Below are 57671 nucleotides of genomic sequence, written 5' to 3'. Positions count from 1 at the left end.
TATATCAATGGCAACTTCTTCTCCTGAGTATTTGACTGCATTATCCACCAGGTTATTGATAACGTTGTACAGGTGCAGTTTATCGGCTATTACCACCTCTGTTCCCGCTTCATTGTTGTAGCGGAAGGTGATGTTTTTTTCACCGGCCAGGGTGTACCTGCCAACGATCTCTTCAATGATGGCATTGATGTTGACGGGTTCCGGTTTGAGCTCAAAGTCCCGGCGCTCATACTGCGCCATGTTGAGTATTTTATTGACCATATCGGCCAGCCTTTGTAGTTCAACGCGGGAGATGCGGAGGTATTTTTTTGTTCTCTCCGGGCTTTGCAAGGCATCAAATCCTTCCATGGCCTCTACCGCCGCCGCTACGGTAGCAATGGGTGTTTTTAATTCGTGGGAGATATTGCTGATGAAATCGTTTTTAATGGCCGACAGTTTTTTCTCCCGCCTTACGATGCGCAGAAGGTAGAATAGGGTAAATGCAACGATGCACAGCAATACGCCAGAGGCTATTACCATGCCTGTCATTTTATTGAACAGGTAACTCACCGGCTTATGAAACATAGCCCGAACGTAACTTTTCTCTTTTTCTGTGGAGTAGGTGGGAAATGATTTCGTAATGACAGGATAAAGGTTTTGCAGGCTATCGGGAAACCGGCTCCTGTTTAAGGTGCTATCATCAGTACGCAGATAGAATAAGAAGGGTTCCTGTATGCCTCTTTCTGACAGTAGTTGTTTATAAATAGGGCGAAGCCGCAAGGTATCAAAAGCATAATCGTTCACGTATTGGGTGATGTGCCGGCCCAGGCTCTGTGTGCGAAAGAAAACAATGTTCTTTTCCAGGTCTTCACGCCGGTACATGGCGGCAAAGTGACGCGCCACCTGGTCTCTTACTGTATCCGCCGGGGATAGAATAGGCTTATTGATGTGGATAGTGGAGAAGCTATACTTGTCTGACGTATCTTTTTTACTGGCTATATAGTAGATGTGGGCGTTAGACCGATCGCTCCATTTACTGGTAATACTTGTTTGCGTGGTATCTTTTACAATTTTATAGATGAGGTTTTCTATTGTATCACAACGCACTTTGTGTTCCGTTTTGATGGCATCCTCAAAAGCAAGGTTGACCTCTTTATCAAAACGTTCTTTATTGACCTGGTAGTAGTTCACGATCCATCGTGACTGTAATAGCATAACCCCGCATACAGCAACGACACAAATGATGACCAGGAGGCGGGTGTTTTTGTTCATACAGGATCAAATGTAAGCAGCTGTGGTGAACCTTCCCTTTTCCATTAACATAAATTAACAAAGGCTAACAGAACGCCTAACCTGATTACCGGCGGAGGTTTGGCAGTTTTGCTTTAAAAATAATCTATGCGTATCCCATTATTCGTTTTATTAGTGGTGTTTTGCGGCCTTGCCCAGGCCCAGCCTGTATTGAAAGCAGGCGATCTGTTTCCCGATGTGATCATCCGCCCTATTATTAACGCGCCGGTTAAATCGCTGGCTGTTCATGCGCCGAATAAGAAGTTCCTGATCCTGAATTTCTGGAGTACTGCCTGCGGTTCCTGTTATCCTGAAATGGACAGCCTGGCGAAGCTGCAGGTAAAGAACGGCCGTCATGTGCAGGTGATCGCTATTGCCGACGATCCTGTGAGCAGGCTTCAAAAGTACCTGACACGCAAGCCTTCTATCCTGTGGCTGGCTTCGGACACCAGCTTCAACCTGTACCGCCAGTTTGCTTTCGTTTATTTAGGCCAATCGGCTATCCTTGATCAGCAACACCGTATTGTAGCGCTGGTGCGCACGGACTCGATTAACCAGTCACTGATTGATCGATTAGTCCGCAACGAAAAGATACGTTCTTCTGCAGAGACCGGCAACGGGCGGGGGTTTGAAGCCGAGACTTTTACTGTCGACAGTACGATCGGTTTCCAGGTTACCTGGAGTGGTTACCGGACGGGATTAAACGGTATGACAAAGTTGTATTGGCAAGGCCCTTTTAAAGGCCGCCGGCGCAGTTATGTGAATCTGTGCCTGTCTGATATTTACCGGGAAACTTATGATGTATCGGAGCACCAGATAGTTTATGAAGTACCTAAGAAGAGTATTTGCGAATGGGAAAACAAAAGCACCCGTTACTGCTTTGATCTGATCGTAAAGCCGGAACAGAAGGATAGCCTGTTTGTTATTATGAAACAATTACTGCACCAGTTGTTTCCCATAAAAGCAAGATTGGAAAAAAGGGAAATGCCGGTATATGTGTTGCACAAGCTGCCTGCAACAAAAAACTGGCAGGAATCGGTTGCCACCGAAAGTACTTATGGTTTCAGCGGTCGAGGATTTACGGGCAAAGGCGTTATCCTAAAACCATTTGTGGATTATGTAGGTAATGTGCTGGAGTTGCCGCTGGTGGATGAAACCGGACTGACGGGCAAGTATGATATTGTTACAGAAAATGCTATACCTTCCAAAGAAGATGTGCTGGCCTCAATACAAAAGATCGGACTGGTGGTGGAGAAGGGTACGCGGGTGATAGATGTATTGATTATTTATAAGTAAGAATAGCCGGGAAGGCGGTAAGACAGTAAGGGTTCCGGTGGTCCGGAACCCTTACTGATATTTATGTTGTACGTGTATTTACGCTACTTCTTTACGATCTCCACCCTTCTGTTCTTTGCTTTGTTTTCTTCGGTATCGTTGGGAGCTATAGGGGCCAGTGAGGCTACGCCCTGGGGAGTTACCTGGGCTTTGCTGACACCATATTTTGTGGTGAGCTCTGTGGCCACCGCCGTAGCCCTGTCTTTTGACAAGGTGCTGTTGCGGGTAAAGTCGCCGGTATTATCGGTATGCCCTACTATAAATACATTGGTGGCAGGATTGGCTTTCAGGAAGCCGGCTATGGCAGTGAGCGTTGGCGCTGACTCGGGTTTTACTACCGCTTTATCTACATCAAAGAAGATGCCGTAGAAAGCTACTTTGCCTTCCTGGTCCAGGCCGGATTTGATCTGCCCGGCATTGAGCACGATATACTGGCTCATGGGCGCTTCCTTTATACTGGATATAGTGTAATTACCAATACCATCGCAATAGATCTTTACCCAGTAGGTGTTTCCTCCCTGTTTTATTTTGAAGAATTCTTTGTCCTGGTAGAATTTATCTTCAAAAATCAACTCCCCACCTTTTTGTGCAACGGCATTCTTAAAGTTGCGCAGGATAAGCAGGTTAGAAGGTTGGTTTTTCGCGTCACCCTTGAATTCGAACCTGCATACTTCCAATTCTCCTTCTTTTATTGCTTCTGAATATCCCGCAGTCTCTTTTTTATCGGGTACCAATATTTTGAGTTGGTCAAATTCGTTTTTAACCAATGAGTATTTGTCCACCGCATAATTGGGCATCATGCTGAATAAGGAATGGCCATCCGGGTTATTGGCACTTTGGGCTACAAGAGCGGTTACAAAGAGTAAGGACAGGAAGGTTACGCTGATGTTCTTTTTCATAGCTGCGTGTTGTTTGAGTGTTTGGTATTGACAGGCAAGGTAATATTACCCGGCCAGTAATATTAGTCGGCTAATTGATATAATTGTAACTATTTGGGTGGAATTTTTTTGGGGGATTGTTGGTTTTGGTTTGCTTTTGCGTCGCAGGCAGATTTCTCACCCGCTTTGCCTGCTGAAAAGGCGAGAACGTGTGGCGGGTTCGAAATGACAAAAGAAGAGAAAGATATTACGGCTGCCGAAATGGCACAAAAAAACGGTATATAGTTATATACCGTTTACCACCTGCTACCAAATAACCTTGTACCTACTTCAGTAGGCAGGCAGCTACGTTATGCCGGTTGGGCCAATGATTTCAGGAAGCTGATACTGGGTGCAAAGAAGTATTCGCCTCCTTTCATGGTTACAAACTGACTGAAAGTGAGGGGAGGGTCCGTTAGTTTATCACTGCCATAATCAAGCGGGAATTGATAGGCATGTGTTGCCGGATGCTGACCAGCCACCTGCCCGATGATGGCATCCACTCCCGGATTGGGACCAGAAGGAAAATCGGGGCTATTGGCCCATTTGCTCTGTATGAATTCAAACTGGTTTTGAATACTCCGCTGGTAGCTCATGAAGAGTAATCCTACTCCTCCTTCGGGGAGTTGCAAATCGCAGGGATGTATGGCCGTATCCACGTTCCGGTGGCCAAAAGGTATTCCGCGCCGTGCCATGATATGGGATTTATGGTCATCGCCGGGACTAACATCCTTGCGGGGATTGGTTTTCCTTGTATGGGCAAAGTACGGACAACGGCCTCCGGACGGATCGTTGTTGTAGTTAAAGTTATTGTAGTTACCGGCCCCTATCATGCCTTCATCGTCGGTAAGCACCACGGGTGAGCCATCCTCAAAGCGTCCCACCAGCCAGGCGCCGGCCAGCTCGCCCATGTCCAATTTTTCCTCTGCTTCTTTAAAGCCTTTTACGTTCTGCTCCAGCTTTCTGAAAACAAAATAGCTGCCATAAGCGTCCGGATCATTGACATAAGGATCTTTGATGAGCACAAGATCTGAATCGGCTGTTGGATCAAAGAAGGCTTTTTCCGGATTGGTATTGTGAAATTTCATCCAGGCGTCTACTTCATCCTTCAGGAAGAGCGGCTGACTGATGCCATCCACATATCCAAAATGTTCAATACCCTCTCCGTCGGCATTCCGGATAACGTTGCCATATTCCACCCCAGTTACTGTACTGAACCCATCTATGGTTTCCAATATATTCCTGGCCCTGGTTGCCATCCGGTTCCTTTCATCATCGGCCAATAGTATCATAGCGTGTATTTCCTGCCGGAAGCATTTTTCCCACTGCTCTACAGCCGGGTCATTGCTTACTGCCAGCCTTTCTTTCATACCTGCTTTAAAAGCAGGGTCGGCAAATTTCGTTTCCACCTCTTTAAAGTCAAGGTATTTGTATCCTGCTGCCGTGAGAAAGAATGCCGTAAAGAGGCCATCTTTTATGTTGTTCCGCTTGTACAGTTCCCTGTCGCGCAATTGTTTTTTTAAGCTGGTAATGTCGCCCGATAAGACTTTTATCCATTCCCGTACTGCTTCTTCACTTCCTTTGTCAAATTGCAGGAATATATGGGTGGTGTGATCCCGGCCATGTCCTTTCAGTATATTTCCCTGCATGTTGGCTAAGAAAGGATCGAATGAGAAATCCATGGGGTCAATGAGTTTCATAACACGTTTTTTTGTTGAGCAGTTAAGGTGGTTGTGCTGCAACAAATATCATGGTGTTATTAAACTCCTTAAAGGGTGTAAGAACCGTTTTGAGGATGGTCTTTTCACCGTATGTGGTGGTGAAAAATACCTATGGGTACAGCAGGTATTTTTTACGCATTTGCTTGTAGCGGCTTAATCCGGGTTCCCAGGATTTGCGGATGGCTTGTTCTGATACGCCTGCAATGATCTGCTTTTTGAGGTTCTCCGTGCCGGCCAGTTTGTCGAAGTTGCCAATTTCCTTGCTTTGTGTCTGATCAAAGAACCTGGCTTTATCGGGATAGGCCTTGTACATTTCTATTAACCATTGGAGGTGGATGCCCTTTTTCCTGCGAAGTATTTCCGTGTCATATTTACGGAGGTCAAGGCCATAGCAATCAGTATCCTGGTGAAGGGGCGCTTCTTTCATTCCCTTGATGCTGACAGGCCTGAAGGTGAAGGTATATTTTCCTTTGAGCAAGGGTGCTCCCAATACGGTGAAAGGTATGTAAGTGCCCCTGCCCTGGCTGATGATGGTACCTTCAAAAAGACAAAGCGTAGGATATAATAAAACAGACTGTGGCGTATTGAGGTTGGGAGACGGACTTATGGGTGATGCATAGGGCGTATCATGTGTATAGTTGGCACATTTTATTATTTTCAGTTTGCACTTCATCTTATTTTGAAGCCATCCTTCTCCATTGAGCATTTGCGCAAATTCGCCAATGGTACAGCCATGTGTGATGGGTATCCTGAATTTACCAATACCTGAGTGCAGGTGATCCTCCAGTATAGGACCATCCACAAGGTAACCATTGGGGTTGGGCCTGTCGAAGATCATGAGTTCCTTGTTGTTCTCTGCACAGGTTTCCATGATATTGGCCAGTGTATTGATGTAGGTATAGAAACGGCAACCCACATCCTGGATGTCATAGATCATGATGTCAATTTCCTGCATGTGCTCTTTGGAAGGCTTCCTGTTTTTTCCATAGAGGGAGATGACCGGAATACCTGTAGCAGAGTCAATGAAGTCACCCACATGCGCCCCATTGCTGGCATTGCCCCGGAAGCCGTGCTCCGGACCGAATATTTTTACGACTTTGACACCCCGTTTAAGCAGGCTGTCTATGCTGGGTTTATTGCCTATGATAGAGGTATTGTTGCCTACAAATCCTACCCGCTTTCCTTTGAGGTAATTAATGTACAGGTTGGTTTGATCGGCACCTGTAATAAGCTTTTTAGCCGGTGGCGCTACCGGTATATCCGTTGTTTTATTGGGGCGGTTGAAGATACCGGTATAACTGCACAGGATAATAGCAGTGGCAATGGTCAGCGCAGCCATGAAAATGTTCTTTGTCATACTTCCAAATTGAGTGATGGGCGTAAAGTAGAAGATAACCCTGAGATTTTAAAATTTTAAACCATGCAGAAAAACGCAGAGTCCCCTTCGGGAGACTCTGCGGGGAAAATAAGACTCTGCGGCGAAAATAAAAACGCTGCAGGGATATTCCTACAGCGTTCTTTATATCAATGTTCAATGCTCAATACTTGGCGGGTTCGCCGGGTTTGGGCAGGGATTTGCGGATAAATTCGCGGATGTGTTCGTTGCTGGAAGCGAGGTCTTCCTTGCGCAGGTACATCATGTGCCCGCTACGGTAGCCTTCCCAACTGAGCCGTTTTTTGAGCTTGCCACCGGGGTCCATCTGCCACATGTCGTATTTGGCATTGAAGTAATCACAGGCGCCATCATAGTAGCCTGATTGTATGAGTACATGCAGGTAAGGATTCTGCGCCATCGCCTGCCGAAGGTTCTCACCGGTTTGATCGCCACTGCGGTCCCAGGGATGTACAGGGCCAAACATGTTGTATCGCAGATCGGTTTTATAATTAAGGTCATTGCGCAGGTACATGTTAATGGGCGGCGTAAAAGAGTGCAGCCAGGAAGTAAGCTCCGCATTGAAGTCAGGCCCATCACCGGCATCCTGCCTGTCAATACCTTTATAGCGGGAATCGAGGCGGCCTACGGTATAGCCTTTATCACGCAAGAGCTCTTTCCAGAAGAAGTTGGTAGGCACATCCATGTTGTGTTGCAGGATGACTTTTTCAGACAGGCCTGAGTAGCGGGCCATTTTAGCCACTACCTCCCTTCTTTTTGCTTCGGGCAGGTAGCCGCCTTTGGTGATGGCGGGGATCAGCTCATTAACCGTGAAGTCCTCTACCTCGGGCAACATGGCCGTGAGGTCTTTTTGTTGCAGATCGGCCGGCAATAGTTTATGGTACCAGGCAGTAGCCGCATAGTAAGGCAGGCGAAGCGCCGCCTCCACAGGACCACTTCTTTCAATACCCAGTTCTGTAGGCGATACGAGTACTACCCCATTGAGGTACATCCACTGCGCATTCTGTAATTCGAGCGCCAATCCCGCCACGCGGGTGGTTCCATAGCTTTCCCCGATAAGGTATTTGGGAGAAGCCCAACGGTTCTGGCGGGTAACAAAGGTACCGATCCATTCTGCGAGGTATTTGATATCGGCCCTTACCCCGAAGAATTTAGTACCAGGTATGTCTTTGTTAACGGGCCTTGAGAAACCGGTATTTACCGGATCTACATATACAATGTCAGCCACATCGAGAATGGAGTAGGGATTTTCCTTGATGCCATAGGGCTGCACCGGGTACCCTTCATCATCAATGTTCAAGAGAGCGGGGCCTGTATAAGCGATGTGCATCCATACGGAAGCAGAGCCGGGGCCGCCATTGAAGGAGATGACAAGGGGACGCGGAGCTTTGTCTTTTATATCGGTCCGTTCATAATAGGTATAGAATACACCGGCAATGGCTTTTCCTTCCTCATCCCATACCGGCAGGGTGCCTGCGATGGCTTTGTAAGGAATACGCTGACCTTTGATGGTGACTTCATGGTTGGTAGTTACCGAGGCATCGGGATCAATAAGCTGTTTGCCCGGTGCAGGCTTTTCTTCTTTTGCCGCCGGCGGCGTGGCAGCCGTTGCCGGAGGTCTTTGCGGACCACCTTGTCTTTGCTGCGCCAGGACACCGGTAACAAGCGTTAACAGGAATAAGGATAAGAGCGATTTTCTCATGATTCTATCTGGTTTAAGGTCATTTAATTTCATATTTAACGGATTCTGTTATTCCCTTCCAGTTATCTGTACGGAAAGGAACAGCCGGGAATCCTTCTTTGTTGTAGAGATTGGCTTCGGGCATATCATCGGCCCAGGCATAACGTACTGCCACCGGCGCAGGCACTTTGTCGCTATAGATGATTAGTTTATCACCGGCTATCTGTGCCTGTGCGAAGTAGAATTTTTGATCGGCGCCGGCTATTTCAAATCCTTTGATGTATCCGTATTTGTCTTTTGCCATGAAGCCGCCGGCATGTGTAAACGAAAGTTCGATCTTATTGCCTGCGGTTTTCATGGACTGGTATACGGGTCCGCTCCACTCTCCTTTTTGCTGGTAAAGATTTCCCAGGGCAATGGATGCCAGCCGCTTGCCCACGTCCTGCTTGTTGCGCGGGTGAATGTCTTTTGACTCTCCGATGTCAATGGTCACCGCCATGCCTGTATTGGGTAATGATAAGGTGGTAGTTTGCGCTTCTCTCAGTTCGGCCCAGGTACTTCCTTTCTGTGTATCACCATTGCCGGCATTGAAGCTGGCGAGCTGCACAAAGTAGAAAGGGAAATCGCCCTGGTTCCAGCGCTTGCGCCAATCGTTGATCATGAGCGGGAAAGCTTTGCGGTATTGGTAAGCACGACCGGCATTGCTTTCTCCCTGGTACCAAATGGCTCCCTGTATAGCATAAGGGATGAGGGGGTTGATCATGCCATTAAAAAGCAAGGTGGGATACTGGTTGGGATTACCGAGGTTGGATATGTGCATCGCTTCCACCCTGTACAACCAATCGCCGGCCAGAGATTGCGGCGTGTTGTCAATGGTAAGCTTCATATTGGCTGCATCGCCATGAATGCCGCCACCGCCCATGCCATCTGTTACCCGGATGGCAATGGTGTTTTTACCGGCTTTGAGTATACCTGCCGGTATGGTATACCGGCGATCCTGGTCCCACTGTGTCATGCTGCCGATCTTAGTGCCGTTTACAAAGGTTTCGTCAACATCATCTATTTTGGCCAGCTCAAGGGTAGCTGCTTTCCCTGCGTCGGCATTGTTAAGGGTAATGGTTTTGCGGAACCATACTACACCATCCAGATCATCCAGTCCCTGCGATTCCCAGGCCCCGGGCAGTTTCATGTGGGCCCAGCCGGCATCATTAAAATCGGCCAACTGCCAGTTACCGTTGGCCGCTGCCGGGTTCAATGGCCCCTGTTGTGCTTCAATTTTCCGGGTCAATTGTTGAGACTTTTGTTTGAGGGCAGCATCGAGGTCGGCAATACCAGTAGTATTGCCAAAAAGCGTTTTGAATTCCTCACTGTTCTGGAATGCTTCTTTACTGGCCCAGGTTTCTACCATGGTACCTCCCCAGGAGGTATTGATGAGGCCAATGGGTATATTAAGCTGCAGATAGAGGTCGCGGGCAAAGAAGTAACCTACGGCTGTGAAATTGGCCACTGTTTGCGGGCTACAGACCTCCCAGGCGCCACCGGTGAGGTCTTTCAGTGGTGCACCGGCCACTGTTTTGGGCACTTTGAAGTGGCGGATGAGGGGAAAGTTGGCATTCTTTATTTCTTCTTCCTTGTTGTTGCTGCCGTCAACAGTCCATTCCATATTGGACTGCCCGGAGCAGATCCATACTTCCCCCACCAGGATGTTGCTGATGGTGAGGGTATTTTTTCCTTTCGCGATCAGTTGAAAGGGGCCGCCGGCCTGTTCAGGGTCCAGGGCGAGTTTCCACTGACCTGTTTTATCGGCCTTGACGGTTTTTACCTGCTTATTGAACTGAATGGTGATTTTTTCATTGGCGGCTGCCCAGCCCCATACCGGTATGGGCTTGTTGCGCTGGAGCACCATGTTGTCGCTGAAGATCTTAGGAAGCGTAATGTTGGCAAAGAGCATATGGGTACCCAGGAGTACGGCAACCAGGAGGACTGTTCTTTTCATATTCAAATTTAGCTGTATGAGGAAAATCGTTTGAGCAGCTAAAATAGGGAAGAATACAGGATTCAGCATCCAGAATTCAGAATTCAGGAGCGTTTGCTTCGATAGTGGCAAGCGTCAGGGGATGAGAAGGTATAGCAGGTTTGCGTATATATTAATTATAAAAATGCGTATTTGACTGCCGGAAATAAGAATGCCGGCCACAAAACAGGTGGTAAGTTCCTGATTTTGTACCGGCATCCAGGTTTTTCACTAATGATCCTGACCCGTTTATTTTGTTACCACGTCAAATTTTCTGAAGATAGATCTTACGCTGCTCTGTATTTCCTTTTGCGTCAGGTTCCGGCTGCTCACTTCATCGGTAGTCCACCCCTGCCAGACGGTGTTGTCTGTTTTAGCATCTACCATTGTTACTGTGAGGGTACCTTCTCTTACCGACACCGTGTTATCATCGTATCCCAAAAAGGTGGAGGGATAGTAGATGGTACCATAGCGGCGCAGGTAAGGATTGTAAAAGATCCTGCTGTACGGACGGGAATAAACCGGATTGGATGATTCGCGGGTGGTCCTTTCCACCAGCACATCATAGCTGATGAGCACATCGGGCCTGTTTTTGTCTTCTTTCCAACCCTGCTTTTCCAGCTCTTTGTTTACAGCCAGTTGCACCTGCCTGTCTACCAGGTCATTCCTGCGGGCTTTGTCTTCCTTTTTGTCGTTCTTCCTGTCGTCTTTCTCATTCCGCTTATCTTCTTTTTTGTCTTTGCTTTCACTGGCTACCCAGGCAAAGGTTTTGTACTGTGTAAAATCGGCTGTTTCATCCCGCTCTATATGAGCAGGGGCTGCACATCCCACTGCCAGGAGTATTGGTAACACCAGGGCCATTGAACTTAGCTTCCACGTATTCATATCACTTGCTTTTATATTGACAAAGTTGTTATCAATATTATTAACGCAATAAGTCTGCCCCGCGTCAATAAAGTTTTGTGAAAGATTGGTTAGAAAAAAGTTAATACATGAACCGGCATTAAAAAGCCCCGGACGAACCGGGGCCGTATAGCACATGAACACTGGCAGCAGTATTTGCCCTGTTGAACTGCACCAGAGCATTTATTCGGCCACCAGGGTTTCCTGTATTTCCCTGAGCTGGCCATTAGCATTGTAGTACTTGTAGTGTAAAGTAAACGTACGGGTAGCGGGATCATAGCTGCAGTCGCCATCATTTTCCAGTGAAGAAAAGCTGGTGCTGGTAGCACTGGGCAATACGGTGACCTGTTTGGTAGTGGGATCTATCTGCAGGTACATCCAGGCAGTCGTCAAATCGCCCACTTCTGTTTCCACAGTCGTCAGGTCTACGGTGGAGAGGTACTTACTGCCTTCAATAGGCGCTTCGGCACTGACCGGCGTTTGATTGGAACCGCCACTGTAGAGAATCCGCAGCCCCGAGGCCCCGTACCATCCTTCATAATCATTTTTCACTTTCAATTCGATGAGCACGTTCTTGTAGATGGAACTGATCTCGCCCTGGCTTACCTGTGCAATGGATAGTCCAATGGCATAGCTGCCGCCTACAATGGCTGAAGGTTTTATCCTGATGCGTACTTTGGTTTTACGGGTGTTCGGCGAGATGACAAGGTCATAAGACATGATCGTAAAAGAACCCGTAGGTGGTGGCTCATAGGCGGTCAGGTTTTCCAGGTTATAGTTGTCTATGACGGTATTGTTTAAAGCGATTTTGATCTGTACGTCACTGTTGAATTCCGAACGGAATATCTGCAGCTCGGTAAGATCTGTTTCTATGAACTGATCGGAATAGTCCAATGCCAGTGAATTGATGTCATTTTTGGCTGCGGTAAACTCTGTGATAATCCGTTTGGTGTTATCCACGAAGTCAATAGCATGCTTTTCCTTGAGGCAGGAGGTGCACAGCAGGAGCAACAAGCTATAGAGGAGTGCCGTATTTTTCATGGTTGTCCGGGTTTGTTGGTTAATAATCATCATTCTGCTGAATGTTCGGATTGACAATGGTTTCATTGAAAGGTATCGGCCATGCCCAGGCACGGCTATCGGGATCCAGTGAACATATCGTACTGGGGGTATCGGTATTGGAAGCACAGCGGTTGATGGGTGTTTTATTCCAGCGCTTAAAGTCGAAGAAACGGTGGCCTTCAAATGCCAGCTCTTTTCTGCGCTCGGTCATGATGGCTGTCAATAAAGCGTTGCCGGTTTCTGCGCCGCCTGTAAAGCCATCAATGCGGTGCTCCCTGAGCTCATTGAGATCGTTCAAAGCCTCTGTCTCTTTATTAAGCCTGAAATTGGCTTCGGCACGTATGAGGTACATTTCTGCTACGCGATAGGCTTTCCAATTTACTACACCATCAGTAGCTGTTCCTTTACCGAGGTGTTTGATAACGACGAGGCGTGGCGTCCTGACAATATCATTGAGCGTACCCACGTTGGCCATGTAAGTACTATAACGTACATCATTTGCCTGATCATATAAGGCGGTAAGCCCCTGTGCAGGCCGGTAGGTGCTGCGGTTACCACGGGCAAAGAATACGTTATCATAAACCACGCCATCCTGCAGGTTTTCAAAGCTAACTGACCATAACACTTCTTCCAGTGATTGATCGTTCCAGATGGAAGGGAAGTCGTCTATACTGCTTAATTCTACCTGATTGATCACCGCCGTAGCAGCATCAGCCGCCGCCTGCCACTGACCTGCATAGAGGTTTACGCGTGCCTGTATGGCTTTTACCACCAGCCAATCTATCCGGGTTTTGTTATCATCGGTATTGATGGGCTTGTCCAGTTCACCGGAAAGGATGGTCGCTGCTTCTGCCAGGTCGGCCAGGATTTTTTCGTAACTCTCTTTCACCGTGCTTCTGCCGGGTTTGGCGGTTACATCAAATTTGGTGACATAAGGGATGCCCCGGTTGGTCGAATTTCCGTCGAGCGATTCCCCAAAGTAGCGCAGGAGGTCAAAATGCACATGCGCCCTGATGGCCAGGGCCTGTCCTTTGATGCGGTTAGCAGCCTTCGGGTCCTGCGAAGCGATGTTGTCAATATCACGTAAGATGATGTTGACGCCTGAAATGATGTTCCAGGCACCGAGCCAGGTAGCCTGCACATCATCTTCAATGGATTCATATCTCCATTCGGCCTGGGTTTGGTAGTTGCCCAATGACTCCTTGGTTTCAATAAGATCATCGCCCATGATGTCCGGCACTACAGAATATGCCCCGGAAGGGCCACTGGACCTGTAATAATCACCCGTTTGAAAGCCATCATACGCACCCGTGAGTACGTTATCGGCTTCTTTGATAGTGGCCAGGGGGCTGCTACCGTCCAGTTGATATTCGGGTTTGATCTCTATTTTTTTGGAACAGGATGCGAGCAGCACGAGGAGGAGGAAGGTTATATTGCTGATAAGTTTCATTGCTGTTTTTTTTACGTGAATCAATTCCTGCTGTTTATTTAAAATCCGAGGTTGATGCCTACTGTTACTGTTTTAAGAGTAGGATACTGGGCACCGGCATTGAGGGTAGTACTACCATTAGAAGGCGGCTCCGGATCATATCCCCGGTATTTGGTGCCGGTATACAGGTTCTGCCCCTGTGCAAATACGCGCAGGCTATTGACCTTCATTTTATCGAGCAATTTCTTAGGCAATGTGTAAGAGAGCTGTACGTTCCTTAGCCGCCAGTAGCTGCCATTCTCCACAAAGTGGGATGTTTTGTCAAGGAAGTAAACGCTGGGGTCGGCACGCGGGATATCAGTAACATCTCCCGGCTGGCGCCATTCGCGCAAGAGATCAGCAGAGAGACTGGAGGCGATATAACCCGGATATTCTACATTGAAGCGGTCATTGTTGTACAGTTCATTACCAAATACAAATACCCAGAATACCTGCAATTCAAGCGCTTTGTACCGGAAGGTGTTGGTGATACCGCCAAAATAAGGCGCATCACTGGTGCCGAGGAAAGCGTTGTCATTGGCAGAAAAGTCGGAGGTTATTTTACCATCTTTGTCATAATACAAAGGATCACCGTTGGCCGGATCAACACCGGCATAGCGAACGAGGTAGAGGGTGTTGATCGGCTTACCTATTTTCAATATGCTGACACCATCTCCCCGCAATACACTGTCTTCTCCATCGGGCCCCAGTTCCAGTATGGTGTTTTTGTTGTAGGTGAAGTTACCGTCAATGGTCCAGCTAAAGTCGCGTGTGTTCACTGGTACGCCACGCAGGTTGATCTCTATGCCCCTATTGCGCAAGCGGCCGGCATTGGAACGTATAGAAGCAAAGCCGGAAGTCATAGATATTGTTTTGTCGTAGAAGAGGTCCCGGGTATTGCTGTTATATAATTCCACCGAACCGCTGATGCGGTTTTTGAGGAGGGCAAATTCAATACCGAGGTTAAGCGTTGCTTTGGTCTCCCATTTCAGATCGGGGTTACCGGGAGAAATCAGTCCCAGTCCGGTATTACCGGCATAGTTGATCTTGCCAAACAGGGCCTTGTGCGCAAAGTCGCCTATTCCATCCTGGTTACCTACGGTGCCATAGCTTACTCTTACTTTCAACAGGTCAACGGTATTTTTTAAGGGTTCAAAGAAGGCTTCATCAGAAAGCATCCAACTGGCGCCCACATTGTAGAAATCGGCCCATTTGTTGTTGGCGCCAAAGCGGGATGAACCGTCGCGCCGGTAACCTGCGTGGAAGAAGTAACGGTTCTTATAGGCATAATCGGCTTCCGCGAAATAGGATACGAGGGTATTGTCGGTACCATTACCTCTTACAATAGGTATAAAACCATTTCCCGCGTCCGGATCGGCTGTGCCGTCGGTAATAGATGCTTCATTGGGAAAAGGAAGGGTGAGTCCATAACCGGTAAAGTTGAACTGGTTGAAATCATTATCCAATATTTCATGGTAGATGGAACCGCTGAAGTCATGATCACCCCAGGTGTTTTTGTAGTTGATGGAGTTGGTGCCTATGTACCGGAAGTTGCGGTTGAACAAGCGGGCAAGGCTTCCCTGCCCCCCCTGCGCCTGTGCGCCGGCATTGGTGCCGGGTGCATTGTAGATTTCCCATTCGTTCTGCGTATAGTCAAAACCCCAGTTGGTGCGCAGTGTGATTCCTTTTACAAAGGTGGGTTTGTATTCAATGAAGGCATTGGCCACGCCTTTCCATTGCGGGAAGCGGCGTTTGTTTTCCAGCAACTCCTGTAAGGGATTGGGCTGACCGGAAGGGGTAGGGTCCTGCAGGTATTTACCATCCTGGTCATACGGTGTAAAGTAAGGCAATGACCAGCGGATACCATTTAAGGGAGATACAACGCTCTGGTTGTTTTCGGCAGTATTGTTAAAGATGGAATAACCGAAGGAAGTGTTGAGGCCAAAGCGCAGGGTATTGGTACCGCTTTCGAGATTAATGCGACCGGTATATCTTTTTAAACCGGTAGCCTTAACAACGCCTGTCTGGTCCATGTAAGACAGGGAAGCATAGAAACGGGTGCGGTCCGTTCCGCCAGATGCACTCAACTGGTGCATTTGGGTGATGCCTGTACGGAAAAACACATCTTCCCAATCGGTATGGATGTTGCGCAGGCTGTCTACATCGGCCTGTGTCCATCCATTGGGATTGTCGTGGTCCATTTCATAGTCCAGCTTTTGATCTGTGTTCATGAGTTTGAGCTTCTGGCGGGGCCAGTAGCTTTGCCCGTATTGTACATCATAGTTAAAACGCACAGGCCCTACGCGTCCCCTGCGGGTAGTAACTACAATGACGCCACCGGCAGCACGTGATCCATAGATGGAAGCGGCGGCGGCATCTTTCAGTACCGTAACGCTTTCAAAGTCACCCTGGTTAAGGGTGGCAAAGTCGGCAGCATTGATCTGAATACCATCTACGATGTATAAGGGGTTTGTAGATCCGCTGATGGAGCCACGGCCACGGATAACCACTTCGGCAGCGGAACCGGGCTGGCCGGTCCCGGTCCTTATGTTTACGCCGGTAGCCTGCCCCTGGAGCAACTGATCGAAAGAAGCGATGGGCTGGGTACGGATCTCATCGATCGCCACAGCGCTGACAGACCCGGCAGAAGATCGTTTAGACCTGGTGCCATAACCTGTTACCACTACTTCTGTGAGGGCTGTCTGGTTACGGGATAACTGAACGGTTATTAACGGTATATCAGTAACCGTTACTTCTTTATCGGCAGAGCCGGCTGAAGAGATGACCAATATATCGCCATTGGCAGCACGAATAGTGAAGTTACCGGAGGCATCTGCCGCTACACCGGTACGTGAACCTTTGATCTTTACGGAAGCAAACGCGATGGGCTCACCGCGTTCATCAACTATCCGTCCATTAACATTTTTGGTTTGTGCAAAAGCATAGAAAGTACATAGCATTGCCAGGAGGGGCAATAGAATTTTCCTCATAAGTAATTGTTTAAGATGGCTAAAAAGTAGATGCTACTCTATTAGTCTATTAATATAGTTACTTATAAGAGGCAGGAAAGTAGTCTTGTGCTGCTACGCTGATCATGATTTTCGACCGTTTGCATAGAGTAATAGCAGTAACTTATCATGACGTGGAACTTGAATCATGATAAGTTACTTATAAATAAACAGACTAACCGAATGTATATAACAGGTACGTACCTATGAACTGCAGGAAACAGCCTATCAATTACGCCCTTAAAGCGGCTACGAGGTAGGTGATCTTTGAATGCAGCTCTACCGGCCTGAATGGTTTGTGAATGAAATCAGTAAATCCTTTTTGCAGCAGGTCTTCCTGCATGTTATCATATACAGCGGCCGTAAACGCTACTACGGGGATGTTGTGATTGAGCTTCCGGATCTCCCGGAGTGCCGTTGCACCATCCATTTCCGGCATTTCAAGGTCAATAAGCAGCAGTTCGAACTCTCCTTTGCGGAATTTTTCTACAGCTTCCCGCCCGTTGATAGCTTCCGTTACCTCAATGCCCCATTTGAGCAGGAACCTTTTGGCAATGGCCAGGTTTACGGGGTTATCTTCTGCAATGAGGACCCTGATGCCCGGCAGTTGCCTGAGCTGCGCTGCATTGTCTTCGTGGATGTAGCGCGGCCTGCTTTCATTGATCTTCAGCTCTACGGTAAAATGGAAAGCGCTGCCCTTGCCTTCTTCACTTTCCAGGAGCAAGTCGCTGTTGAATTTATTGACGATCTTTTTGGTGATGGCCAATCCCAGGCCGGTGCCGCCATATTTGCGGGTGGTATTTACATCGGCCTGTGTAAAGGTCTCAAATATCTCCCGGTGCTTATTACGCGGAATACCAATGCCTGTATCCATGACTATGAACTGGATGGTAGCTTTGGTGCTGGAGGCAAAGAGCTTGCGCACCGCCAGGGTGATCTTACCGCTGTGGGTAAATTTGATGGAATTGGACAAGAGGTTGCTCAATACCTGGTTGAGGCGTGTTTCATCGGTGATGAATTCAGCATCCAGCCTGTCGTCAATATCTGTCTTAAATTCCAGCCCCTTTGCTTTTACCTGTGACGCAAACTGGGTAGACACCTGCTGTATGAATACTTTGATGTTCACCGGCGCTTCGGCCAGCTCCAGTTTACCGGCCTCTATTTTATTATAGTCCAGGATATCGTTGATGAGCATCATCATGTGCTCGGAAGAGAATTTCAATATATCGAGGTGCGCTTTCTGCGATGGCAGGTGTTCTTCCTGCACGAGCAGGTTAGACGCGCCAATGATGCCATTTAAAGGCGTGCGCAGCTCATGGCTCATGTTGGACAGGAACCTTGATTTTGCCTTGGCGGCTACTTCCGCTTTTTCTTTGGCCTTCATGAGCTCAAACTCGGTCATTTTCACATGTGACACATCGAGGATACTGATTTTTGTGTAACGCACATCTTTATAGGAGAAAGGAGCTGCGCTGACATAGCCATGAAAGGTGCGGCCTGTTTTGGTCGCAAAGGCCAGCTCGCCCTGCCAGCTTTGCGTTTCTTCCGATATCGTTTTTTCAATGGATTTGAACTGACGTATATGATCTTCATCAAACCAGTTCTCTATATGAGAGCCTTCTATATCCCGCTTTTCATGCACATCAAATAACTCAAGGGCACGATGGTTACAACTGGCGATGATGCCGGTTTGGCTGAATATGATGAATACGCCATCGAGTGAGGTATTGAAGATAGTATCGCCAAATTTTTTCTCCTGCAGGATGGCCACTTCATTGTCCTTATTTACCCGCAGGATAGAATAGGAAAAGATGATGGTCATACACAGCGAGATAACGAGGTTACTGCTGTACAACCGTATGTACAATGCTTCATTGATAACCTGTACATCGTTGGTATAAGGCGATAGTTTAAGACAGATGAGGGAGGCTATAACGGTAATGGCATATACAATGAACAGCTCCCGGGAGTTTCGCCGGATACTTACCACGAAGGTGAGCACCAGGAAGTAAGGGAAGTAAAAAAGGTATTCTCCGGCTTTCAATCCTTCAATGTAACTGATGACAATGAGGTACAGGTTGAGGTTCACCACCGCTATGATACGGCCCGTTTCCAGTTTGCGGCGCGAGCCAAAGTAAAAAGCCAGCAGAAAGAAGTAGGCCGATGTGATGTTGATTAATGCACTGATGTATAGCTTATGGTAGAAGTAGGAGATAACCGAAAAGAAGTTGACCAGCAATGCCAGGAGGATGAACTGGTTAAAGCCGATGATCTTTTTGCGCTGGTCTTTGGTGATCCCCTCCTGGAGGCCAGAAAACACAATATCCCGGTAAATTGACCACCCCAGATATAATAATTTCTCCTTCATAGAGTTATTGGATTAGGCATTTTGTAGCAAAATGGGCTTGCCAGCCTGTTATGTAACGAAAAAAACGAAAATCTATTTCTTATGAACCAGCCTACCCTATCTAAAAACTTCATTTTCAATGAAAAAATTAACGGCGATTATTTGTTCAGCCTTTACGCCGATGACTATCCTTATATAGAAGAGGTGTTTGCCGTAACGCTACAGCATTTTGACCAGGACTTTGAATTTATCCAGGCCGCCTATGAAGGGGAAAATATTACCGATCTTAAAAAAGGTGTTCATAAAGTGAAGCCGGCTTTTGGCTTCGTAGGCCTTACTGATATTCAGCAAATGTGTGCAGCCTTTGAAGACGCCTGCCAGCAAGCTACGGATGTATCGGCCTTAAAAGCGGGCTATAAAAGCCTGATGGCTTCCCTCGAAGAAGGTAAGCTGATCATCGCATCAGAATACCGTAAGTTGAAAGATTTTAATGCCAATCCGCTATGAATTTAAAATGCGTTATTGTGGAAGATCTGCAGGTAGCTGCTGATTACCTGACCAGATGTTGTGAGAAAAGCGGGCAGGTGGATGTGCAGGCCCATTTCCCCAATGTACAGGATGCCCTAGTATACCTGAACCAGCATTCAGTAGACCTGCTTTTCCTGGATGTGGAGATGCCCGGCGCTACGGGCTTTGACCTGCTGGACCAGCTTGCTTATTTCCCCAAGGTAGTGCTTACCACTTCGAAACCGGAATATGCTTATGATGCTTTTGAATATAATGTAACAGATTTTCTGAAGAAGCCTTTTACTTATCAGCGCTTCCTGGAGTCGTTACAAAAGCTTACTTCTGCTACTACAGAAAATAATATTGCGAGTACAGCCACCGATCATATTTTTATTAAGAGCGATGGCAAACTGGTAAGATTGAATAATGATGATATCCTGTATATTGAAAGTATGGGTGATTATGTAAAGTTTGTGACGGGCGATAAGAAGTATGTTACCCATAACACGATCAAGAACCTGGAAGAGAAGGTGAATAAGCAATGTTTTATTAAGGTGCACCGCTCTTATATTATTAATATCGATAAGATCGATGATATCCGCGAGAATGACCTTTTTATTAAGGGTAATGAGATCCCCATCAGCAAGGCTCACCGGGGCGAGGTAATGAAAAGATTGAATATTATTTAGGAGTTAGCTGTCAGGCTTTAGCTATTAGCTGCTTTTGCTTCGATTTTCCCTTTGCATTGCAGGCAGATTTTCCACGCTATGTAAGTTACTGATGTACAACAACGTATAGCAGAGTTCGAAATAATAACTATGGATGTAGTACTTCCCTCCTGGCTATCAGTTTATTAGGCAATTATACCCAGTTACCACTAGAATTTTATCTATTCGTTTATCGAAGAATTTGGGCCCTTCACCGGCTTTTAGGGTTCAAAAGACTAAAAAACTTCCCCTCCTGCCCCCGATTTTACACCTTTGTATCAGCACTCAGCCATCCCCCTAACCACTACCAAAACGACTTCTGTTTATATAAGATATTAATCGCGACGGTTATCTCTAAACACTCTTAAGTTGAGCAAAAAATGAAGTCCGTACAGTATGAAGACTAATGGGTAAACCGCTCCAGCCTTTACCCATTCACCCACCCTGGATTTCATTTGGAAACAGCCGAACCACCTGGTTCGGTTGCTTCTTTTTATACCCATTCCTATTTACAGGTTCCGCCCCAAAACGACGTTTGGCCACCATTCCCTGAAAAAAATAGGTTAAAGTAAAAAGAATATGCATCTTTGTTTATCAATAAACGCCCCGGAACTGAACCGGGCTCCAAGCCGGCATCACGGCGCCGCACCGATCCAATCATCCCCTGAAAGATTTTTTATTGATAGTAATCTCCTCGAAGGAAAACCTCCGCCAATATTTGTGATAGCCGGACATTTTCCATATCCAAAAACCCTTATCTGATACCAGATCAGTAAAGACGCTTGACGACCCACAGTAAAGTATTTTATTTAAAGCTGCTCCGTGAAGCAGCTTTTTTTATTATCCCAATCCGATCTCATCATGGCGTTCGGGGATCACTACATCCAGGAATCCCTTTCTGATCAATCGTTGTTTGAATTGCTCTTGTACTTCATATTCACCGTGCACCAGGAATAGTTTCTTTACCTGCCGCGGATCCTGGCCTGCCAGGAACTGGCTGAGGTCCTCATAATCACCATGTGCACTCATACTGCGGATAGACCCTACTTCGGCATTCACCTCATGTCGCACCCCAAAGATGCCCACTTCTTTGGCGCCCGACAGCAGGCGTCCGCCCAGCGAATCGGGCTCGCAATAGCCCGTGAGCAGAATGGTATTGTGGCTGTTCTCAATGCTGTTGCTGATATGGTGCTTAACCCTGCCGGCCTCGGCCATACCACTGGCAGAGATGATGACGCAGGGCTCATTACGGTAATTGAGCAGCTTGGACTCATCTACCGTCTTTATGTATTTTAATCCTGTGAAAGCAAACGGGTCGTTGTCTTTTCGCAATACTTCCTGGATATGTTTATTAAAGTATTTAGGGAAGCGTTTGACCAGTTCCGTGGCTTCCACACTGAGGGGACTGTCTACAAAATAATCCAGCGCCGGGAGGCGGCCTTCCAGTTCCAACTGATTGAGAGCATAGAGTAGCTCCTGGGTCCTGCCAACGCTGAAGGCCGGCATGATGAGTTTACCTTTTTTCTGCAGGCATGTTTTTTCAATCCATTGCAATAGCTGATCGGGCGTGGTTAGCTGCACATCATGCAGGCTGTTGCCATAGGTAGATTCGAGCAGGATATAATCAGCTTGCGGGAAGTTGTCGGGCGATTTCAGGATGACATCACGGTAGCGGCCTACATCGCCGCTGAAGGTGATGCGGGTGGTTTTATCATTTTCTTTGATGCGCAGGTGTACGGCAGCGCTGCCAATGATATGTCCTGCATCGGTATACAGCAGTTCCACATTTTCATCAATGGTATACCAGTCGCCATAGTCTACCCCCACGAATTTATCCATAGCAGCCAGTGCATGTTCTTTTTTATACAGCGGCTCTACGTAAGGACGGCCTTCCGCAGCCCTTTTTTTGTTGACATATTTCACTTCATTTTCCTGGATACCGGCAGAGTCTTCGAGTAGGATGGCCGATAGTTCAGTAGTAGCGGGTGTACAATAAATTTTACCGTCGAAACCATCTTTTACCAGCTTGGGAATTAACCCGCTGTGGTCTATATGTGCATGAGACAGTATGAGGCAGGTAACTTCCCTGGGATCAAATCCCCAGGTGCCATTCAAAGCATCGGTTTCCTTACCCATGCCCTGGAACATACCACAATCCAGGAGGTATTTTTTACCATTGGTTAAAGAGATGAGGTGTTTTGAACCGGTAACGGTACGGGCTGCGCCGTGGAAGGCAATTTTCATTGTTTCGGGTTTCGTGTTTAATGTTTCGTGTTCTTCTCTGCGGTTTTACTTCTTTATTGCTTACTCCCTGAATGTACAATGTTTTTTAAATGCGCAATGTTCAATTTGCAATTGATTAACTGCGGGCCCTGAAGGACCAGGTAAACAGAAATTCCGCTACTGATTCGCCCTGTTCATTGACCCCGGAAGCACGGGCTGTAAAAGATTGTGGCAGCCCCATGGTTACCGCTTTTTCAATGGCCTCTCTCAACGCCATTCCATCGGCACAGGTGAATGTAGTGACTCCCGTAGCCTTTTTAACGTATACGGCCTCCATTTTGACAATGAGCATGGATACAGCCGGCGTTCGCTTGTATAGATGCAGCATGGCCAGCGAACCAGTGGAAAGTTCGGCGGCCATGGCCAGACAGGCAAAGTAGGTAGACCGGAACGGGTTTTGTGAAAACCATTTGTACGGTACAGTTACCATACATTGCTGTTCACTCACATCCCATATCCGTACGCCGGAAAAGAAGGCCGCAGGCAGTTTAGTGAACAGGAAGATCCTGCTTTTGACAGGATGCTTCATGAGCTGTATGAATGTTTGTGCGGACATCAAATGGAAAGTTGTGAGGGTGAATAGTGAGCAGGCTTTTTATTTGGTTATTTCTACAATAGTGGCTACCACTTTGTTTTCTTCGCCGCCGGCATTAAAATGCATGGTACCCTTGCTGGTATTATCAAAACGCACGTTCCTGATAAGCCGTCCCGATAAAGCCGTATTCAGCCGTGTCGCATAATCCGATTGCGGGTTACGGCTGATCTGTTCATTGAGGACATACCAGTCCAATGGTTCTTTACTCACCACTACGGCCATTACATCCCGGTTACCGATGCTATCGGGCGTCATGCTCTTGTCCTTCGGGAAAAGCCTGTACCCGGTAATACCACAAAAAGGGGCATATTTTGTTTTCTTCGGATCGTCTTTGCTGGGATAGGGAAACAGGGTATAGCTGGTGCCATCGGTTTCCTTGCCAAATACATAGATGTAGCACTCGGTAGTATTCTTCACTTCTATTTTAAACCGGCTGCCGGGCTGCAGGGGGGAGGTGGTCTCAAAAACATTATTACCGGCAAGGCGCAGGGGTACGTATCCTTTGGGCACCATTTTGCCATTCTCTTCCTGTACAGGCACCAGTCCTATTTCACATTCAAAAGGCTGGTTGGCTGCAGCGCCAGTTTTGGCCATTGGTTCCAGTCCGTAAGCTTCGCGCACATATGTTCTGAAATCACCATAACGCACCCAGGCAAAACCATTGTTGCCCCATTCGGGTCCCCAGCTATTCATGATCAGGAAAGCGCCCCCATACTTACGGTCGTCATAGCCTACCACACACATGGCATGGCCTCCAAAGCCCATTTGCTGCTGATCGCCGGGTTCAGGTTCCCACAGGTCTCTGCCTGCCATGGGCTGCATGAAGCTGGGCCCTACCATCATACCGATGACGACCGGCGCTCCCTGCGAGAGGTTTTCCTTGATGGCACGCGTGTCAATGACATCTGTACGGTCGCCACGGGAAAGGCGGTTAAAGCCATGCATTTTATATTTTCCGGCTTCCTGTTTTAGCTGTTCACTGGGCGGGGTCGTACAATCCTGGTCGGTATAAGGAAATTTATCATATTCGACAGCGCCCTGCTGGGTCATGTATTCCATGGCCCGGATGATGTAAGAGCCCTGGCATCCCTGCAGGCCAATCTGGTTATAGAGGAAAGCAGGACTAAAGCGCAGGTTATTGGCCGGCTCGTTGGTGCGGGCTGACTCAAGAATGGTGCGGGCGCCATAAGCACTACTCCAGGCCACACAGCTACCCTGCTGTCCCTGATTACCTACTGCCGGAGCAAATTTTTGCAGGTTGGCACTTTCCGGCAAAGGATTTTTGGTATCGTCTTCTGCAAGGGGTTCGTAGATACTCGCCTTTTCAAACTGGCGTGGATCCAGTATCCCACCCGTGGCAAGCTGGGCGATCTGCTGGAGGTTACAGCCGCCGCCACGTCCCAACAGGAAATAAGCACCCACGCCAATAACCAGTAAAAGCAGGAGGCCCTTACCACGAAAGAGTCCCAGTAATAAAGGCAAAAGGCCCAGTAATCCGCCACCACCGCCGCCACCGGGAAAATTGGAACGACCACCACCGCCATCGTTGTCATTACCACTATCTTGTTGATCCTGTGGATCATCTACCATACGTATTGGCATAGGGAAAGTTTTGGTTCTATATTTAAAAGTACCAAGAAATCATAAAAGGTACATGAAGAAAATAATAAATAAGTGAGTGCGTAGTGGTGAGTGGGTAGCACTTAGGGTTGATAAAAAAGAGCTACACAAAACGCGCAGCTCTTTTGAAAACCCAGCAGTAAAGATCATTAATTCCGTAATACGCTATGTTAGGATATACGAAGAAATAGACGGGGTGGATTTGAAAAAGGAAAAAGGTTAAGAGGCAACGAGGCAAAAAGGCATCCAGGCAACGAGGAATATGGAGAACAAGTGAGTGGTTTTTACCATGCATACGTGAAAGTCTACAAGCATTGGCGACTATTTTTACCACATCGTGGTATTTTACGCATACCCCAAAGGAGGTAACTTGCCGCTGCATTTGTACCAAATAACCTTAAAAAATGTACCATGGCTCTAAAAAAGAAAACCTCTAAAAAAGCAGTGAAGAAGGGGCCACCTCCTAAAGCTGCTGCACCCAAAAAAGCCCTGAAGGTCTCGCCCAAAGGCCTTAAGCCAGCTCCTATATTAAGAGATAAAGGATCGCATGTATTGTATGTTGATTCCCGTTTTTTCTTTCCCGCCGAAAGCAGCCTGGGCTTTATAGATCACTTCCAGGAAGGCCGCCAGACACTGGTTCCGGGCACTGCCCTGGTAGCAGCACTTCCTTTACCGGTAAATGCTGTTATGAAATCAGTAACGGTATATTATAAGAACACCAGCGCTGAAGATATGCAGTTCTTTATTCTGAAGAAAAGCATTGACCACCATTGCCCCAGTGGTGAAGTGGAAGTAACGATCGACTTCCTGCCACCGGCAACTTTACCGCCCGATGATTTTGTATCCAAGTTCATTGATCACTTTGATGCAGGTGGCCTGATCAAAGATAAGTACCTGTACTTTATTGAAGTTTACGGAACAGGCAAACCGAGTGATAAAGATGTACGCTTACTGAGAGGTATCAGTATTGATTATACGTACATAGGATGAGGTCGAAGTCTGAAAGCTGAAGGATCAGTATATATAGAAAACAGGAACGGGCCTTTACTGTAGTGTAAAGACCCGTTTTTTATTTGAAGGACGAAGATGTTCAATGCCCAATACTCAATGATCAATGTCCAATCCTCAATGACCAATTATAATACCTGGACCTGGTTCCTCAGGAGATCGTTGAATTCATCACGCTTACGGATAAGATGCGCTTTACCATCTATCACCAGCACTTCAGCAGGCTTATAACGGGAGTTGAAGTTGGATGACATTTCAAAACCGTAGGCGCCGGCATTACGGAATACCAGGTAATCACCTTCCCGCACTTCATTGAGCGTGCGGTCCCAGGCGAACGTATCTGTTTCGCAGATGTTACCTACTACGGAGTATTTTTTTGGTGCTCTACCGGGATTGCTGATGTTCTCTATATGATGATACGCATCATAGAACATAGGACGAATGAGGTGATTGAACCCGCTGTCTACACTGACGAAGGTAGCTGCAGAGGTTTGTTTCATTACATTGACCTGGGTAACGAAGTAACCACATTCACTCACCAGGAATTTACCAGGCTCGAACCAAACCTGTAAAGGCCTTCCGCCGGGATTGGGATGACTGGCGAATGCTGCTCCTACTTTTTCCGCCAGCAGGTTGATATCCGTTTCCACATCGCCGTCCTGGTAAGGCACTTTGAAGCCGCCACCAAGGTCAATAAATTCCAGTTCCTTAAACTGCGGCACAATGTCGAACAGCACTTCAATACCTTTTACAAAAACATCTACGTCCTTTATCTCGCTGCCGGTATGAATGTGCAGGTCGCTGATGCGCAGGTTGTGTTTTTTTACGATCGCCAGTATCTGGTCTATCTGATCTACAGGGATACCGAATTTACTTTTATCGTGACCGGTAGATATTTTGAGGTTGCCGCCCGCCATGATATTGGGGCGCAGGCGAAGCCCTACCGGATAGGAGTGGCCGTACTGCTGGCCAAATTTGTCGAGGTTGGAAAGGCTGTCAATGTTGATGATGATGCCGAGCTCTTTCGCCTCCGCAATTTCACTGAAGGCAATGCCATTGGAGGTGTAGAGGATACGCTCCGGCGGGAAGCCGGCATACAGGGCCAGTTTTGCCTCATTGATAGAACTGCAGTCTACATTGGCGCCTAGTGAACATATATATTTAAGGATATTAATATTGGTCAATGCCTTACAGGCATAAAAGAAAACAGTATCACTTTTACGGAAAGCAGTGGTGAGTTTCTGGTATTGCTCCTTTATCTTTTCTGCGTGGTAAACGTAAAGGGGGGTGCCGAATTCGGCTGCCAGTTGGGCCAAATATGCTTTAGTGAGTTGCTGTGACATAGGTTGCGAATATACTGGTAAAAAAAATGTCACAGCCCATGCTGTGACATTTTGTATCTCAAAAAACTATCTCTCAAATAAAGGCGGTATCAGCGTCTGTCTTTTTTACCGTCGTCTTCACCTTCCTCATCATCCTCTCCCTCATTGTCTTCCTCTTCTTCCAGGTCATTCTCTTCTTCCTCATCACCATTTTCGTTTTCTTCTTCCAGGTCTTCGCCTTCCAGCTCTTCGTCGTCATCCTCTCCGTTTTCTTCTTCTTCGCCCTCCTCCTCTTCAGGAGAGTCCGGACCCGGGTCTTCCTCAATTTCTTCTATAACTATGTGTTCTACGATCAGCTCTTCTCCGGCAGTTGTTTCTGTTCCTTCTTCCCCGCTTTCTTCCTCATTTGTTTCCCCGGCGGATACAAAGTCAACAGCTTCACCATTGAGGTGCCCGTGACCAGTTGCGCCTTCTATCAATTCCCCGTTCTCACCCACTACCATCACGATGGCATCATCATCTGTACGGTCGCCCGCTGCCGTATTACCGGCTGCTTCGTGGCTGGCCTGTTCGGCAATGGCATCATTTACATTGGTGGCATTGACCATGGCTTCATCAAATACTTCCTTGAGCTTGGGCAGGTCTTCGGCAGTGTTGATGCCGAAATAATCCATGAAGTTCTTGGAAGTACCGTATACCAGGGGGTGACCGGGCATTTTTTCGTTGCGGCCAGTGATGACGATGAGCTCTTTTTCCAGTAATTTCTGGATGGCATAGTCACTGCTTACGCCGCGGATGGCTTCAATCTCCGCTTTTGTAACGGGTTGCTTGTAGGCTATGATGGAGAGTGCTTCCAGCGCCGCAGTGGATAACCGTTTAAGGAATTTATCACCGTTGAGCTGGGCTACTGTTTTATGGTAATCTCTCTTGGTAAGGAACTGCCAGCCACCGCCGCTTTCCCGTACTTCAAAGGGATAAAATTCTGACTTGTATTTTTCTACAATGCCTTCCAAAGCAGATTCCACCTGATCCAGTACGATCTTATCTTCCATGAAGCCAAAAGCATTGTTGATAAGCTCGGTAAGCTCCAGGGCCGTCAGTGGCTTGTCACTCGCAAAGATGAGGGCTTCAATATGTGGTATAAGATGTCCTATTTCCATACTGGCAGTTTATGATTGCTGGTTTATGGTTGCTGTAATCGGGTAAAACCACTCCAAAGGAATCCTTCGGACAAACTACAAACAATAAACTTGATTAACCCTGCAGGGCAGCAGCACCACTCACGATTTCTGTGAGCTCGGTAGTGATCGCAGCCTGACGGGCACGGTTGTAAGATATCTTGAGGTTCTTTAATAATTCATTGGCATTTTCCGTAGCCTTATCCATGGCGGTCATGCGGGCGCCATGTTCGGAAGCATGTGCATCCAATACCGCCTTGAACAGTTGGGTGTTCAGGATCTTCGGCATCAGTTCTGCAATGAGCTCCTGCTGGGAAGGTTCAAAGATGAAGTCACTCTTTTTAGCGCCTTCCTTTTGCTGTACTTTGGGGATAGGCAGGAAACGCTCCAGGGTAAAGTACTGGGTGGCAGCGTTTTTAAATTCGCTGTATACCAGTTCTACCACATCAAACTGACCGCTTTCAAATGCTTTTACCGCTGCCTGTGCACAGGCCTGTACGTTTTCGAAAGTGAGGTGCAGGAAGATATCTTTGAAGGTTTCATCGGCCTTGTATTTATTTTTGAGGAAGTGCTCAAAGCCTTTTTTACCGATGTTCCAGATGTGCACATTGCCTTTGGCAGCCTGTGCAGTATATTTTTCAGCAATGGCGCTTTTGGCCAGCTTGATAATATTGGCATTGTAGGCGCCACATAAACCACGGTCGCTGGTAATAACGATGAGCAATACTTTTTCAACGGGTCTTTCCACGGCCAGGCTGATCCCTACTTCACCATCTGCACTGCTTACGATATTGCTCAATACTTCCTGCAGTTTGCGGGCATAGGGGCGCATCTGGATGATGGCATCCTGTGCTTTACGCAATTTGGCAGCACTCACCATTTTCATGGCTTTTGTGATCTGCTGTGTATTCTGTACCGACTTGATCCTGTTACGAACTTCTTTTAATTGACCTGCCATGTATGGAGGGTTGAAAAGTTTGCTGTTTAGAGCCTGTTTCTGTTAAAACAGAACCCTTTTTAAATCGGCGGCAAAGGTAGCGTATAGCGCCCGGATTTCCATCCCGCTGTGGAAAATTCCGCACTGCGTGGGGGAGAAAAACAGGACCCCGGGATAAAACCGCCGCCCTACCTAGTTACGTATACTTATTATAAACTATCTGCTGTGACGAAGATCTTTATTACCGGGGGTACCGGGTACATTGGAAAACGGCTTATCAAGGCCCTGCTACAGGATGGCCATTATGAGATTAAAGCCTTGATCCGCAAGGAGTCAGCCCACAAATTACCTCACGGGTGTGAAGCTGTTTATGGCAATGCACTGGAAGCCACCAGTTACCAGGACAAGATACCCGACCGGGCTGTTTTCATCCACCTGGTGGGTGTTCCCCACCCTTCTCCCCGCAAGAAAGAAGAATTCCGCGAAATTGACGGTGTATCGGTACGGGAGGCAGCCATTGCCGCCGTGCAGGCACATGTGCGGCATTTTGTATATGTGAGTGTGAGCCAATACCCCAGCCACCTGATGAAAGATTACCAGTTGGTCCGCAGCATGGGAGAAAAGCTGGTGAAGGGTACAGGGATCCCCTGCTCTATCATCCGCCCCTGGTATGTACTGGGCCCCGGTCACTGGTGGCCCATCATACTGCTACCGCTGTACCGGCTGGCCTCCCTGTTTCCCGCCACCCGCGAAATGGCCCGCCAGCAGGGACTGGTCACTATTGACCAGATGATTGCCTCCCTGGTCTATGCCATCAAGAATGCACCGGTTACTTCCGCCCTGTATACGGTACCCGATATTAAACAGCTAAACACTACCCATTTCCGGTTTCAGCCGGCCTGATTAGGACTATTCTTATGACCTAAAGTTTATCCCTGCCCGTAATTTATACCATTGCCGCTCTTACCGGCTCCTTCCCGTTTACAGCAGCCTTTCTTTCTTTTTGTGCTGAAGGAAATATTTAGCACTTTTGTTACTTGTTCAACGAAATCTATGGCCAAAGCGAAGAAAAAAGAAGAACCTGTTATCCTGGTCACGAATGATGATGGCGTTACTGCCCCCGGCATACGTAACCTGGTAGAAGCTGTAAGAGACCTGGGAAAGATCGTAGTAGTAGCCCCCGATAAACCGCAATCAGGCATGGGTCATGCCATTACTATCGGACAACCTTTACGCCTTACCCCTGTTCAGCATTTTGATGGTATTGAAGCTTATCAGTGTACCGGCACACCGGTGGATTGTGTGAAGCTGGCAGTAGACAAGGTACTGCACCGGAAGCCCGACCTCTGCATCAGCGGTATTAACCACGGGGCCAATCATTCCATTAATGTCATTTATTCCGGCACCATGTCCGCCGCCGTGGAAGCGGCGATTGAAAGTATACCTTCCATTGGCTTTTCATTGCTGGACCATAGTATTGAGGCCAATTTCGATGCATCGCGCAAGTATGCCCGTATTATTGTGGAGCAGATGCTGAAGAAGAAGACCGATAAGCATACGGTACTGAATGTGAATATACCTGCTGTAGAGGAATCACTGATCAAAGGTATCCGCATTTGCCGGCAGGCTTATGCCAAGTATGAGGAAGATTTTGTGGAACGTAATGATCCAAATGGCCGGAAGTATTATTGGTTGACGGGTGAGTTCGTGAATTTCGACAAGGGAAAGGATACGGACGTATGGGCATTGGAAAATAATTATGTAAGCCTGGTGCCTGTACAATTTGATCTGACTAATTACGTTCTAAGGGACAAACTCCAAAAAATGTGGAAATTCTAATGCTCAAGAAAGACAATCTCCGCTTTGGCATGCTGCTCGGCTTTATAGCCCCCCTGATTAGCCTGGTAGTTTATTATTTTGTAAAGTTTTACCCGCTCCATAGCGTTAGCGATTTCTTCACATTTGTGGCCCGGAATAAAGGCCAGATAACGGCCATTTCTGTTCCCTGCCTGATCCTGAATATTGCCCTCTTTACTTTCTACATTAATACCCACCGTGATAAAACGGCCAAGGGGATCTTCGCCATTACCCTGATCTACGCCATTGCGGCGTTGCTGCTGAAGTTTGTTTTGTAAAGGCAACGAGGCATAAAGGTCCGGTTTATAGTACTAATAAGTGCACTGGCCCTATTGGCAGGCTACCTGAATAGTACCCATATAGTACTGATTCTGTGTAAATTCCCTACACGTATGGCACCAATATGGTATAGGCTAAGCACACTAAGCATACCCTTCCAGTGCAAGGTTGATAGCCTTTCAGTGCAAGTCTTAAGGGGAAAACCCGCGTGCAGACTGCACTCCGGCTACGTTTTCAGGCCACTGACTTCTTTTAGTTACTTTGCAGCCGAAATGCCAAGAAGGATATGCGTTATTATATTATAGCCGGTGAGGCTTCGGGCGACCTGCACGGAAGTAATCTTATTAAGGAGTTGAAAAAGCTGAACCAGGCTGCCACTATCCGTTGCTGGGGTGGCGACCTGATGCAGGCGGCAGGCGCTGAGCTGGTCAAGCATTACCGGGAGCTGGCCTTTATGGGTTTCCTGGAAGTGGTAAAGAACCTGGGCACGATCTTGCGCAACCTGAAGTTCTGCAAGGAAGATATCTTACAGTTCAGGCCCGATACCCTGATCCTGATCGACTATCCCGGTTTTAACCTGCGTATTGCTGAATGGGCGAAAAAGCAGGGCATTACCGTGATTTATTATATCTCACCGCAGGTATGGGCCTGGAAGGAGAACCGGGTGAAGAAGATGAAAACCTGCATTGACAAGATGCTGGTAATCTTACCCTTTGAGAAAGATTATTACCGCAATAAATGGAACTGGGAGGTGGAATATGTAGGCCATCCGCTGGTAGAGGTAGTGGAAGAACGGCAATCGGCAATCGTGAATCGGCAATCGGCAGTCGGCAATCGGTCCGAAAGGACTCCTTCGGAGCAATCAGAGTCGTTGACTAATAGCGATCAAGCATCCTCCGGGAAACCCATTGTGGCGTTACTGCCGGGCAGCAGAAAACAGGAGATACTGAAGAAGCTGCCGGTTATGCTGGAGGCCAGCAAGTATTTTCCAGACCTGCAGTTTGTGGTGGCCAAAGCGCCGGGACAGGAAGATGCGTTTTATGACGGCTTGCTGCAGGGCTATCCCAATGTTTCGGCTGTAAGCGGAAAAACCTATACCCTGCTGCTGCAGTCTGATGCCGCCCTGGTAACATCGGGTACCGCCACGCTGGAAACAGCCCTCTTCGGTGTACCCGAAGTAGTATGTTATAAAGGCAGCAATGTTTCGTACCAGATCGCCAAAAGGCTGGTCAAAGTCAAATATATTTCACTGGTTAACCTCATTATGGATAAGCTGGTGGTGAAAGAATTGATCCAGCATGATCTTACCCCTGAGAATCTCCGGCATGAACTGAATGAATTATTACACAATCCCGGCCGCCGGCAGCAACTGGCAGCCGATTATAAAGCTTTGAAGCAACTGCTGGGAGAGGGCGGCCATGCATCGGCCAAAGCAGCGGCCAGCATTGTACGGTTCCTGCAGGGTTAATTTATTGCCACCAATTACACGAATTTACACGACATAAAAAAGGCGGGCCGCCCCTGGGTAGCCCGCCTTTTTGTATTGATTGATAACGGTGTTATTGTATCAGCAGCTTCTTCACCACTACATTATCTTCCTGTATCACTTTTATGTAATAAGCGCCTGAAGGAATTTCTATAAGTGGCAGATTGTACGTTTGACCAGTTGTCGTAATCCGCTTTTGAAGCAACAGTTTGCCGCCCGGCGAAACGAGTTGTACCTCAGCCTTGCCAATGGATTGGGTAAATAACAGTTGCACCTGTTTACCCTCTCTTACCGGGTTGGGCAGGATGGTATAATCGAAATTGGTATGACCGCTCAAACGTCCCATCCTGGAGGGCGAATAGGTGTTCCTGCCGTCCAGGTCTTCCTGCCTGATGCGGTATTCATACAGGGTATTAACAGTAACAGCCTCATCGGCAAAGCTGTATTTTTTACTGCCGGTAGTGTTGACAAACGCAAGGGTTTCAAAGACAGCGCTGCCCGCTTTACGCCTTTCTATAGCATAGCTTTTTACGTTGCCCAGGTCTTCCACTTCCCAGTTCAGCAATAGCTGACCATCGCGTGGTTTCACGGTGAAGCTGGTGAACAGTACAGGCAATGCGGATTCCATGCTGAACATGGAAGACATCGGTATTACCTGTTTGAGCACGTTGGGGCCACTCCATTTCAGGGAAACAGTAGAGGGACTGGCAGCATTGCCATAGTTGGCCCAGAACTCCAGCCGTACGCGGTATTTGGTCCCCGCTGTCAATGCCATATCATAGGTCTCCTCTTCTGCCGGCTGTGTTGGCGGCCACCTGTTGATCTTAGGCGTGGTCAGGTTCTCAATATACAACCTGGTATAGCTTACTTTATTGGCCACATAGAAGGTATACAAGCCCGAAGTTCTTGGCTGTACATATCCATCCCAGCGCACGGTCCAGTTATCGGTACCGAAACCAGTGGCCGGAGCTCCGGTCCAACTGAAATCAACGGTAGGGTCTACACGGACCAGCCCGGCTGCTCCGTTAAAATTATCGCCATTCCGGTATTCGGCGGTGAGGCCCGCACCGGTATAGGTGGCTGTTTTTTCATAGATCGCCGTGATAGTAGTATCAGTATTGGGCGTAGTGATGGTAAGAGCCGGATTGGTGTTGCCATTACCCCAGCCTATAAAGGTGAACAAGGTATCTGCCAGCACATAGGTAGCCTGGGCAGTGATGTTCCTGATCACGCCTTTTACACTTGGCTTGTCTACCTGCGGTGGTGTAATGGTGCCATCCATATTGACAGGAATGGCTACGGCACGGCCGGCCGTAAGCGACCTGACATGCAGGGTAACTTTTTGGGGATACACTTCCCGGTAAACGGTCTTTTTAAGCCCCAGGTCATTAGTGGCAGTAAGATAGATGCGGTACCATACCGTATCAGATACTTCAATATTGCCCGGGACAAAATAAGAACCGCCGGCAACGCCAGATGTAGGATCGAGCCCGGGATGGAAATGGGTATCGTGGTGGAAGTCTATTTTCCAGGTAAGGCGATCAGCGCCCAATGGCCCTTCCACTCCATCGGTAGCTGAGCCGCTATAGTTGAGCGTACTGTTGGCCACATAGGTAGTGCCGTCTGCTGGCAATGTGATCACCGGCGTTGGCGGCTGGCGGGCAGTCACTTTCAACATAGCCTGGTTGCTGGTAACCGTACCGTGATCATTGGTAACCCGGCAGGAAAATAAAGCGCCGCTATCCGTTAGCTGTAAATTATGTAAGGTCAACAGTGGCTGGTCAGCGCCGGGTATGTCGGCGCCACCACGCAGCCATTGGTAGGAAAGGTCCAGCCCATTGGCCACTACCGTGAAGTTGGCGCTGTCGCCCACAGTTACTATTTGTGTTTGCGGGTTAGCTCCAATAACCGGCGCCAGGGAACCGGTATATACCACTTTCCACAGGGCGCCATCTGTGCTCTGTGTCTCAAACGGAGAACCGCTCCGCTCCAGGTAATAGAATTCACCGGAAGGCTTCACAGCAAATGCCACCGGCCTGTTGAGACCGGAGCCAAAAATTACCGGCGCATTGGCCAATGTATCGGGATTGATCATCCGGATGGCGTTATTACAATAATCGCTGTAGAAGAATTTGTTGATGTACTGCTGGGGAAAAGCTACCTGTGCCGGCGCGTAGAAAGCCGCCCCTACAATGGCGCACCCTTCATCATGGTGGTACACCAGGATAGGATCTTCATAATCGGCCGGTGGTGTGGTCCCGGTCTGCAGCATTCCCTCTACAGTAGCCCAGCCATAGTTTCTGCCGGCTTTAATATCATTGATCTCTTCCCAGGTATCCTGTCCTACATCGCCTATAAAATAACGGCCGGTTACCGGATGTATGTCCGCAGAAAAAGGATTGCGCATACCACGTGCATAAATTAACCGGTAATTACCTGTGAGCACATTATAAAAAGGATTGTCGGTAGGAATGGTGCCGTCTTTATTGATACGCAGCACTTTTCCGAGCAGGCTGCTGAAGCTTTGCGAAAACACAGGATTACTGGTTTCGCCGGTACTGATATAGAGCTTTCCATCAATGCCAAAGTTCAGGGCGCCGCCCACATGGATAGAGCCTGTCATGAGGTCCAGGTTGATCAATATGGTCTCCCCGCTCAATGTTTTGCTAACGGTATTGAAAGTAAAACGGCTGACCCGGTTGAACTTATTATTACCGGATGCATTGACGGTGTAATACAGGTATACATAATGATTGGTAGCAAACTGAGGATCAACAGCCACGTGCGTTAACCCTCTTTCACCGTCGGTATTGATCACACCCGCTATGTTAAGAATAGGCGTAGTGAGCAATACATCATTTTCCACCAGGAAAACCTTACCCCCTTTATCGGTGATAAAGAGGTACTGGCCATCCGGCGAAAATTTCATGTCGGTGGAGTTGATGCCGGTCGCAATCCGGATGGCCTGGAAACCGGCAGGAAAGGATTGGGCAGATAGCTGGTTGATAGAGCACAAGGGTACCACTAAGACCAATAACAATTTGTACAAAGTCTTCATGACAGACGATTTTAATGAACGTACTTTTGATGGTAAAAATGAGGAAGCAATGTCCCGGAGGTAATCCAGTTGGACTTAGATTATAGATAGCCTGTGTAATGCAAGGGATATCAGGATGAGAGCGGGTTTGAAGTGGGGCAAAAGTAACAAATATATCAATAGGGTCAACCTTTCGGTTGCATTAAAATGTTATGAGTAGCAAAACCAATGCCAACTCATTATTATTTTTTCGTGTCTATCATAGTGATATTGACCCAGTTGGCTATTCAATGCTTCCTGAATACAAATAACTTAAGTATTATAACAACGAGGGCCAGCAGGAACATGAAAAGAGAAATACGGTTAATGCCATGCATGTATTGCATCCACCGCGTATGCGGGGCTTTAGGGTCTCTCTTTTTGATGTAAAAATACTCGGCCAGTTGTCGCCACACGCCCATATTATAAACCAGTTAAGCACACAAAATTACAACAATAATGGTGAGGTTGTGAGTGGAGGGGTTTAAGGCGCTGTTTCCGGTAACCGGGGTGTTGCTTCCGGTGGAATGATAAAGGTGGGACACAAGAAGTTATCCTGTTGCCTGCGGGAGGCAACAAAGACAATTACTACGGATTTCAACAGGTTGTTTCATACAGTTACTCCACAGCCATGGTGTGGATCTTCCATCTTTCCAGTTTATGCAGGTTGCGGGTAAAAAAGCTGGCTACAAAGCCCGGAAAGCCAACAGATTTTAATTTTCCCCTTACCTGCATTTTCATATCCTCAACTGTAATGTTGCGTACGGTGAACCGGCCACCTTCGTAACAATGACTGCAGTACATGGTACTCCTGCTGCCATCGGCATGTGTGCCTCCACCGCGTTCGTCCCGCTTCATCGGCATTCCGCAGGACTGACAGTTTTTGTACACTCGTTCCATAGCAGTTGATTTTTTTGAGTAGCTACAAGATAATCAATTATGCCGGAAAACGGCGCGGGACAAGGGTTTTGTTTTATTCACAATGCAATTTTTTTATACGTGTTATAGCAAAAACTTATCACATTGAAACACATTACCTAAGCCGTTATTATACAGAAAATGGGGAATAAATTCCCTGACCTTGTACGGTTATTGGTGTTACTGTGTGGAACAATAATCAATAATTATTAATTGATAATTATTGATTATTGCCTTTGTCCTATTTACACCCTAAAGTCAAAAAGCTACCTTTATTTACAAATTATCATACATGCTATCGGCCAATGATATTAAGCAGAAGGTAGGAGAACAGGCAGCACAATTAATAAAACCGGGTATGACAGCAGGCATTGGCACGGGCTCCACTGCCTACTGGTTGCTGATGGCGCTGGGTAAAAAAGTACAGGAAGGACTGGCTATCCGTTGCGTGCCTACTTCCCGGGAAACGGCCCGGCTGGCGGCAGCACAGCATATCCCCCTCGTGGAACTGAATGATACCGCCGCCATTGATATTACTATTGACGGGGCCGATGAGATTGACCCGCAGGGCCAACTGATCAAGGGTGGGGGCGGCGCCCTGTTGCAGGAAAAGATGGTGGCTGCCGCTTCCCGGCAACTGGTAATTATTGCCGATCATACCAAGCTGGTGCAGCAACTGGGCGCCTTTCCTTTACCAGTGGAAGTGATCCCCTTCGGATGGAAACAGGTGCAGCGCCGGATACGGGAAATATACCATGTTGACAGCAACCTGCGCCTGAAAGACAACCAGCCCCTGATCACTGATCATGGCCATTATATCCTCGACTGTCATTTCGGGCAGATCCCCGACGCATTTACCCTCAATATTACCCTCAATACCATGCCGGGCGTGGTAGACAATGGTTTATTTATCAGGATGGCTACCAGTACGATAATAGGTTATCCGGATGGGACTATCCGGCAATCGGCAATTGTATCCGAATAGATCCTGTTTTATTAACTTTGACTATATCAGATTACAGTGATATGGGCAAAGCAAAGTTTACTACAGAGGACCATTTGTACCTGCAGGTAGCAGATGGCATTGAAAAGATGATCGCGGATGAGGTATTGCGCATTGGCGACAAACTGCCTTCGGTACGGGTGCTGAGTGAAGAATATGGCATCAGTATGGGCACTGCCTTCCAGGCCTATTATCACCTGGAAGGAAAGGGATTGATCGAAGCGAGGCCCAAATCGGGCTATTATGTACGTTTCAATCACCGCCGTTTTCCCGCCGTGCCCAATATGATACAGCCGGAGCCGGTAACCAGCGATGTAACGGTACAGGAAATGATCATGCGTATCCTGAAAGACGTGAATGCACAGGATATGACCAATTTCGCACTGGCCTCCCCTGCTGTGGAGTTACTGCCGGCAGCCAAACTGAACAAGAGTGTTGTATATGCCCTGCGCAACGGGAAAGATCATTGTATTGGCTATGAAAGTATTCAGGGCAATGCTGAATTGCGCAAGCAGGTGGCACGCCTGGCATTTAACTGGGGCGGTAAAATAAGGCCTGAAGAAGTATTGATCACATCGGGCTGCATGGAAGCGATCGTAATATGCCTGCGCGCTGTGACCAAACCAGGCGACACAGTAGCCGTAGAATCACCTGCCTATTTCGGCATTTACCAGGTGATTGAAAGCCTGGGCCTGAAGCTGGTGGAAATACCCTCTGACCCCAGTACGGGCGCCGACCTCGACTGCCTGGAAAAAGTGATCCGGGAAGTATCCATACAAGCCTGCCTGCTGGTACCCAACTTCAACAACCCTTCCGGCAGTTGTATGCCGGATGAACACAAGAAAAAACTGGTAGAGATCATTACCCGGCATAATATACCCCTGATAGAGGATGATATTTATGGTGAGCTGTATTTTGGCAGGCATCGCCCCAAAACCTGTAAGTATTATGATACCAAAGGACTGGTAATGCATTGTTCCTCCCTGTCCAAATCACTGGTACCGGGATACCGGGTAGGATGGGTATTACCCGGCAAATTCCTGAAGCAGGTAACCGCCCTGAAGATGATGCATACCATCAGCAGCCCTACCCTTACGCAGGTAGCCATCGCTCATTTCCTCAGTATTGGCCGGTATGAATATCACCTGAAAAACCTGCGCAAGGCGCTGCACACGCAATGCCTGCGGTATATACAAGGTGTGATGCAGTATTTCCCGGAGGATACCAAGATCTCGCGCCCGCAGGGAGGTTTTGTATTGTGGGTGGAGCTCAATAAAAAAGTAAATACCTATAACCTGAGTACAGAAGCCCTGAAGCACCAGGTATCTGTGGCGCCCGGACGTATCTTTTCCAATAGCTGCAATTATTCCAATTACCTGCGCATTGGTTATGGAAGTCCCTGGAATGAGAAGGTAGAGAAAGGATTAAAGACCCTGGGCAACCTGGTGAAGAAAATGGTGTAAGGGATGATCAACTACTCAAAATCATAATTCAGCAATTCCCTGGGATGCACGCCCAGCCCCTTGGCAAGTTCTACAATGGTAGAAAGTTGTATATCAAACTTCCCATGCTCTATCTTGGAGATATTACTGTTGTCCAGGTCACATAAGTCAGCCAGGCCCCGCAGGCTGAGGCCCTTGCCCTCGCGTACCGATTTCAGGTGTTCGCCAAACCGGATATTCATTTTACTATTTACTTTTTTCTGTGTTTGCGTAGCCATAGTTTCTTTTATCAGCTTAAAGATAAGCTACAATAAGCATATCGCCATACAACATACCATAAATACGGTATGCCTGACTGTTAAGTTCCCTGCCATCACCCCATGAATGGCCGGCAGGATAATCTTTTTCCAAAAAAACATGCGGTCGCATGAAACCGCGTACTGATATTAGTCGTATATTTGATGCAGTTACATTTAGCTGCTGACAAATTCTTAACAACACACGAGATCAAACCTGCCTTTTATAGCATTGCTGCCGGCCAATGATGCCTGCGGCAAGGATAATTATTGCGATAACATTTTAACGGTGCTTTTCTTTTATCACACGTGATAGCAATCACTATTAACCGTACCCTGTTTTTTCAAACCTTTTACCATGCAAAAAAACAACAGGCGCATTACACAACCCGGCAAGGACACGTTCAACAAAGAAGAAAAGCCAGCCCCATTGCAGGTTTTAGCAGATTTCTGCGATACTTACAAGCTGGATGAAGCAAACGAAATATTATGGGAATGCATAACCACCGCCATCAGCAAAAGTCCCAGCGTTTATGATACAGGCAGAGAACGCAGTAACCTGCTGTTCTTTTACGAAAAAATAAAGGTGCTCATAGAAACAGTCTACACCATAAATGCACAACAGGAGAAACCCAACCCTAAACAGGCAGGTCCTAAAAGCAAGTAGCCATCACTCCAGCCATATACTTTCGATGGCTACTCCCTGCTTTTGCTGCCGTTCATTGTCAGGAATGCCAGGCCCGATAGATAGTTGTAAGGTTTCGATGGCTGTGATGGTAAAAGGACTGTTTTGCCCACTTTGGAAATAATAAGGCAGGAAGCCGGGATAAGGACGCGGTAAACTCACCAGCTTTACCGGTTGTAAGTGGGCCAATGGTATCGTATAATCTCCCGTTTGCGGCTGCAGTGTCACCAATCCACCCCAGGCAATACCATTTGTGGTAACCAATGCTACCTGCACAATACAGGCTTTATTATTCAACGCCCTTCCACGTATCACCACCTGCTTTTTATCATGGAGTGCCCCTCTCCTGCCCACTATATTCTTATTGAAACAATACCGCATGGAATAGTCGGGATCAGAGGCCACCAGTTGCTCAACGTTTACGATCATTTCCGACCTTCCCGGTGCACCGGTTGGCAGCACCATGCCACTGCGCATCCATTGGCGCGACATCCATTCGGCATCTGTATGGGCATTGAACAGGTACAGGGGCACCGTATCGGTTACTACGGACAACTGGTAGGCATAGGTATCATAAAAATCCCAGTCACGCGGATAAGTGGAGGAACCACCAGGCCAGGTGGTCCAGGAACCATTTTTCTTCACCGCCATATAATATTTCAGGGTACCCGGCCGCACCAGCCTGCCCGGAATGGTAGCGGTATAAGTATATCCCTGTTGTTTTTGCAGGGGAATGACTTCAGGCCGGAAGCCCGATAGTACATGCAGTTCCACGGTATCCGGCACTGCCGGCGCTGCAATGATAACCTGTATAAGATGGTCCTTACCTGCTATTACTTCCCTGACCGGCTGATGCAGCACATACGTTTTCTTTATGGTTGAAGGCGGGGCCACAAACTCTTTTAAGAGGATATTCTTCCAGCGATCCGTGCTTTTAAATGAATGTTGTATTCCCTGCTGTGTAAGCAGGTAAGTGCCTGGTGTAACGGAGAAAGTATGATTGCTGGCTGTTCCTTGCGTCGTATTGCCATCATTGATACCTGTAATGGTAAAATCGCTGCCCAGGCCGGGCAACTTTACCTGCATGGGCCAGTTGCGCCAATGGATAACCGCGACTGTCTTCTTCAGGCTATTGCGGCCAAAGGGATCATCTACCCAAATCGCATCGGGCATTACTTCCAGTCGCCATACGCCTTTTGCCAGCCGGTCCAGGAAATAAGCACCCGTACCCTCATATTGTACCAGCGGTGAACTGCCCGCTCCTGCTATCTCTTCCAGGCTGTCCGGCGCCACCGGAAGCGTATTGGTATTGTTGGTATACAGGAAAGCAGCAGGTGCATTCATTTCGGCCAGGTCTTTCTCATAACTCACCTTAAAGGCATCAAAACGTGTATTGGCCGGATACGTTCCAAAATGCTTATACATGGGAATGGTATGAAAGACTTTTGAAGCCAGTTTCAAACTCAAGGCCTTTTGCGGTGCATAGGCCAGGTTCATGTAATGCGTATTGTATTCTGTGTTGGCCCCCGCCATATAGGTGGGATCGTACGAGAAATGAGTGGCCCATTGAATACCCGCTTCGCGGAAGCTACGCGCCATAGCGGGATAGATATAAGAGCGGCCTACATCTGCCGCATCAAATTCATAGACAACCTTAGCAATTTTCTTAAACGCAGGATCACCGGCAAAGGGTATACTATACTTTTCAACGTTGGGCAGCAGGTTGCCCTCCAGCTCCCGGCGAAATCCCAGGCCCGTAGGATACCATTGAAAGGTACCGCCTTCAATACCGGCTTTGAAATAGGCACCGGCAAAATGGATGCTGTGACTGATGTTATAGAATACCGGCTTCTTACATCCTGACTTCCTGATGGCCGCTATCATTCGTTTAATAAAGAGCGTAACGGAATCGGCCGGCCCTCCATGGTGTGGTTCATTGCTGATCTCGAAAGCTATTATATCCGGATCATCTTTGTAAGCAATGCCGCTATAGCTGTTTACATGGTTCATAAACTGGTACAGGTAATTCTCCTGTGCTTTGATGGCATCAGGATGGGTAAGGCAGGTACCTTTGCCATATTTACGGGCAAAGCCCGGCGTTGGTTCATCTGGTTCAGGATAGCCATTACCCCAGTAGGCAATGGGCGTGAGCAGGAATTTCATGCGCCGCTCTTTCATTTTCATCAGCAGGTAATCCATCAGCTTCAGGTGTTCATTCTCGAGCAGGTTGCCCAGGGTATCGCTGATCTCAGTATCCCATACATGCACCCGGTAAGCATCCAGCCCCAGCCGGGCAAAATGATACACATCTTCATCAATCGCTTGCTCCGGGGAAATGTTCAGTTGCTTTGCCGCCCGGTAAGCATGGGCAAAAGGCACGGTGTAATTAATGCCAAAGCCCTGCACCTCCACATGGTTACCCTGCCAGCGCATAATGCCGTTCTTATCTACGTATACCTGATCAGTTACTGGTTTGGTGCGCTGTGCAGGCAATGACAGGGCCTGTAACAGCCATAGGGCGGTTACTAAAATGCCGGATATTTTTTTCATACCCTGAATGCTTGATTATGTCAGGTTGAGCCTGTCGAAACCACCCTTCGACAGGCTCAGGGTGACATTGATTATTGATGGCTTTGTATAGTAAGAGTAGCTTTCTGTAATCCATTGGCACTGGCCTCTACTGTTATATCTCCTGCAGCAGTGCCTGCCTGCAGGATCAACTGGCATTTACCATTGAACAGGCGCCGCTGCCACTGGCCGGTAAGATATTTATCCGGTTCATGACTGCTGGGATCACCATTGCCCACGCCAATGATAGCCCCATTGCCTTGCACAGCAAACTGAATAAGGTGGCCAGCATTGGGCACTTCGCGCCCCTTCTTATCCTTTACTGTTACGTTGATCACCGTAGCATCTTTCCCGTCAGCGGTAAGCGTAGTTTGGTCAGGTGTTAATACCACCTGCCAGGCATCATCGGTGGTTTCCACCTGCGTTTGTATTTTCTTTCCGTTCCGGTAACCAATGGCCTTTACAATACCCGGCTTGTACAATACTTTCCATTGCAGGTGCCGGTTAGGCTGCATTTCTTTTTTACCCAGGCTTTTCCCGTTCAGGAACAGCTCTACCTGCTGCGCATTACTGTTCACCCATACGTCAATGGTATCGCCTGCGCCACCTTTCTGTGAGGGAGTCCTACCGGACCAATTCCAATGCGGAGAGATGTGCAATACGTCCTTATCGGCCCACCAGGACTGATAGTAGTAATAGATGTTCTTGGGAAAGCCGCACATATCCATGATGCCAAAGTGAGAGTTGATATTGGGCCACTGGTAGGGCGTAGGCTCACCGCGATAATCAAACCCTGTCCACACAAAGCCCCCCATCCAAAAGGGGCGTTCTGCAGCCTGCGACCACCAGGTCTCGGCCCTATCGGCCCACCAGGGGAAGGTGATGTCCTGGTCCGGCACATAACAATTAATGGAATCTTTTACATAAATACCGCGGGTGGTAACGGTGCTGCCCATTTCTGTTCCGATAATGGGCTGGTGCGGATGATCGCGGTGATAGGGGTCCACACCGGGTACGCGGTAATTAAAACCGCGTATAGGGATCACTTCATTCACGCCGGTAAATACATTGGCAACATCAGCCGCATAGGTGCTGGTGCGGGTAGGGTCAAGTTCCTGTTGCTTAGCCAGCATCGATTGTGCAATACGGCGACCAATGGAGTTGGTATGTATCCATCCTTCTTCATTACCGATAGACCACATAAAGATGGAAGGATGATTGCGGTCGCGCAACAACATCCGCTCAAACTGATTCATGTATTCATGACCACTGTTGAGCTGGCGGGTTTCATCCATGACCAGCATGCCCAGACTGTCGCAAGCATCCAGCAATTCCGGTGTGGGTGGGTTATGGCTGGCGCGATAAGCATTAACACCCATTTCCTTCAGGAGGCGGATGCGGTAGTATTGCAGGTAATCGGGCAATGCACTGCCTACGCCTGCATGGTCCTGGTGGCAGTTCACGCCTTTTACTTTTACGTTTTTACCATTCACGTACAGGCCGCTGTCCTTATCAAATGTAATGGTGCGTATGCCAAAGCGGGTGGTCACCCGGTCAAGCTCTTTACCACCTGATTTAACCACAGTTACCAGCCTGTAGAGATACGGTGTTTCCACCGACCAGAGAACAGGGTTGTTAAGCAGCAGGGACTGCTGAATAACAGCCGATCCATTCACTGGCAGGGAGAAAGACTGCTCAGGAGATTGTATTAACAGGCGCCCTTCGCGGTCTGTAATATAGTTGTACACGGTTCCATCTGTAGCTGAATAATTCCGGTTACTTACTTTTATGGCAGCAGCTACCGCAGCATTACTGCCCTGTTCTTTCGTATGTACAAATATCCCATCTTCCGGAATGTGGAGGTTGTTGTATTGCTGGAGCCATGCATGACGATAAATACCGGCGCCCTCATAGAACCATCCTTCATACTGGGAAGCATCGGCACGTACCACCACGATATTGGGGCGATTGAAATATACATAATCAGTGATGTCATACGACATGCCAATATATCCGCTGAAGTTATTACCAAGATAGATACCATTGACCCACACGCGGCTGTCGCGGAATACGCCGTCAAACTGCAATACAAAGCGCTGTCCGGAATCGGTCCTGTTGAGCGTAAACTTTTTACGGTACCAGCCAATGCTGTTCTGCGGGTATAACCCGCCTACCGGCTTATAACCGTGCGACATGACATGCGCATTGAGCGAGTTTTCAAAAGGCAGCTCCACTACCCAATCATGCGGCAACTGTAAGGAACGCCAGTTGCTGTCATTGAACCGCGCGTCCATGGGTGTTTGCCAGGTATTGCCTGATTTATGCAGGGAGTTGGCAGTTGTATAATTAAAATCCTTCAGCGTATCAGCAGCATGCCCCAGGTGAAACTTCCAGTCATTATCAAAGTTGATCTTCTTACGGGTTGATTGGGCCAGTACAGGCAGGCTGCCTGTCAGCAGGCAACAGGCGGCCAGGAAACAAGTCAATCGTTTATTGTACATAATAGAAGGCCCTTTTGCGGGCTGGCTTTAAAGATATTTCTTTTACCGTGGGCATCTGTCCTGCCCCTACATCTTATTAATTATACCCCGGTGTTTGCTGCAGCTTTCCATTGCTTACATCAATGACATATTGAGGCACGGGGAATAGTTCACCGGGACCGGGTGTTTTGCCGGCGGCCGTTAAGGCCGATTGCCATTTACCATGCCGTATCAGGTCCATCTTGCGCACACCTTCAAAATACAGGTCCCATCCCCTTTCCCGGAGGATAGCATCATTGAATGCCTGTTTGGAAGCAATGTCCGCAGCCGCCAGGTTGCCCATACCACCATGCTTGCTGCGCACTTCGTTCACAAAGCCTATTGCTTCTGCAGTGGGTCCGTTGTTCTGGTTGATGGCTTCGGCCAGCATCAGCAGTACATCGGCATAGCGCAATACAGGAATATCATTGCCTTGCATTTCGGGGCCATCGTTATCCGGATACTTACGCAGCACAGGCCCGCGCATATTGGTACGGTCTTTTGTCTGGCCCGATTTGGTCACATAGGTTGGTATCAGCAATTGTCTTCTTTTATCCAGCGGATCAAAGGAATCATAAAAAGCCCAGGTAGGCGTAAACACCCCAACGCCTGGTCCCCAGCCACCATTCATTTTGATGCCCTTCATATTGTCGGGATATGAATAGAAGGCCCAGGCATTGAAGCTGCCCTGGAAATTACCACCGGTAGAGGTGGGATCTACGCTCACCGCCCAGATGGTTTCATTGTTCTTTTCTGTAGCAGCCGTAAACAGGCTGGCATAATCTGTTACCAGGCTATACCCCAACGGCAATAGCTCTCGCCCTGCTTGCTCTGCTTTCTGCCAGCTCTTTTCATTCAGGTATAAACGCAATAAAATGCCCAGCGCCAGGCCCTGGTTGAATCGTCCATACTCCGCAGGCGCTTTCACCAGGTTATCAGCCGCATAACGCAGGTCCTGTTCTATAGAAGCAACAAAAGCCTCCCGCGAAAGCCGGGTAAGGTCGCCCTCTGCTGCTGTATTAATTTTAGCAGGATCAAGTATCACCGGCAGCGAACCATACAGGTGCAACAGGTAGAACATGGTCCAGCCACGCCCCATGCGTACTTCCGCCATCAATTGTTTTTTCTTGGCTTCAGGGATGTCTGCCTTTTCCAGGTCGGCCAGTATCTGCGTCATGCGCGTTACATAACGCACTTTCTCAAAATGGCTTTGCTTGCCCTGACTTCTCAGGAAGGTAAAATCCGTTTTGCTGAATCCTTCCCAGAAACCACCCCATTCAGAGAAGACACTGAAGATGTCGGAAGGCAGGTCGAACATTACCAGGTGGCCATATTCATAGCTGAAGAACATATTCTGGTATTCCACATCGGGGTAGCCCCATTTGGCGCCAAAGGGTTTATAGGTAGCCAGTGCATACAATTCATATTCCGCTTCCGTTTTGGGAAAGTTGGAAGACGACAGTACACCGGTAATCACCGGATCGAAGTTCTTTTTGCATCCGCCAAGGAGGAAAGCGAAAGCAAACAATATGGTGCAGAGCTGTTTCATAATGATTGATTGAGGCAGTTAAAAATTTGCTTTGATACCCAGGGAGAAAGTACGCGCCATGGGATAAGGCGCAGGCCCTCCTTTGATGGAAGAGGCCTGTACTTCCGGATCAGCGCCTTCATAGCTGGTAATGAGGAAAGCATTTTGCACATCGGCAAACACCCGCAGGTTCCTGACAATCTTTGTGACACCGGGCTGCGTGAAAGTATAGCCCAGGGTAATGTTGCGGCAGCGCAGGAAATCCCTTTTAACAAGGCGTGTATCAGTGCCTGCATCCAGGCCCAGTGATGTTTCATTGTAGGCTGCACCGGGCAGTGTACCACTGGTATTGCTGGTGCTCCAGGCCTGCTTAATGCGCACGGTACCGCTTTGGGTATTGGACAGCAGGTTAACCGGATCGCCCCAGATGGTCGTATAATCAAATCCATACGCGCCGAACTGGCCATAGAAGAAAACGCCCAGGTCGAAATTCTTATACCGGAAATTGTTGCCGAAACCAATAATGGCGGCAGGTGTACCCCGGTAACTGATCACATCTTTATAATTAAGTTCCTTGTCACCATTCTGGTCTACAAAACGGGGTGATCCTGCTTTCCTGGCATTGACAGGTTGCCAGGCCGAAGGTGTCTCATCCATCTGTATAATGCCATTGGTCTGGTATACAAAAATGAGGTCCAGCGGATCGGTAACCGTACCATATTGTGGCGGTGGTTCATTGGCAAAACGTTCTACCCAGCGATTGCGGTAATTGGTAAAGTTGGCCATGGTAGTCCAGGCAAAATCTTTTGTTTGGACATTGGTAGTGTTGATAGAAAATTCAAACCCGGTACGGCGCTGACGGCCGCCATTCACCGGTGTCCGGGGCACAATGGACAATTGTGGCGTGGTAGCATTGCTCAACAACCTGGTCTTATCTTCTGTGAACCAGTCAACGCTACCGGATAGACGATCGCCCAGGATGCTGAAATCAACACCGGCATCAAAGGTTTTGGTTACCGGCCATTGCAAAGTGGGGTTATCAAAGGCCGACAGGATGTAAGGAATGTATACGGTAGTGCCATTATTAAAGGTTACTGCTGCTGCGTCGGCACTGTAACGGCCATAAGCGGTAATGCCTGGCCTGTCGCCGGTAGTACCATAGCTGGCGCGCAGCTTCAGCAGGTTCAAGGCTTTTATGTTGGACAGGAATGATTCATTGGAAATTTTCCAGGCAATGGAAGCAGAGGGGAAGTCCTGGTATTTCTTCTCGGGGAAGAACTTATCAGCGCCATCACGCCGGTAGGTAAATGCCAGTACATACTTATCAAAAAAGTCGAACGTAGTACGCGTGAAGAAAGAGCGGTATTTATCGGCTCCACGGTAGGAGTCAACTGTTTTGGGGCCGGTAGCCTGTAACAGGTCATCTGTATTAATGGCATCAAGGATATCCAACGCCTCCACGCTAAAGCCGGCATAGTCATCCATATACTGACCTACACCAGCCACCGCATCCAGCCGCAGGAAATTACCAAACCCTTTTTTGAAAGCAAGGGTAGCTTCCATGGTTTGATTCTGCCGGCGGTCTTCGGCCAGTGAAGCACGCGCCCGGTAGATCTGTCCCCAGAATACTGTAGCCGGTATATAAAACTCCCGCACGGCATAATCACTGTTATTGCCATACAGCAATTTCCCGGTAAGCATATTGGGAATAATGTTGAAGTCCATGGATATATTGGACAGTACGCCCTGGTATTTTGTTTTGTCTTTGATATCCAGTAAGGATACCGGATTGCCGATAAAGGCAAACTGGGTGTATTTACCATCCCCATCTTTTACCGGCAGGTAGGCCGGGTAAGCCAGTGCAGCCTGCAGGGCATTGAAACCCTGGGTACCCGAGCCACCGGTTTGCCAGCCGGCCTGCGGGTTGGAATAAGCATTCCTGTTGGCATTGATGGAAGCTGTGAGTTTGATGAACTTATTAAGATCAAACGTAAGGTTCATGCGGCCTGAGTATCTCCTGAGATCAGAGCCCTGTAAAGTACCTACCTGGTTGAAGTAACTGCCCGACAGGTAGTACAACACTTTATCTGAGCCACCGTGTATGCTGAGTACATGATTATCCACCGAGCCTGTACGTAATACCTGGCCCAGCCAGTCGGTACCTACGCCTGCTTCCTGTACCTGCTGGTCGGTGAACTTCGGTGTATAACCACCCAGGTTGGGCACCACTGTTCCGAAAGGCGTCATATTCCGGTCGGACAGGTATTTATCTTTATTCAACTGGTTGTAATACGACATGTAGTCGCGGGCATTCAATGGCTCCAGGTAAGGCATGTTCTTAATAACAGAACGGCTGGCATCATAACTGATGTTCATGCGCCCTGCCTTCCCTTTTTTGGTAGTGATCAACATTACACCATTGCCTGCTGCCACGCCATAAATGGCGGCGCTGGCATCTTTTAATATTTCGACAGACTCAATATCATTGGGATTAAGACCTGCCAGTCCGCCACGGTTTACGCCCTGTATCTCCACAGAACCATTGTCGGGATCAAGGGCAGTAGCAGGATATACGACCCCATCTACCACCAGCAAAGGCGTGGATTTACCACGGATAGACATAGAGATATTACCTCCGGGCTGAGCGCTTTGCTGCGTTACCTGTAAACCGGCAGCGCGGCCAAACAACAATTCAGGAATACTGTTATTGGCGGCTGTGGGGATCTTTTTGGGATCCACTTTCGCAATAGCGGTAGTAAGGTTTTTCCGGGAAGTAGTTCCATAACCGATGACTACAATGTTTTCCATGGCAGTAGCCAGGTCCTCCATCTTTACCACCAGGGATACTTTCGCATCCGGCTTCATGTTATAACCGGATAAGGTCTGACTTTCATAGCCTACAATAGAAAAGGTGAAGGTATAGGGCCCGCCTGCCGGTAGTTTGGAAAACTCAAATACGCCACTGGCATCTGTTTGTGTGCCGGCAGAGAAATCGTTTTTACTGTTTTTGGCAATGACCGATACGCCTTCCAGCGCATCGCCCTTGGCCGTTTTTACAATGCCACGCACGCCGGTGGTCTTGTCATCCTGCGCAATCGTTGTAAGGGGTATACAGGCTATCAACAGCCATACGCGTAACAGGCAGGCTGTAGTTTTGGTTAAAAAGCGCCTTTTCATATCGCAAGTTTTAGGTTTTATACAAAGTATATCCGGCCGGCGCCTTAGGCACCGGTGCAGTCATCAGCATGCTTTTTTCAATGTGTACTTAGTGTCTCTGTTTAGTAAGCGTATACGTATTTCCTTCTTTCGTCAATGTCAGCTTATTCAGTAGCGCTATATCCCGCATAATGGTTTCCAGTGAATCTGTTTTCTCAAAGCGCCCGATGAAATACATATCCTTGAGGGCATCTTTGGCATAATTGATCTGCACACCATACAATTCTTCCAGTTGCTGGAATACCTGGTCCAGCGGTTGGTTGCTGAACATATACCAATTGGGCACCATCGCTTTGCCGGGCGCTTTTGCCAATTTGCTGTCGGCCGCTTTCACCGTTACCAGCATGGTTGTTTTATTATACACCAGCACATGACCGGGTTTCAGGTAAACCGGTTCTTTCATCCTGCGCCCCAGGCTGTCTGCCGGTTTTATCACCACCTTGCCGGTATGCAGGCGCACACTGATGACAGGCTCCTGTTCAATGGCCTGGATGGTAAAGGAGGTGCCCAGGGCCGTAGTGGTAATGCCGTCACTATTTACCATAAAAGGTGTGGTGCTGTCCTTAGCTACTGAAAAATATGCCTGCCCTTCGAGGTACACCATACGGCGACCGCTCTTTACAAAAGGTTCATAAAACTTCAGCACACTGCCCGGCTCAAGGGTGACCATAGAACCATCCTGCAGCGTCATTGACAAAGGCTTACTGGTCGTATTCATCCGCCGTTGCAGGGTATAGGAAATTTCTGTAACAGCAGCCGTTTGCTCCGAAGCTGTAGCTTGTTCGGCTTTGCGTGAAGTATTCATATACAGCCAGCCCAATCCAATGACCAACACCACTACTGCCGCCACTGCCACCCGTTTGATCGTCCGTACAACAGCCCGTTTGCGGTACGTAGCCCGTTGTATTGTATGCAGCATCTTTTCAGAACGTGCCGGCTGTAATTTGCCAGTATAGGTAAAATGTTCCCAGTCCTGGCCTGCCAGGTATTTATCCCATTCAGCCGGATGCTCCCGGAAGTAATGTGCTATCCATTCCCTTTCTTCCGCGCTGCATTCGCCTTTGAAGAACCGTTCCATTAATTCATCCGTCATTTGCATCCTTGCAGGTTATGGTAATAATAAATACGTTTGAAAAAGAGGTATCCCCTAAGCGCCGGGAAAATATTATTTAAAGATCAGGACCAGCAGGAAAGTGATCAGGTGGCGCAACTGTTTCAGGGCATGGGCGATATGGTTTTCTACTGTTTTGACCGACAGGGATAATTCAGCAGCGATCTCCCGGTAAGACATTCCCCGGAGGCGGCTCATTTCGAATACTTTGCGGCGGGCAAGTGGCATACGGCGTATGGCGCCCTGCACACGCTGCGCCAGTTCTGCGGCATCCAATTGTGCCGACAGATCATTTGCTACCAGGGATTCACTTCTGTAACCCGCCTTACCGGCCAGGCGGTCCGCATGGTGTTGTTTACGAAGCAGGTCGATCAGGGTAGTATTGGCAATGCGGAAGAGCTGCGGCGATAGCTCCAGCGACTCATTGAGCGTGGCCCGGTATTGCCATAATTTGATAAAAGTGAGCTGAACGGTTTCTTCTGCCAGCCAGGATGAGTTGGTCTTGTGCAGCACGTAGAAATACAATTTTTCATGGTACTCATGAAATACCTGTTCAAAGATGAAGGTATCACCTTGTTGTATGGCAGCAATTGTATTCACAATTACCCTAAAATTAGAAAAATACTTTCACATCTATTCCATTCCCGGAGGAACCCTGCTTATTAACCAGCAACCATAATTTCTTTTGTGCCGCATCAAAATAATAACCATTGGCATCCACGCCTCCTTTCTCGTTACGGCTTTGCAACTCCTTCCCGTTCAGGGTCACTTTTGCCGGCCCTTGATCCATGTGTACTGCAATAGCATAGCTGCCCACCTTTGAATCAAAATTGCCAGTCGTAGCGGCAATGGAGAGTTTTATTTCCTTATCTGTTGTGGCTACCTGCATTTTCGTGAGGGCCTGCTTACCTTGCTGGTAGTCCAGGCTTTTTCCATCATCTTCATACAATTCAAAGCGGCCATTACCGGGATACACATCGAGGGTAAGCTGCTGCACTTCCTGCTCACCCACATAATTCATAACAGGCTGGTAAGGAATGATACTACCTGCTTTTACAAATAGCGGTATCATGTCGAGCGGCGTCACCACATGAATATATTGCTTGCCGGTGTACTTTTTACCGGTCCAGTAATCGAACCAGTTGCCTTCGGGCAGGTATACTGATCTCGTTTGCGCGCCTTTGGTGGTGACGGGGCATACCATTATGTTTTCGCCCAGTAAATACTGGTCGCCGATCTCATATACATTCCTGTCATCCTGGTAATGCAGTACCAGCGCCCGCATGAGTGGCATACCGGTTTTGTATTGCGCCCAGGCATTACTGTATAAATAAGGCAGCAGGCTGTAGCGCAGGGAATCGTACTTTTTGAAATTGCGCAATCCATCCGGGCCATAATTCCAGGGCTCTTTATAGCCAGGATGGTCCATCCCAAATACCGTAGCTACCGGGCTCAGCATCCCAAACTGGCACCAGCGTACATATAATTCCGGATCGGCATTGTGTTCAAAACCACCCATACAATGCGCCCAGTATCCCACACCCGACACACCGATATTCAATCCCGCCTTGATCACCGCGGGGAAATACTGCCACTCACTGGGCCAGTCGCCGGCAAAGATGTAAGGATAACGTTGTATACCGGCATAACCTTCACGGGTCTGGTTCAGCCCGCGAATACCATTGTACTGCTGGAATTTTTCAAAGGGTGCTTTGGCATAAGCTATGGGAAATACATTGTGCAGGCGCTGCGCGTTTTTACCGGTAGGTCCTACTTTATCGCTTTCATTCGCCAGTGCACCGAAGGCGCTGCCTTCATCTGTTTTCAGAAACTTAGCACCGATGGATGCTACCCGCATTACCCCATGCTGCCACCACCAGTTCACCGCATTGGAATCAAAGAAGTTCACAAACTCACCGGGATAATTGCCTTCCTTATAAGTATATCCCAATTGCTGGGCTGTATCCAGCAACCGTATACAGTTGCCATTATCAAAACGGGGGCGCAGGTGCAGGCCGGCCATCTGGTAGCCCATGGCATAGAGACTGTCGAACATGCCTTTGGGATTGCTGAAGGTTTCGCGCCATTCAAAAGAAGTAGCGCCTTTGCCGCCGTTCTTTCCAAAGATGCGCCAGGTAGAATCCAGCCATAGCAGGTCTACCGGTATGCCCATAGCCCGCAGCTTACGGGCCAGCTCAATCACATAGCGGTCGGAGGTCATTTGCTCATAACTCCAGGTACCACCGGAATAGGTGCCCACATGCAGTCCCAAAGCAAATTTGGGCAGCAGGGGCGAGCGACCGGTAAGCGCTGTGTATTGCTCCAGCAGTGCCGGGAACTGAGGGCCATAGATAAAATAATAATCCAGCTCACCACCCTGCGCCGCAAACCGGTATTCATCATCACGGGTGGCGCCCATATCCCAGGAAGTAGCGAATGAGTTATGGAAGAAGATAGCATAGCCCTGGGTGCTCATGAAAAAAGGAATGGGCGAATAGTTGGCCTCAAGAACATTGTAAGCGCCCACGGCATGGGGCAAGCCTTTACCACGGCCTACATTGAGCGTAACTTTTTTACTGCGGCGGTTCAGGAAATCCATTCGCTCACCAAAACCAAAGAACTGCTCATCGGGCAGGCATTGTTTGGTACAGCTTACGGTATCGCCACCGGTATACATGCCGCCCTTGTTTGCCGTCACTTTTTCTGACGACAACAGTTTACCACCAGCCGTATAGATGTCGATACGTGCCGGCGTTTTATACAACCTTACCTGCAATTGTGCCGTAGTAAACAAGAAACATTCCGGCATGGTTTTCACCTGCACGTTCACGGCCGGCCATTGGTATTGCACCACCATCCAGGGTTCATTGGCCTCCAGGTTCCTTGTCCAGCTACTCCTGATACGCACCATACCCGGTGTACAAAACTCCAGTTGCAGATCAGCCTGTGTGGCGGAGAAAAGGAAGGTATTATTTTTCCGGGTAAAGCTGCCTTTGATGTTGCCAACGCCGGTACCGGCAAAAGAAGAGAGTACGATCAAGGGAGTGGCCAGTAATAGCAAAATTCTGTTATACATGCAATCGTCACTTTAATGAGTAATCCTTGTTCCTGATTTGCAATGTAAAAGAAGAAGGGGGCACAACCATCCTGTAGCTACAGGATAGTTAAGCGAACAGAAGCAGTAATTTACCTCCCTTGTTGTTATCATTGTATGTTTCACCACTTACTTGCCTGCATGAAACGATCACTCCTGTCGCCCTTCCGCATTTACCACGCCTGTACGGCCCTATTATCTACCTGTTGCCTCCTGGCTGGCAGCACGCTGACGGCACAACAGGTCACCTTACAGGAACAAGGTAATATAGTTACCCTGTCCAATGAGCTGATCACGGTGGGCTTTCATAAAACCAATGCCGACCTGCTTTCCATCCGGGATAAAAAGGGGAATGACCTGCTGGGCAGGAAGGGACGGGCTTATTTACTGGGTCCCGGTTTTTCCATGTCGCCTGCGCAATACAAAGTGGTCAGGCAAAGCAATGAGCTGATTGAATTGTCCTTCTTTCATGAGGCGGAGAATCATTTTCAGTACGACCTGCATTATGTGCTGCGCAACGGTGTAAGCGGTGTTTATTGCTTCCTGGTACAATCGCACCGGGCAGGTGATTCTGCCGGCAGCTATGGACAAACACGATGGGGCGTGCGGAGCGATGAAAGCCTGTATGATTATCACCTGGTGCGCGACAGTATACAGGGACCTATGCCGAAGATGTCGGAGCTGACCAATGAAATACAGGACTGGACTTACCGCCTGGCCGATAGTTCTGTGTACACCAAGTATGATTATGCCGATTATATTGAAGGCCGTCATGTGCATGGAATGGCAGGGCGGCAATCGGGCAGGGGTATGTTCGTGATACAGGCCAGCCATGAGTATTTGAATGGCGGTCCTTCCAAACAATACCAGAATGTGCATTCCACGCCTTACCTGATCTGCATGTTCAACTGCAACCATTTTATATCAGATATCAGTAAGTCCGATGATCTTATCACCGGGGAATGGAGCAAACTGAATGGGCCCTTCCTGTTGTATGTAAACCAGGGAAGCAATGTGAACGCTATCTGGAAAGATGCCCAACAACAGGCTGCCAAAGAGATCAATCAATGGCCTTATGCCTGGATGCAGCATGCCCGGTATCCTCTAGCAAGAGGCGCTGTACAGGGAAAGCTCCTGGTGGATAATCAACCTGCTGCAGCCGGTACACATATTATTCTCGCAGCGCCGGGGTACGACTGGCAGGCACAAAGCCAGGGTTATATTTTCGCTACGCGCACAGCAGCAGACGGTAGCTTCACCCTGCAACAGGTGCGGCCCGGTAATTATACCCTCTATGCGTATGGCAGCAATCAAACCGGAGAGTTCAATAAAGCCAATGTGGTAGTGAACGCCGGTAATACCACGGCATTGGGTACCCTTACCTGGCCTATAGAAAGAACAGGCACTACTTTATTTCAACTGGGTGAAGCAGACCGCCGGACAACCGGTTTTGCCCTGGCCGGTCATGCAAGGAATTATGGCGTATTTAAACAGGTGCCTGAAAACCTCGACTTCACAATTGGCAAGAGCCGGGAGAACAAGGACTGGTATTATGCACAAACAAAGAACGGAAAGTGGAATATCCACTTTGATACCGATAAAACCTATACCGGCAATGCCGTATTGACCATTGCCCTGGCAGGCGCTGCCCGCAATCCTTTGTTCACGGTGTATGTGAATGATCAACCTGTACAGGAGTTTAACCGGCTGGGCAATGATGCCAGTGTTTACCGGTCGGCCATTGCGGGTGGCTATTACCAGGAGCTTTCGGTCAGGTTCCCCGCCAGTCTGTTGAAGAAAGGCGCTAATACGATTTCCTTTGTACTGAAAGCCAAACCCGGCGCCGGCGTTATGTATGATGCGGTGAAGCTGGAAGCTGCGGAGGATATGACTGCTGTTATGCAGGTACAACCCATTGCTTTTAACAAGAAGACCCTGCTCTTCAGTGATGATTTCAGCAAAGGGCTGGATACGGCAATATGGAAATCAGAGATCGCTGCACAGCCCAATTCTTCGGTATATGTGAAAGATGGCCAACTGATACTGGATACCAAAGGAGGCGTTACCACCTGGCTGAAAAAGATACTATCCGGCAATATCTTAATAGAATATAAGCGTCGTGTAATAGCAGAGAGCGGTGTTAATGACCGTGTGTCGGACCTTAACCAATTCTGGATGGCCACTGATCCCCGCAATCCGCATTTGTTTACACGCAATGGTGTGTTTGAAGCGTATGATTCCCTGCAATTGTATTATGTGGGCATGGGTGGCAATACCAACTCAACTACCCGCTTCCGCAAATACCATGGTAATGGGCAAAAACCTTTATTGCAGGAATACCTGGATAAAACCCATTTGCTGCAGCCCAACAAAACTTATACGGTACAAACCGTCGTGTATAATGGCGCCACGCAATTCATCGTAGATGGTATTCCTTACTTTACCTGGAAAGACAGCAGTCCTTTAACCAGCGGTTATTTTGGCTTCCGTTCTACCTGGTCGAGGCAGGCGATTGATGAGGTGAAGGTCTACAGCATTGAATGATCTAAGGGAGTCACCCTGACCGAAGGATTACACTATATTGTCAACAGCACCGCTACATAATGGCAAATGGCGGCAGCCAGCACAAAAGCATGCCAGGCGGCATGCGTATACAGGTATTTATCCCATACATAAAAAATGACTCCTATGGAGTACAAGCCTCCGCCGATGCAGATAAGCACCAGTACCGGGACAGGCAGGCTGTCAAAAAACCTGCGTCCGCCCACTACCATGATCCATCCCATGAATAAATAAATAATAACAGAAATGATCTCGAACCTTCCTGTAAAGCGTACTTTAAAGAAGATACCTATAATGGTAAGACCCCATAATACCGATAAGAGGGTTATACCAAACGTATTATTCATATACACCAGCAGGAAAGGGGTATAAGTGCCGGCAATGAGAAAATAGATGCTGATATGATCAAGGACCTTAAAGATCCGTCTTATCTCCGGCTCCGTAGTAACATGATAAATAGTGGAAGTAGTAAACAGCAATAAAAAGCACAAACCATAGATACCCGAACCTACAATGCCAGATATATTGCCATGGGCAGTGGCAATACCTGTTAGAACCGGAAGACCACTGATGCCAAACAGCATACCAAAGCCATGTATCAAACCATTGACAATCTCCTGATGGCGGTTATATGTTTCCATAATCAATAGTATTCAACTTTGCAAAGGTCCGGATTCAGGGCTTGATCTCACTCACCAGCACAGGCCAGTTGGTATCGGGCACATGCGCCTGCTGCATGCATGATGCTATCTTCTT

General features: G+C 48.1%; 42 protein-coding genes (2 of these 42 cut by a window edge). 12 read left to right on the top strand and 30 right to left on the bottom strand.

The window, feature by feature from the left end:
• On the bottom strand, window positions 1–1251 hold the 5' portion of the coding sequence (locus HB364_RS09530) for a sensor histidine kinase (protein ID WP_167287652.1). It extends 249 nt beyond the left edge of the window; the window shows 1251 of its 1500 coding nt (coding positions 1–1251); it begins with the start codon at window positions 1249–1251; its stop codon lies beyond the left edge, outside the window.
• Between the two features lie 126 nt (window positions 1252–1377).
• Here HB364_RS09530 and HB364_RS09525 point away from each other — a divergent pair, with 126 nt between their 5' ends.
• Window positions 1378–2565 carry a TIGR03435 family protein gene (locus HB364_RS09525; RefSeq protein WP_167287651.1) on the top strand — a complete coding sequence of 396 codons (1188 nt, stop codon included), beginning with the start codon at window positions 1378–1380 and terminating at the stop codon, window positions 2563–2565.
• Between the two features lie 83 nt (window positions 2566–2648).
• Here HB364_RS09525 and HB364_RS09520 read toward each other — a convergent pair whose 3' ends face one another.
• The 10 genes from HB364_RS09520 to HB364_RS09475 form a co-directional block, all read right to left on the bottom strand.
• Window positions 2649–3503, bottom strand: a complete 855-nt coding sequence (locus tag HB364_RS09520) for an OmpA family protein (RefSeq protein WP_167287650.1) — start codon at window positions 3501–3503, stop codon at window positions 2649–2651.
• 329 nt (window positions 3504–3832) lie between these two features.
• On the bottom strand, window positions 3833–5221 hold the full coding sequence (locus HB364_RS09515) for a Dyp-type peroxidase (protein WP_167287649.1): 1389 nt from the start codon (window positions 5219–5221) through the stop codon (window positions 3833–3835).
• Window positions 5222–5351: 130 nt separating this feature from the next.
• Window positions 5352–6599: an exo-beta-N-acetylmuramidase NamZ family protein gene (locus tag HB364_RS09510; RefSeq protein WP_246228373.1), complete on the bottom strand. Its 1248-nt coding sequence runs from the start codon at window positions 6597–6599 to the stop codon at window positions 5352–5354.
• Window positions 6600–6780: 181 nt separating this feature from the next.
• Window positions 6781–8337, bottom strand: a complete 1557-nt coding sequence (locus HB364_RS09505; protein WP_167287648.1) for a S10 family peptidase — start codon at window positions 8335–8337, stop codon at window positions 6781–6783.
• Window positions 8338–8356: 19 nt separating this feature from the next.
• Complete coding sequence (locus tag HB364_RS09500) at window positions 8357–10312, bottom strand: sialate O-acetylesterase (RefSeq protein WP_167287647.1); 1956 nt, start codon at window positions 10310–10312, stop codon at window positions 8357–8359.
• A gap of 267 nt (window positions 10313–10579) precedes the next feature.
• Window positions 10580–11215, bottom strand: a complete 636-nt coding sequence (locus tag HB364_RS09495; RefSeq protein ID WP_167287646.1) for a DUF4136 domain-containing protein — start codon at window positions 11213–11215, stop codon at window positions 10580–10582.
• Window positions 11216–11416: 201 nt separating this feature from the next.
• Window positions 11417–12274 carry a BT_3044 domain-containing protein gene (locus tag HB364_RS09490; RefSeq protein WP_167287645.1) on the bottom strand — a complete coding sequence of 286 codons (858 nt, stop codon included), beginning with the start codon at window positions 12272–12274 and terminating at the stop codon, window positions 11417–11419.
• 19 nt (window positions 12275–12293) lie between these two features.
• Entirely contained in the window at window positions 12294–13745 is a 1452-nt protein-coding gene (locus HB364_RS09485; RefSeq protein WP_167287644.1) for a RagB/SusD family nutrient uptake outer membrane protein, read from the bottom strand.
• A gap of 38 nt (window positions 13746–13783) precedes the next feature.
• Window positions 13784–16753, bottom strand: a complete 2970-nt coding sequence (locus HB364_RS09480; protein ID WP_167287643.1) for a SusC/RagA family TonB-linked outer membrane protein — start codon at window positions 16751–16753, stop codon at window positions 13784–13786.
• Between the two features lie 250 nt (window positions 16754–17003).
• Complete coding sequence (locus tag HB364_RS09475; protein WP_167287642.1) at window positions 17004–19139, bottom strand: hybrid sensor histidine kinase/response regulator; 2136 nt, start codon at window positions 19137–19139, stop codon at window positions 17004–17006.
• Window positions 19140–19220: 81 nt separating this feature from the next.
• Here HB364_RS09475 and HB364_RS09470 point away from each other — a divergent pair, with 81 nt between their 5' ends.
• On the top strand, window positions 19221–19625 hold the full coding sequence (locus HB364_RS09470) for an Hpt domain-containing protein (RefSeq protein ID WP_167287641.1): 405 nt from the start codon (window positions 19221–19223) through the stop codon (window positions 19623–19625).
• Window positions 19622–20314, top strand: coding sequence for a LytR/AlgR family response regulator transcription factor (locus HB364_RS09465; protein ID WP_167287640.1), 693 nt, complete (start codon window positions 19622–19624; stop codon window positions 20312–20314). The genes HB364_RS09470 and HB364_RS09465 overlap by 4 nt, the downstream gene beginning before the upstream one ends.
• 858 nt (window positions 20315–21172) lie before the next feature.
• On the opposite strand, the gene HB364_RS09460 is transcribed toward HB364_RS09465, so the two are convergent.
• The 3 genes from HB364_RS09460 to HB364_RS09450 all read right to left on the bottom strand — a co-directional run bounded on the left by HB364_RS09460 (window position 21173) and on the right by HB364_RS09450 (window position 24812).
• On the bottom strand, window positions 21173–22576 hold the full coding sequence (locus HB364_RS09460; protein ID WP_167287639.1) for an MBL fold metallo-hydrolase RNA specificity domain-containing protein: 1404 nt from the start codon (window positions 22574–22576) through the stop codon (window positions 21173–21175).
• A 115-nt stretch (window positions 22577–22691) separates the two neighbouring features.
• Entirely contained in the window at window positions 22692–23144 is a 453-nt protein-coding gene (locus HB364_RS09455; protein WP_246228371.1) for a DUF4442 domain-containing protein, read from the bottom strand.
• 66 nt (window positions 23145–23210) lie between these two features.
• Complete coding sequence (locus HB364_RS09450; protein WP_167287637.1) at window positions 23211–24812, bottom strand: C1 family peptidase; 1602 nt, start codon at window positions 24810–24812, stop codon at window positions 23211–23213.
• Between the two features lie 429 nt (window positions 24813–25241).
• On the opposite strand from HB364_RS09450, the gene HB364_RS09445 reads away from it, so the two are divergent.
• Window positions 25242–25820, top strand: coding sequence for a hypothetical protein (locus HB364_RS09445; protein WP_167287636.1), 579 nt, complete (start codon window positions 25242–25244; stop codon window positions 25818–25820).
• Between the two features lie 146 nt (window positions 25821–25966).
• Here HB364_RS09445 and lysA read toward each other — a convergent pair whose 3' ends face one another.
• From lysA to atpG, 3 genes are all read right to left on the bottom strand, one after another.
• Window positions 25967–27181 (bottom strand): diaminopimelate decarboxylase, encoded by a 1215-nt coding sequence (lysA, locus tag HB364_RS09440; protein ID WP_167287635.1) that lies wholly within the window; start codon window positions 27179–27181, stop codon window positions 25967–25969.
• 89 nt (window positions 27182–27270) lie between these two features.
• A complete protein-coding gene (gene scpB / locus HB364_RS09435) occupies window positions 27271–28320 on the bottom strand; it encodes an SMC-Scp complex subunit ScpB (RefSeq protein ID WP_167287634.1) in 1050 nt (349 codons plus the stop codon).
• Window positions 28321–28414: 94 nt separating this feature from the next.
• On the bottom strand, window positions 28415–29296 hold the full coding sequence (gene atpG / locus HB364_RS09430) for an ATP synthase F1 subunit gamma (protein WP_167287633.1): 882 nt from the start codon (window positions 29294–29296) through the stop codon (window positions 28415–28417).
• Window positions 29297–29500: 204 nt separating this feature from the next.
• On the opposite strand from atpG, the gene HB364_RS09425 reads away from it, so the two are divergent.
• The 4 genes from HB364_RS09425 (at window position 29501) to lpxB (ending at window position 32879) form a co-directional block, all read left to right on the top strand.
• Entirely contained in the window at window positions 29501–30178 is a 678-nt protein-coding gene (locus HB364_RS09425; RefSeq protein ID WP_167287632.1) for an NAD-dependent epimerase/dehydratase family protein, read from the top strand.
• A gap of 150 nt (window positions 30179–30328) precedes the next feature.
• On the top strand, window positions 30329–31114 hold the full coding sequence (gene surE, locus HB364_RS09420) for a 5'/3'-nucleotidase SurE (RefSeq protein WP_167287631.1): 786 nt from the start codon (window positions 30329–30331) through the stop codon (window positions 31112–31114).
• Window positions 31102–31410 carry a hypothetical protein gene (locus tag HB364_RS09415; RefSeq protein ID WP_167287630.1) on the top strand — a complete coding sequence of 103 codons (309 nt, stop codon included), beginning with the start codon at window positions 31102–31104 and terminating at the stop codon, window positions 31408–31410. The genes surE and HB364_RS09415 overlap by 13 nt, the downstream gene beginning before the upstream one ends.
• Window positions 31411–31697: 287 nt before the next feature.
• Window positions 31698–32879: a lipid-A-disaccharide synthase gene (gene lpxB / locus HB364_RS09410; protein WP_167287629.1), complete on the top strand. Its 1182-nt coding sequence runs from the start codon at window positions 31698–31700 to the stop codon at window positions 32877–32879.
• Window positions 32880–32970: 91 nt separating this feature from the next.
• On the opposite strand, the gene HB364_RS09405 is transcribed toward lpxB, so the two are convergent.
• The 3 genes from HB364_RS09405 to HB364_RS09400 all read right to left on the bottom strand — a co-directional run bounded on the left by HB364_RS09405 (window position 32971) and on the right by HB364_RS09400 (window position 36873).
• A complete protein-coding gene (locus HB364_RS09405; RefSeq protein WP_167287628.1) occupies window positions 32971–35955 on the bottom strand; it encodes a PQQ-dependent sugar dehydrogenase in 2985 nt (994 codons plus the stop codon).
• A 266-nt stretch (window positions 35956–36221) separates the two neighbouring features.
• Entirely contained in the window at window positions 36222–36395 is a 174-nt protein-coding gene (locus tag HB364_RS33505; protein ID WP_317170687.1) for a DUF6728 family protein, read from the bottom strand.
• A gap of 196 nt (window positions 36396–36591) precedes the next feature.
• Window positions 36592–36873 (bottom strand): zinc ribbon domain-containing protein, encoded by a 282-nt coding sequence (locus HB364_RS09400; RefSeq protein ID WP_167287627.1) that lies wholly within the window; start codon window positions 36871–36873, stop codon window positions 36592–36594.
• Window positions 36874–37183: 310 nt separating this feature from the next.
• Between HB364_RS09400 and rpiA the strand changes: the two genes are divergently transcribed.
• Window positions 37184–37876 (top strand): ribose-5-phosphate isomerase RpiA, encoded by a 693-nt coding sequence (gene rpiA, locus HB364_RS09395; protein ID WP_167287626.1) that lies wholly within the window; start codon window positions 37184–37186, stop codon window positions 37874–37876.
• A gap of 41 nt (window positions 37877–37917) precedes the next feature.
• On the top strand, window positions 37918–39357 hold the full coding sequence (locus tag HB364_RS09390) for an aminotransferase-like domain-containing protein (protein WP_167287625.1): 1440 nt from the start codon (window positions 37918–37920) through the stop codon (window positions 39355–39357).
• Between the two features lie 11 nt (window positions 39358–39368).
• Here the strand turns inward: HB364_RS09390 and HB364_RS09385 are convergent, their stop codons facing one another.
• On the bottom strand, window positions 39369–39614 hold the full coding sequence (locus HB364_RS09385) for a helix-turn-helix domain-containing protein (protein WP_208419886.1): 246 nt from the start codon (window positions 39612–39614) through the stop codon (window positions 39369–39371).
• A 376-nt stretch (window positions 39615–39990) separates the two neighbouring features.
• Here HB364_RS09385 and HB364_RS09380 point away from each other — a divergent pair, with 376 nt between their 5' ends.
• On the top strand, window positions 39991–40299 hold the full coding sequence (locus HB364_RS09380) for a hypothetical protein (RefSeq protein WP_167287624.1): 309 nt from the start codon (window positions 39991–39993) through the stop codon (window positions 40297–40299).
• Window positions 40300–40302: 3 nt separating this feature from the next.
• Here HB364_RS09380 and HB364_RS09375 read toward each other — a convergent pair whose 3' ends face one another.
• From HB364_RS09375 to HB364_RS09345, 7 genes are all read right to left on the bottom strand, one after another.
• A complete protein-coding gene (locus tag HB364_RS09375; protein ID WP_167287623.1) occupies window positions 40303–42867 on the bottom strand; it encodes a glycoside hydrolase family 5 protein in 2565 nt (854 codons plus the stop codon).
• A gap of 71 nt (window positions 42868–42938) precedes the next feature.
• A complete protein-coding gene (gene galA / locus HB364_RS09370; protein WP_167287622.1) occupies window positions 42939–45386 on the bottom strand; it encodes a beta-galactosidase GalA in 2448 nt (815 codons plus the stop codon).
• Between the two features lie 76 nt (window positions 45387–45462).
• Complete coding sequence (locus tag HB364_RS09365) at window positions 45463–46953, bottom strand: RagB/SusD family nutrient uptake outer membrane protein (RefSeq protein WP_167287621.1); 1491 nt, start codon at window positions 46951–46953, stop codon at window positions 45463–45465.
• 18 nt (window positions 46954–46971) lie between these two features.
• Complete coding sequence (locus HB364_RS09360; RefSeq protein ID WP_167287620.1) at window positions 46972–50109, bottom strand: SusC/RagA family TonB-linked outer membrane protein; 3138 nt, start codon at window positions 50107–50109, stop codon at window positions 46972–46974.
• 88 nt (window positions 50110–50197) lie between these two features.
• Window positions 50198–51241 (bottom strand): FecR family protein, encoded by a 1044-nt coding sequence (locus tag HB364_RS09355; protein WP_167287619.1) that lies wholly within the window; start codon window positions 51239–51241, stop codon window positions 50198–50200.
• Window positions 51242–51313: 72 nt separating this feature from the next.
• The gene (locus HB364_RS09350; RefSeq protein WP_167287618.1) at window positions 51314–51859 is read right to left on the bottom strand and encodes a sigma-70 family RNA polymerase sigma factor; all 546 of its coding nucleotides are present in this window, start codon (window positions 51857–51859) and stop codon (window positions 51314–51316) included.
• Window positions 51860–51872: 13 nt separating this feature from the next.
• The gene (locus HB364_RS09345) at window positions 51873–54335 is read right to left on the bottom strand and encodes a glycoside hydrolase family 31 protein (RefSeq protein WP_167287617.1); all 2463 of its coding nucleotides are present in this window, start codon (window positions 54333–54335) and stop codon (window positions 51873–51875) included.
• 159 nt (window positions 54336–54494) lie between these two features.
• On the opposite strand from HB364_RS09345, the gene HB364_RS09340 reads away from it, so the two are divergent.
• On the top strand, window positions 54495–56897 hold the full coding sequence (locus tag HB364_RS09340; RefSeq protein ID WP_167287616.1) for a DUF6250 domain-containing protein: 2403 nt from the start codon (window positions 54495–54497) through the stop codon (window positions 56895–56897).
• 32 nt (window positions 56898–56929) lie between these two features.
• Here HB364_RS09340 and trhA read toward each other — a convergent pair whose 3' ends face one another.
• Together trhA and HB364_RS09330 are read right to left on the bottom strand one after the other, a co-directional pair.
• The gene (gene trhA / locus HB364_RS09335; protein WP_167287615.1) at window positions 56930–57556 is read right to left on the bottom strand and encodes a PAQR family membrane homeostasis protein TrhA; all 627 of its coding nucleotides are present in this window, start codon (window positions 57554–57556) and stop codon (window positions 56930–56932) included.
• A 34-nt stretch (window positions 57557–57590) separates the two neighbouring features.
• Window positions 57591–57671 carry the end of an arylsulfatase gene (locus HB364_RS09330; RefSeq protein ID WP_208419885.1) on the bottom strand. Its footprint extends 1344 nt past the window's final position, so 81 of the gene's 1425 nt are visible here — the last part of the coding sequence; its start codon lies beyond the right edge, outside the window; its stop codon occupies window positions 57591–57593.

Origin of the sequence: Paraflavitalea devenefica, assembly GCF_011759375.1 — a bacterium.
Lineage (GTDB): Bacteria > Bacteroidota > Bacteroidia > Chitinophagales > Chitinophagaceae > Paraflavitalea > Paraflavitalea devenefica.
This window is presented reverse-complemented; position numbering and strand designations above follow the sequence as displayed.

Coding starts and splice junctions, on each gene's coding strand:
- HB364_RS09525 (WP_167287651.1), top strand. CDS start 1,378: ATGCGTATCCCATTATTCGTTTTATTAGTGGTGTTTTGCGGCCTTGCC.
- HB364_RS09520 (WP_167287650.1), bottom strand. CDS start 3,503: ATGAAAAAGAACATCAGCGTAACCTTCCTGTCCTTACTCTTTGTAACC.
- HB364_RS09515 (WP_167287649.1), bottom strand. CDS start 5,221: ATGAAACTCATTGACCCCATGGATTTCTCATTCGATCCTTTCTTAGCC.
- HB364_RS09510 (WP_246228373.1), bottom strand. CDS start 6,599: ATGACAAAGAACATTTTCATGGCTGCGCTGACCATTGCCACTGCTATT.
- HB364_RS09505 (WP_167287648.1), bottom strand. CDS start 8,337: ATGAGAAAATCGCTCTTATCCTTATTCCTGTTAACGCTTGTTACCGGT.
- HB364_RS09500 (WP_167287647.1), bottom strand. CDS start 10,312: ATGAAAAGAACAGTCCTCCTGGTTGCCGTACTCCTGGGTACCCATATG.
- HB364_RS09495 (WP_167287646.1), bottom strand. CDS start 11,215: ATGAATACGTGGAAGCTAAGTTCAATGGCCCTGGTGTTACCAATACTC.
- HB364_RS09490 (WP_167287645.1), bottom strand. CDS start 12,274: ATGAAAAATACGGCACTCCTCTATAGCTTGTTGCTCCTGCTGTGCACC.
- HB364_RS09485 (WP_167287644.1), bottom strand. CDS start 13,745: ATGAAACTTATCAGCAATATAACCTTCCTCCTCCTCGTGCTGCTCGCA.
- HB364_RS09480 (WP_167287643.1), bottom strand. CDS start 16,753: ATGAGGAAAATTCTATTGCCCCTCCTGGCAATGCTATGTACTTTCTAT.
- HB364_RS09475 (WP_167287642.1), bottom strand. CDS start 19,139: ATGAAGGAGAAATTATTATATCTGGGGTGGTCAATTTACCGGGATATT.
- HB364_RS09470 (WP_167287641.1), top strand. CDS start 19,221: ATGAACCAGCCTACCCTATCTAAAAACTTCATTTTCAATGAAAAAATT.
- HB364_RS09465 (WP_167287640.1), top strand. CDS start 19,622: ATGAATTTAAAATGCGTTATTGTGGAAGATCTGCAGGTAGCTGCTGAT.
- HB364_RS09460 (WP_167287639.1), bottom strand. CDS start 22,576: ATGAAAATTGCCTTCCACGGCGCAGCCCGTACCGTTACCGGTTCAAAA.
- HB364_RS09455 (WP_246228371.1), bottom strand. CDS start 23,144: ATGAAGCATCCTGTCAAAAGCAGGATCTTCCTGTTCACTAAACTGCCT.
- HB364_RS09450 (WP_167287637.1), bottom strand. CDS start 24,812: ATGCCAATACGTATGGTAGATGATCCACAGGATCAACAAGATAGTGGT.
- HB364_RS09445 (WP_167287636.1), top strand. CDS start 25,242: ATGGCTCTAAAAAAGAAAACCTCTAAAAAAGCAGTGAAGAAGGGGCCA.
- lysA (WP_167287635.1), bottom strand. CDS start 27,181: ATGTCACAGCAACTCACTAAAGCATATTTGGCCCAACTGGCAGCCGAA.
- scpB (WP_167287634.1), bottom strand. CDS start 28,320: ATGGAAATAGGACATCTTATACCACATATTGAAGCCCTCATCTTTGCG.
- atpG (WP_167287633.1), bottom strand. CDS start 29,296: ATGGCAGGTCAATTAAAAGAAGTTCGTAACAGGATCAAGTCGGTACAG.
- surE (WP_167287631.1), top strand. CDS start 30,329: ATGGCCAAAGCGAAGAAAAAAGAAGAACCTGTTATCCTGGTCACGAAT.
- lpxB (WP_167287629.1), top strand. CDS start 31,698: ATGCGTTATTATATTATAGCCGGTGAGGCTTCGGGCGACCTGCACGGA.
- HB364_RS09405 (WP_167287628.1), bottom strand. CDS start 35,955: ATGAAGACTTTGTACAAATTGTTATTGGTCTTAGTGGTACCCTTGTGC.
- HB364_RS33505 (WP_317170687.1), bottom strand. CDS start 36,395: ATGGGCGTGTGGCGACAACTGGCCGAGTATTTTTACATCAAAAAGAGA.
- HB364_RS09400 (WP_167287627.1), bottom strand. CDS start 36,873: ATGGAACGAGTGTACAAAAACTGTCAGTCCTGCGGAATGCCGATGAAG.
- rpiA (WP_167287626.1), top strand. CDS start 37,184: ATGCTATCGGCCAATGATATTAAGCAGAAGGTAGGAGAACAGGCAGCA.
- HB364_RS09390 (WP_167287625.1), top strand. CDS start 37,918: ATGGGCAAAGCAAAGTTTACTACAGAGGACCATTTGTACCTGCAGGTA.
- HB364_RS09385 (WP_208419886.1), bottom strand. CDS start 39,614: ATGGCTACGCAAACACAGAAAAAAGTAAATAGTAAAATGAATATCCGG.
- HB364_RS09380 (WP_167287624.1), top strand. CDS start 39,991: ATGCAAAAAAACAACAGGCGCATTACACAACCCGGCAAGGACACGTTC.
- HB364_RS09375 (WP_167287623.1), bottom strand. CDS start 42,867: ATGAAAAAAATATCCGGCATTTTAGTAACCGCCCTATGGCTGTTACAG.
- galA (WP_167287622.1), bottom strand. CDS start 45,386: ATGTACAATAAACGATTGACTTGTTTCCTGGCCGCCTGTTGCCTGCTG.
- HB364_RS09365 (WP_167287621.1), bottom strand. CDS start 46,953: ATGAAACAGCTCTGCACCATATTGTTTGCTTTCGCTTTCCTCCTTGGC.
- HB364_RS09360 (WP_167287620.1), bottom strand. CDS start 50,109: ATGAAAAGGCGCTTTTTAACCAAAACTACAGCCTGCCTGTTACGCGTA.
- HB364_RS09355 (WP_167287619.1), bottom strand. CDS start 51,241: ATGACGGATGAATTAATGGAACGGTTCTTCAAAGGCGAATGCAGCGCG.
- HB364_RS09345 (WP_167287617.1), bottom strand. CDS start 54,335: ATGTATAACAGAATTTTGCTATTACTGGCCACTCCCTTGATCGTACTC.
- HB364_RS09340 (WP_167287616.1), top strand. CDS start 54,495: ATGAAACGATCACTCCTGTCGCCCTTCCGCATTTACCACGCCTGTACG.
- trhA (WP_167287615.1), bottom strand. CDS start 57,556: ATGGAAACATATAACCGCCATCAGGAGATTGTCAATGGTTTGATACAT.